The organism is Rhizobium sp. NZLR8 (assembly GCF_019685025.1).
GTDB lineage: Bacteria > Pseudomonadota > Alphaproteobacteria > Rhizobiales > Rhizobiaceae > Rhizobium.
The window spans coordinates 121,333-178,831 of the sequence record NZ_JABDVY010000011.1 but is presented as its reverse complement, the minus strand read 5'-3'; the positions used below and the strand labels follow the sequence as shown (position 1 = coordinate 178,831).

Sequence of the window (57,499 nt, the reverse complement as noted above, 5' to 3'; positions counted from 1 at the left end):
TCGAGCGAGGACGCTGGCGGCTGGGACGCCGATTTCGCCTTCACGCGCGATATCGGCCGGGCCTTCGCCATGGTCTATCCGAAGATCGTCCGCACCAACTTCAATAAATTGTGGACGGAGGCTGACCGCGACGAACAATTGATCCGCCGGGGCCGCTACGTCGAATTCAATCTGCTGTATGATCGCGGCACGATCTTCGGCCTGAAGACCGGCGGCAACGTTGAATCCATTCTCTCATCGTTGCCCCCCGTCGTCCGTTGGCCATGACACTGTGATACTCATCGATAAATTCGAGGTGATGGGCCTTCACGAAAATTAAGCGTGTCCTAACTTTATATGTATGTGCGTAACAATCGGAGGAGGATTGTCATGACGATACAAAGTGGCTCGCCTGCGTCCACGGATGTCCAGGAAACATCCCGCACGATCGACACGTCCGAGTTTCTGACGCGCATCGCCGAGAAATTGCGGACCAAGAGCGGCTCAGATCTGCCGCTGTCCTGCTTCATCGAGCAGGTCAAGCTGCAATTGGCTGGCGGGAAGTCGCCGGAACAGCTGCAGAACGAAGCAGCCGCCGCCAACAGCAACCTGCCCGGCCAGCTTTCGGATACCTACAAAGCCTGGGCGATGCCCGACTGACATTGCCTTTACCGGCCGGCATATCTATGCCGGCCGGAACCTTCCCTCCCCCCGCACATTCATAAATCGCGTGAGATCGCGAGCGTCTTTGTGTTTTGAACAGAGGAGAAGACCATGCGACTTTTCGAATGCGGCACTCTCGTCCCGGGCTGCGCCTGGCATACACGGGCAGACAGCGACGCCGAGGTGGTCCGCCGCGCCGTCGAGCACCTGAAAAACGCTCACGGCGAAACCACGATCCGCGAGAACATGGTGGACAATATCAAGTTTCGCATTCGTGATGAGGTGAATGCAGCCTGATTATTGCACCTGTTCCAGTAGCCGGGCGAGCAGCGCCGCCCGGTCGGAAACGAAGTTTTCCTCCACCCACTGGTTTTCCAGGCCGGCAAGCAACTCGCCGACGCGCGGGCCGGACGCGATGCCGACCGACATCACGTCGCCGCCGTTCAGCGGAAATTGCGGCTTCTTCCAGTTCGCGGCCTGATCCAAGAGCTTGATGAGCCGCGCCGACCGCGCCATTTCCTCGAAATCCCCTTCAGCCTTGCCGCGCGCAACGCCGAGCGCCAGCTTGAGCCGCGTCATGATGCCGTCGGCTCCGTTGCGGTAAAGCAGCCGTTCGAAGGCGGCCGACGACATGCCGTCATTGGCGGGCGCGGCCATTGCCCAGGCCTTGAGGGTAGCAGCTTCCGCATTCGAGAGCTTAAGCCGGACTGCCAGCGCCTCGAGCCGCGCCGCATCGGGCGGCACGATCGCCGCAAGCCGTAGCAGCGGATCGGGCGTCCAGCCGAGCGCCTTTTCGGTGGCGACCAGCGAAGGGATGGCATCGATCCCCCATAGTTCCGATTCCGGCAGGATTTCCGTCAGCACTGCCACCTGCCGCATCCAGAGCAGCGCTCTGCCTGGATCGGCAGCACCGAGCAGCTTCCGCAGTTCCGACCAGACGCGTTCTGCCGAAAGCGTCTTCAGTTTCGACCGCGCCGCCGCACACGCCTTCAGCCCCTCGGCATCCGGCCGTCCGGAGCCGTAATAGGCAAAGAAGCGGAAGAACCGCAGGATGCGCAGATGATCCTCGGCAATACGCTTTGCCGCATCGCCGATGAAGCGGATGTTGCGCCTCTCGATATCGGCAAGCCCGCCGACCAGATCCACCACCTCGCCCCTAGCATCGGCATAAAGCGCGTTGATCGTCAGATCCCGCCGTTCGGCATCTGCCTTCCAGTCGGTGCTGAAGGCAACCTCGGCATGGCGCCCGTCGGTCTCGACGTCGGTGCGAAGCGTCGTCACCTCGAAGGGCTTGCCGTCGATGACGAGCGTCACCGTTCCGTGCTGCAGGCCCGTCGGCACCGCCTTGATGCCGGCCTCGGCCGCCCGCTCCATCACCGCCTCCGGCCTGAGTGTCGTGGCGATGTCGATATCGCTGACCGGCAGATCCATCAGGCTGTTGCGCACGGCGCCGCCGACGATCCGCGCTTCGCCGTCGTCGGCCCCACCGTCGCCGTTGAGAAGTGCCAGGATCCGGCCGAGAGCCGGGTCGCGGAACCATGCTTGGTCGGCAAGACCGGTCATGCATAAAGCCTTTCGTAAAGCGTGCGGACGATGCCGGCTGTGATGCCCCAGATCATTCTGGTTTCATAGGGCACGCGGTAGAAATGCCGGTCGATGCCGTCGATGACACGCCGGTCGCGGGTATGATTGGCCGGGTCCATCAGGAAGGAAAGCGGCACCTCGAACACGTCGTCCACCTCGGTTGGGTTCAACGTCAGCGCGAAGCCAGGCGTGACGACGCCGAGCACCGGCGTGATGCGGAAGCCTGTCGAGGCAAGATAATTCGGCAGCCGCCCGACGGTCTCGACGAAGGAGCCGGGGAGACCGATCTCCTCCTCCGTCTCGCGGATCGCCGCCATTTCCGGTGAGATATCGGCAGGATCGATCGAGCCGCCGGGAAAGGCGATCTGCCCGGAATGCTTGCGCAGCGTCGCCGTGCGCTTGGTGAAGATCACCTGCGCCTCCTCACCGTCGTCGACGACGGGCACGAGCACGGCGGCGTCGCGCAGCTTGAAGGTCTCGACCTCGGCCACGATATCGGGATTGAGGATGTGGTCCCCGTGATCACGCCAGGCATGATCGACCGGCCCGCCATTCTGGTTGAGCGCGCGGCGGCGGAATTCGGCCGCTGAGAACAGCGGATAACGGTGGGTGATCGCATCATTCATCGGCAAAGAGCATCCAGTTCGTCGGCCGGCATGACCGGGAAGACCTCGCCGCCGGAGCGGATCGCAAACATCGCCCGCCCCTCCGCGTCGAAAATCTCGCCCAGCGCGACCAGTTCATACATCACCGCACGCGACACCAGCGCCTCCAGCCGCCCGCGCACATGCAGATAGGGTTTTAGTTCGGCATTCTCGCCCGCAATGGCAAAGCGCAGCCGATGCTCTCCTCCCGCCTCCACGACATCGCCGACATTGGTGCGGAAGGTCAGCACCTGTCGGCCTTGCTCCTCCGTCACGCTCATCTCAACGGCGATGAACGGAGCGTCGACGACCCTTATCCCGACCTTTTCCACAGGAGTTACGAGATAGGTCTTCTGGTCGTCATCCTTCCTCAAAACCGTCGAAAACAGCCGCACCAGCGCTGGCCGGCCGATCGGCGTGCCCATGTAGAACCAGGTGCCATCGGCCCTGATCTCCATATCGATGTCACCGCAGAAAGGCGGATTCCACCGCTCGACTGGCGGTAACCCACGTTTTTTTCCGCCGCTTTCATCAGACGCGCGCGAAATTAGCGCAGCAAGTCCCGCCGCATCCGCCTGTCCGCTGATTTCCTCGGCTGCCATTCTTCCGTCCCGGTTTGTCCTTAACGAAGTGATGTCACGAGATAGTCATTCGCAACGAACTTGTCAGCCCGTCACATCTCCATAACTCTATCGGGTATGAGGCACATGTATAAGTCCGCCGATTCGCTGCCGAATGATTTCAGCCGTTGGAGATGCCCATGAGTATGATGAAGACCGAAGCCAGCCTCGATGAAAAGGCGATCGTCGCCGCTGCCGAAAAGGCGCTCTCCGATATCGCCGCCATCCGCGGAGAAGTCTCGAAGGTGATCTTCGGTCAAGAAAGCGTCGTCGAGAACACCATTCTCGCCGTGCTGTCCGGCGGTCATGCTCTGCTCGTCGGCGTTCCCGGCCTTGCCAAGACCAGACTGGTAACGACGCTCGGCGAAGTGCTCGGCCTCGCCGCCAATCGCATTCAGTTCACCCCGGACCTGATGCCCTCGGATATTCTCGGATCCGAGGTGATGGACCAGGACGACAGTGGACGCCGCTCTTTCCGCTTCGTCAAGGGCCCTGTTTTCGCTCAGCTGCTGATGGCCGACGAGATCAACCGCGCCTCGCCGCGGACCCAGTCGGCCCTTCTGCAATCGATGCAGGAATATCACATCACCATCGCCGGCCAGCGATATGACCTGCCGGCCCCCTTCCATGTGCTCGCCACCCAGAACCCGCTCGAGCAGGAAGGCACCTATCCCCTGCCCGAAGCCCAGCTCGACCGCTTCCTGCTGCAGGTCGACGTCAACTATCCCGAACTCGCCGCCGAGCGCCAGATCCTGCTCGAGACGACGGGCTTAGGAGAAACCCGGCCGGAAGCCGTCATTAACGCGCAGCGGCTGATCGAAATTCAGGCCCTGGTGCGTCAGATGCCGGTAAGCGACACGGTCGTCGATGCCATCCTGGCGCTGGTGCGTTCTGCCCGTCCCGGACACGGCAATGCCTCGACCGACAAGAACGTCGCCTGGGGTCCGGGCCCTCGCGCCGGCCAGGCGATGATGCTCTGCGCCCGCGCCCGGGCGCTCTACGAAGGTCGTCTCGCGCCCTCGCTCGACGATATCTTTGCGCTCGCCGAACCAATTCTCCAGCACCGCATGGCGTTGACTTTCGCTGCCCGCGCCGAAGGCATGTCGGTGCGCGACGTCATCGCCGGACTGGTCAAGCAGGCAAAGGGATAAGGAAGCCGGACGCGTGGCATCTATCGGACAGATCGTCAACCCGACACCCGGCAGCGATGCCCTTTCCCGCGCCAGGCAGCGGGCCGCCCTGGTGCCGGACTGCCTGGTGGAAGCCAAGCGCATCGCCAACACGGTGATCGCCGGCTGGCATGGCCGTCGCAAACGCGGCATCGGCGAGAATTTCTGGCAGTTCCGTCCCTATGCCGAGGGCGAAAGCCTGTCGCGCATCGATTGGCGCCGCTCCGCCCGCGACGACCATACCTATGTGCGCGAGCGCGAATGGGAGGCGGCCCACACCATCTGGCTCTGGTGCGACATGTCGCCCTCGATGATGTACAAGTCGAGCTATGGCAGCGTCTCCAAGGAAAGCCGCGCGCTGGTCGTCATGCTGGCGCTGGCTGAAATCCTTGCCCGCTCCGGCGAGCGCATCGGCTGCCCCGGCATCATGGAACCCGCCTCCGCCCGCAACGCCGCCGAGCGCCTTGCGGCTGCGCTCATGCATACGCCGCTGACCGGCGGCCTGCCGGAAACGGCGATGATCCGCGGCTGGAGTGACCTCGTCCTCATCGGCGATTTCCTCGATGATGCGCCGGCGATCATGGAACGCCTCGGCCCACTTGCCCGCCGCGGCCTGCGCGGCCACGTGGTCGAGATAGCAGATCCCGCCGAGGAGATATTCCCTTATAGCGGCCGCACCGAATTCACCGACCCGGAGAGCGGCGGCAAGCTTATCTCCGGCCGCGCCGAACACATCCGCGATGCCTATCGCAACGCCTACCTCGCCCGCAGGGACAGCCTCGGCCAGTCGCTGCGCCATCTCGGATGGACTTTTGCGACCCACCGCACCGATCATCTGGCGTCGGAGGCGCTGGTTGCGGTGCACATGTATCTGTCCGGCATGCCGGCCAAGGCAACGCATGGAGGGCAGCTATGACCGCCCTTCCCTTCGCTTTCGCCTTTCCCGCCATTCTCGGCGCACTCGTCGCCCTGCCCGTCATCTGGTGGCTGCTGCGGTTGACGCCCCCACGTCCGAAGACCGAGGTCTTCCCGCCGCTGAAGATCCTCGCCTCCGTGTTGAAGCGCGAGGAGACTCCGGCGCAGAGCCCGTGGTGGCTGACGCTGCTGCGCATGCTGCTCGCCGCCACCATCATCCTTGCGATCGCCGATCCGGTTTTCAATCCGCGCACCAGTTCGCTCGCATCCGGTGGCCCGCTCGTCCTCTTCGTCGACAACAGCTGGGCGGCGGCGCCCGACTGGGAGCGCCGCATCCAGACGGCTGACGCGCTGATAGACGACGCCGAATCCGCCGGCACACCCGTATCGATCGCCTTCACCGCCGATCCGACCAACGACGCCGTACCAGGTAGCGCCGCTGCCGCCCGCGACAAGCTGGGCGCTGCCGAGCCGCGACCGCTCGTGCCGGACCGCGAGCGCGCCTTCCAGGCGTTGCGCGCAGCGCTGAACGGCATCAAGCCCGGCACCCTCGCCTTCCTGGCCGACGGCGCCGCCGCCAGGGCCGACGACGCGACGGTGCGCAGGCTCGCCGAACTCCAGCCCGCCGATCTCCGCCTGATCGAAGGCGATGCTGCACGAACGGTCGCGATTACCGCGGCAAACAATGCGGCTGATGCCATGACCGTCAAGGTCACACGGCTCAACAGCTCGCATGCCGCATCCGTGGCGCTGAACGCCGTCGATACCCAGGGCCGCTCGATCGCCAACGGCAGGGTGGATTTCGCCCCAGGCCAGAGTGTCGCGACGAGTTCGATCACTGCACCCTTCGAGATGCGCAACGATTTCGCCCGCGTCAGCGTCGATAACGCCGCGACAGCAGGCGCCGTCCACCTTCTCGACGACGCATTCAGGCGCCGCCGCGTCGTTTTGCTGTCCGGTGGAGGTGGGGATGAATTTCAACCGCTGCTCTCGCCGCTCTATTATATCCAGCGGGCGCTGCAGCCTTACGCGGATCTGATCCAACCGGCCGATTCCGATCTTTCGATCGCCATTCCGAAACTTCTCGCCAGCAACCCCTCCATCATCATCATGGCCGATATCGGCCGGCTGCCCGAGGACACCTACGAACCTCTGACGCGTTGGATTTCGAATGGCGGTATGCTCCTGCGTTTCGCTGGCCCGCGCATGGCCGCAGCCCCTGCGGACGATCCGCTGATCCCCGTCATCCTGCGCCAGGGAGAACGGGCGCTGGGCGGCACATTGTCCTGGAGCGAGCCGCAGTCGCTTGCCGAATTTCCGAATTTCGGGCCTTTCGCAGGCATCGCGCGTCCCGCCGATGTCGTCGTTAAGCGGCAGGTCCTTGCCGAACCGACGCCCGATCTTGCCGAACGCACCTGGGCGAGCCTGGCTGACGGCACGCCCCTCGTCACGATGAAGCAGCTCGCCTCCGGACAGATCGTTCTGTTTCACGTCACTGCGGAAGCGACTTGGTCCGATCTGCCGATCTCGGGCACTTTCGTCGACATGCTGCGCCACCTCCTGCAGATATCGCGCTCGGGCGGCGTGACGTCGGAGGCGCGCGGCAATGCGCGTGTCGCTGAAACCCTGCCGCCATTCCGTATGCTGACGGCCAAGGGCACGCTCGTCTCCGAGACGGGTTCGGCGCGGCCGCTCATTCCACAGGCCGGAGCCGAATCGACGGCGAATTTCGACAATCCGCCCGGGCTCTATGGTTCGGAAGATGGTTTCACCTCGCTGAACGTCCTGCCCGAGAACACCGAACTGACGCCACTCGACACAACGGGAACCAGTGCCGTGCGCGAAGGCCTGATCGGCGGCGAAAGCTGGTCGGCAAAGCCCGCGTTTTTTCTCGCAGCCTTTCTGCTGCTGCTGGCCGATAGCCTGGTCGTCCTGTTCATGAATGGCGCCTTCTCGCGACTACGCCCGGCTACCCGCACAGCGGCGATGATCGCCATTGCGCTCAGTGCCGTCTTTCTCATCCAGCCCGGCACGCTTCATGCCAACGACTCCCAGCCCGGCGACGACCTCATCCTGCAAAGGCTCGACAACACGCACCTCGCCTATGTCGTCACCGGTGAACAGGACGTGGACGATATATCCGAGCGCGGTCTCGAGGGCCTCACCCAGTTCCTGACTTTCCGCACGACGCTGGAGCCGGCGCCGCCCGTGGGCATCGACCTCACCAAAGACGAGCTCGCCTTCTATCCGATCATCTACTGGCCGGTTTCGGCAACGGCGCCGATGCCGTCGACGGCGGCGATCAGCCGTATCGATGCCTATATGCGCAACGGCGGCACCGTGCTTTTCGATACCCGCGATCAGATCAGCGCATTGGACAATGGCGGCAATGTCAGCGCCAACGGCCAGAGGCTGCAGGCAATCCTCGCCAATCTCGACATTCCGCCGCTGGAACCGGTGCCCTCCGATCACGTGCTGACGAAGTCCTTCTATCTTTTGTCGAGCTTTCCCGGTCGTTACGCCGGCAGCCCGCTTTGGATCGAGGCTCGGCAGGGCGGCCGCGAAGCGACCGAAAAATCTGCTGCGATGGCCGACGGCGTTTCGCCGATCCTGATCACCGGCAATGATTTCGCCGGCGCCTGGGCAATCGACGACAGCGGCGTGCCGATGCTGCCGACCGTGCCGTCCGATGAAGCGCAGCGCGAATATGCCTACCGTGCCGGCGTCAACATCATGATGTACATGCTGACCGGCAACTACAAGACCGACCAGGTCCATGTTCCCGACCTTCTCGAACGGTTAGGACAATGAGATGACCTTCGACTTTTCGCCCTTCCTGCCTTGGCCGATTCTAGCCGCACTGGCCGCCGTCAGCGCCATCATCGCTGCCTTCGCGATCTGGCGCGGCATTCGCGGCGCCTGGATCAGAACACTGGCAGCTCTCGCCATGCTGGCCGCCCTTGCCAATCCTGTGCTGCTGCAGGAGGATAGGGATCAACTGTCGACGATCGTCCCGGTTCTCGTTGATCGAAGCCAGAGCCAGCAGACACCCGATCGCGTCAAGATGACCGACGATGCGCTTGCGGCCTTGAAGGGACAGCTCGCCCGCTTCCCCCAGATAGAGCCCCGCTTCGTCGACGTCGAAGGCGACGTCAATTCCGACGTACCGTCGACGCGCCTGTTCGACGCGCTGTCGGCAAACATCGCCGATGTTCCGCCTGCCCGCATTGGCGGCGCTATCATGCTGACCGACGGTGAAGTCCATGATGTTCCGGCCGCCAATCAGGCGCTCGGTTTCGATGCGCCTATCCATGGCCTCGTGACCGGCAAGGCCAACGAATTCGATCGCCGCATCGAAGTCATCAAGGGGCCGCGCTTCGGCATCGTCAACGAGGAGCAGCAGGTCGTTCTGCGCGTCTTCGACGACGGCCCAAGCCCCGGTGGCACGGCCAATGTCACGGTGAAGCTGAATGGTGACGAGATCGCCACCCTGCAGGCGACGCCCGGCCAGGATACGCCCTTTTCCTTCAAGGTGCCCGCCGGCGGCAGCAACGTGCTTGAATTCGCCGTTGCAGCGCTCCCCGGCGAGGTCACCACCGCCAACAACCGCGCCGTTCACGTCATCGACGGCATCCGCCAGAATCTTCGCGTCCTTCTCGTTTCCGGCGAGCCGCATGCCGGCGAGCGCGCCTGGCGTAACCTGCTGAAATCCGATGCCTCCGTCGACCTCGTCCACTTCACCATTCTGCGCCCGCCGGAAAAGCAGGACGGCACGCCGATCAACGAGCTATCGCTGATCGCCTTTCCGACGCGCGAACTCTTCGTCGACAAGATCAAGGATTTCGACCTGATCATCTTCGATCGCTACCAGCACCGCGGCGTGCTGCCGCTGCTCTATTACGATTACATCGCGCAATATGTCGAAAACGGCGGCGCGCTGCTGATCGCAGCCGGTCCCGAGCATGCCGGCCCGGATTCCATTGCACTGACGCCCCTTTCCTCGGTCCTGCCCGCGACGCCCACCGGAGAGATGATCGAGAAGGCCTTCTATCCCCGCCTCTCCGAGGAAGGCCGCAAGCATCCCGTCACCCGCGGCCTGGACGGCTCGGGCGAGGATCCGCCGCATTGGGGTCGCTGGTTCCGTAGCGTCGATGTCGACCGGCCGCAGGGGGAGACGATCATGCTGGGTGCCGACAACCACCCGCTGCTGGTGCTGAACCGCGCCGGACAGGGTCGCGTCGCCATGCTGCTTTCCGATCAGGGCTGGCTTTGGGCACGCGGCTTCGAAGGCGGCGGGCCGAACGTTTCGCTCTATCGCCGTATCGCCCATTGGCTGATGAAGGAGCCGGCGCTCGAGGAAGAAGCGCTGACGGCGCGCGCCTCCGGCCGGACACTTGAAGTCACCCGCCAGACGATCGGCGACAATCCGGGCAACGCCACCGTGCGTTATCCCTCAGGCAAGACTGAAACCCTGCCGCTCACCCAATCCGAACCGGGGCTCTACAAGGCCGAGAAGAGGATGGACGAAATCGGCCTCTTCGAAATCCGCAACGGCAGGCTGTCGACGCTCGTTCATATCGGCGCCGTCGACGCACCTGAATTCAAGGCGATGATCTCGACGACCGATGTGCTGAAGCCGGCCGCCGACAGAAGCAAGGGTCTCGTCACCCGCGTCGCTAACGAAAATGGCAGGATCACCGTCCCGCCGATCCTGCCGGTGCGCGGCCAAGTCCGCCTCGCCGACAACGATCGCATGATGATCCGCATGACCAGCGAAACGGTCTTGAAGGGCATCAACACGCTGCCGCTCTTTGCCGGTTTCGCCGGCGTCGGCATCCTGCTGCTAGCCTTCGGAACCATGTGGTGGCGCGAAGGGCGATAATCGCATGCCGGAATTCGAGCTGACCGCTTCACCCTCGCCGGAGGAACTGGCTGCGATCACCGATGCGCTCTCGGCCTTCAACACCAGCGATGTCGGCCCCTCCGATCGCCGGCCGCTCACCGTTCTCATCCGTGATACCGACGGCAAGGTGACCGGCGGCCTGTCGGGCTTCACCGCCTGGGGCTGGCTCTTCACCCAGATGCTCTATATTCCCGACACGCTGCGCGGCACCGGTCTCGCCGGCAAGATCCTTGCAAAGGCGGAAGAAGAGGCCAAGGCGCGCGGCTGCCGCGGCGCCTGGATCGACACCTTCAGCCCGCTGGCTCTCAGTGCCTATTTGCGTCAGGGTTATGAAGTCTTCGGCGAGCTCGAGGATTTCCCGGAAGGTCGTAACCGCAGCTTCCTCCGGAAAACCCTCTGATCATCCATGCCAGGCAATTGCGCCCTTCAGCCGTTCGTGTACGCCCTCAGCCATCGGAACGACGAGCACACGGCCGGGATCGACGGGTCCTGGAAAGGAAAGTGCATTATATGTGACCTTCTCGAAGCCGAGCGGGCCGTAATAGGGCGGATCGCCGACGAGGATCACGGCTTCCGAGCCCTTGCGTCTTGCCGCCTCCACCGCGATCCGCACCAGTTCGCGACCGATGCCCTGGTTCTTATGGGAGGGACGGACGGCAAGCGGGCCGAGAAGGTGACCCTTCACCGTGCCGGCCAGCACCGGCGTCATGCGCACCGAGGCGATCGTCTCGCCATTGTCGGTGCAGATGAAGGAGAGCGACAGATCATGCGGCCCCTGCTCACGGATGCGCGCGGCAGCGCGCGTGAAGCGGCCCGGACCGAAAGCTTCCTCATTGATGTGTTCGATGGCGGCGTCATGGGACGCGTCTTCGGTGAGGTAGACGAGATCGTGCTGGTACATGATGACAGAAACCGGATGGACAGATTGATGGGTCTCGAACACGCCTTGGGCGTTCGGGAGCATCAGCGTCGTCGCGGGTTTCTGGAAATGAACATCAGGCAAAGATCCTAAAATCGTGAAGTGGCCGATAGCAGGAAAAATTTCCGCCGTCCAACGCAAAATGCACGCTTCTGCGCTCGGAACTATGCAGTGCCCAAACCGCGTGACACACTGTTCAACCTTTACCGCCTGCAAAGCCCCGCTATCTCAGCTAACTTCGGCCCCGACACGCAACCAAAGGAAATGAAGATCATGGGAATGCTGGTGGACGGCGTCTGGCATGACATCTGGTACGACACGAAGGAAAGCAAGGGCCAATTCAAGCGGCAGCCCTCGCAGTTCCGCAACTGGGTGACATCGGACGGTGAGGCCGGCCCTTCCGGCAGCGGCGGCTTCAAGGCCGAAGCCGGGCGTTACCATCTCTATGTCTCGCTTGCCTGTCCCTGGGCGCACCGCACGCTGATCTTCCGCAAGCTAAAGAAGCTGGAGGAGCTGATTTCAGTCTCCGTCGTCGATCCGCTGATGCTCGAGAACGGCTGGGAATTCAAGATCGGCGACGGCGCCACCGGCGACCAGCTCTTCGGCGCCGACACCCTCTGGCAGATCTACCTCAAGGCCGATCCCCACTATTCCGGCCGCGTCACCGTTCCCGTGCTTTGGGACAAGACGACCGCCACGATCGTCAACAACGAATCGGCCGAGATCATCCGCATGTTCAACAGCGCCTTCGACGGACTGACAGGCTCGAAGGCCGATTTTTATCCGGACGACCTCCGCGCCGAAATCGATGCGCTGAACGCCACTGTCTACGACACCGTCAACAATGGCGTCTACAAGGCGGGCTTTGCCACCACTCAGGAAGCCTATGAGGAAAACGTCGGCAAGCTGTTCGAAACCCTCGACATGCTCGACGACCGCCTTGGCAACAGCCGCTACCTGTTCGGCAACAGGCAGACCGAGGCCGACTGGCGCCTGTTTACGACCCTGGTGCGCTTCGACCCCGTTTATGTCGGCCATTTCAAATGCAACATCCGCCGGATCGCCGATTACCGCAATCTGTCGGGCTACCTGCGCGATCTCTACCAGACGGCCGGCATTGCCGAAACGGTGAACCTGAAGCACATCAAAGAACACTATTACCGCAGCCACAAGACGATCAACCCGACCGGCATCGTTCCCGTCGGCCCGGCGCTTGATCTCGACAGCCCGCATGGCCGCGCTACTGCGCCGCGCGTCTTTTCAGACGCGCAAAGGACGCTCTAACATCTAGAATTGCTGCATACCGCGGCCTGAGGGACTCTTACCAGCGGTGGTCGGGCTCCTGCTCACCTCGAAGCTCGGCGAGGCGGCGATGTGTCGCCTCGGTCGTGCCCTCGGGCAGACTGTCGAGCGAAAAGAAGCCGCTGTCGGAGATCTCCCAGTCCGGTGAGCGTGGCGCCGTCTGCTCGACGCTCGCCCGGTAGAACACGACATGGTCCCGGCGGGTGTTGGTGGTGTTGAAATAGACCTGCACCAGCTGCGGCTTGCCGATGATCCTGAGGTTGCCCTCCTCGCGCAGCTCTTTCGCAAGCGCTTCTTCGACCGTCTCGTTGCGCTCCAGTCCGCCGCCCGGCATATGCCAACCGCCGACATAGCTGTGGCGCACGAGGAAAATCCGACCGTCCGCATCGAAGCACGCAGCCCTGACACCCATCGTCATGCCGCGGGCGAAGGAGAAATAGACATGCAGGAGGCGCAAGGCCAGCCTGATGTGAGGGGGCCGCTTCTCTTTATCCACCATCGCTCCGTTTCAGCTCTTCATCGCGCCGGATGTGTTTGATTTGTCAATAAGCTGGTCTATGTCTCGTAGCATGTTTAAGCTCGCGCATATTTCCGACGTCCACCTCGGGCCGTTGCCCAGTCTTTCCATTCAAGAGCTGTTTTCAAAACGCATAACAGGCTTTGTGAACTGGCATCGAAATCGACGCAAGCACCTTTTCGGCAGCACGCTGGATCTGCTGCTCGACGACATCCGCGCCCATCAGGCAGATCACCTGGCAGTCACCGGCGACCTCGTCAACCTGGCGAGCGGCATTGAGATTCGCGCCGCCGCTGCCTGGCTGCGCGCGCTCGGCGATCCCGCGAACACGTCAGTCGTTCCCGGCAATCATGACGCCTATGTGCCCGGCGCCTACGAGAAGTCGATGCGCGCCTGGTACGATTATGTCCGCGGCGATCTCGCCCCGCCGCAATGGCAGGAGGATCGCCATATCTTCCCTTATCTGCGCATCCGCGACAAAGTCGCGATCGTCGGCTGCTCGACAGCGGTCGCCACCCCTCCCTTTGCCGCCTCCGGCTTTTTCGGCGCGCGACAGGCCCGCGATACAGTCAACGTGCTGCGCGCGGCCGGCGAAGCCGGTCTCTTCCGCGTTGTCATGATCCATCATCCGCCGATCCGCGGCGCCACGGCCTTTTACAAACGAATGATCGGCATCCGCCGCTTCGCCGCCGTGATTTCGACGGGCGGCGCCGAACTCGTGCTGCATGGCCATACGCACCTGAACACGCTGCACTGGCTGCGCGGCCAGGTGCAGCCAGTGCCTGTCGTCGGCATCGCGTCAGCCTCGCAGGGCCCGGGCAGCATCAGGCCGCCTGCCGCCTACAACCTCTTCTCCATCGACGGCTCGCCCGGCGCCTGGGAGCTCAGCGGCGAGCGCTTCAGCCTCAACAGGGCCGGCGACGCGGTGATGTCGGAAAGCGCAGATATTTTCACGCGTTAGCGCCGGTTCCGGACTCCTTTTATCCAGCACTTGAACCGATCTGAGAGGACGTCAGGCCATCGTCGCAACAATCACCAGGGCGGCCGCTTAACCTCTTGGTATTTTTAGCGGTAAGCGTACAATCCCGGCGATTGCATCGCCTGAGAACGGAGCACACTTATGACGTCTTCTTTCCGTCACCTGTCCATAATTTCGCTCGCCGCCGGCTTTGCCTTCGGCATCGCCACGGCTGCTTTCGCGGTCGGCGACAACAACGATGACACCAATCCGCCGCCGAAGACCCAGACGACCAAGACCTGCACCGGCGGCAAGGTCTGGGACAAGGCCAAGAAGGAATGCGTCAATCCGAAGAAGAGCAGCTTCAATGACGACGATCTCTATAAGTTCGCCCGCGAGTTTGCCTATGCCGATCAGTATGACAATGCCATCACCGTGCTCAATCTCGCCCGCAATCAGAACGACCCGCGCATCCTGAACTATCTCGGCTACGCCAACCGCAAGGCCGGTCGCATGGAGCTCGGCATGTCCTACTATCGTAGGGCGCTACAGGCGGATGAGAACTACATCCTCGCCCGCTCCTATATGGGCATGGCGATGGTGGAACAGGGAGATATCCAGGGAGCCCGCGTCCAGCTTGTCGAAATCCGCGATCGCGGCGGCGAAGGCACATGGGCCTATCGGGCTCTGCTGCAAAGCTTGAACGGCTACAAGACATATTGACGCAAGGTTTGTGGGCAACAATGCGAAAATCCCTTGAGAAAAGGGGATGAAGACGGCCGGATGCTTGCGAAGTGCAGCAGATTTGTTTCATAAAGCACTGGCATCGTCGGCGTCGATAAGGCCGGCTTCGCGTTCGACGGCGAACCCTTCGTCCGCGAAACCATTGTGAATGCTTCTTGGATAGACAATGCGTCAACCCGCAACGACCATCGATCTCCGGCGTGATCTCGTCGGCCTTCTGCCCCGCCTTCGCCGCTTCGCGATCACGCTCGCGGGTGAGGCTGCCGTGGCCGACGAACTCGTTCAGGCCGTCTGTCAGCGCGCCATCACCAAGGGCAATCAATGGAGCGGTGAAGGCCGGTTGGAAAGCTGGATCTACACGCTTGCCCGCCAGCAATGGACCGACGACAGCCGCAAGCGCAAGCCGAAGGCTTCCGTCCGCGGCAACGTCACCGATATACGCGAGGCCGCGCGCGAACGCTCGGCTGGAGCCGATCCCGACGGCATCCATCACATGATCGCCGATATGCCGGACGGTCTTTCCAGCATGTTCCTGCTCGTCGATGTCGAAGGCCACAGCTACCAACAGGCGGCCGACATCATGGGCACGCCGGTGGCAAATGTCGTCTCCCAACTCGCGACCGCAAGGCTGCATTTTGCCGGGCTTGCCGGCACCCACCCGATCCACAGGTACTGAATTTGCTCGATCTCAGGAAATTGCCGCTCGAAGCCCAGCTCACCGCCCTTCTCGATGGCGAGGTCTCGCCCGAACAGCGGCACGAACTGGAGCAGCGCCTGGCAACCGACGAGAGCACGCGCCGGCTGCACGAGAAGCTGCGCCACGGCGCCGATTTCGGCCGCCACCGCTTCGACGATATCCTGAAGGAGCCCGTGCCGCTCGCCCTCGTCCGCGCGATCAAAAGCACGCAGCCGCCAAAAACGCCGATCGCCCAGCGCGCCACGCGCCCGCATGTGAAACTGGCGCCGAGCGGCCCGCAGGCACTGGCCGCCGCTCTCATCCTCTTCGCCGTCGGTTGCGGTATCGGCTATTTCGTCGGCACCGCCCCGGATGCCGACGAAATAGCCACCACAACCTCCGCCACCGCACCGGCCAATACCAGCGACTGGCTGGGCGACGTCACAGCCTATCAGCGCCTGCTGATCCGCCAGCCTCGTCATCTCGTCGAAGTGCCCGCCTCGCAGGCCGAGGAAATCTCCAGCTGGCTGACGACCGCGATCGGCGTGCCCTTCCGCGTGCCGGATCTCAGCGGCGAAGCCTGGACCTTCCAGGGCGCCCGCGTCATCCTCGGCGACAGCCGCCCTGTCGGCCAGCTCGTCTATTCCAACGCCGACGGCGACGTAATCTCCATCTGCTTCCGCAAGGACGCGCAGCCACCGGAGACCGACGACTTCAAGGAAACGATCAAGGACGAGATCGGCCTCGTGACCTGGCACAATGCCGGCACGTCCTACGTGCTTGCCGGCCCCTCCGCCGAAGCGACGCTCGGCCAGCTCGCAATGAAAATCGCTACCGCGATCTGACGGCGCCCTGATGCATCTCGCCCGGAATTGCGCAGCGGGATAACGACATACAAAAACAAAGAGCTAAAGCGCGTCGCATGAATCAAGTTTGATGCGACGCGCTTTAGCTCCAATTCATTTCAAGCCGCATCGATCGCGGCCTGAGTTCTTAAGATCAGGCCTTGCCGGCCTTCACCTCGAGCACGCGGTTTGCCGCCGAGACGATCGCTTCCAGCGATGCCGCGACGATGTTGGTATTGACGCCGGCTCCGAACAGCTTGCCGCCGGGATAGGAAGTCTCGACATAGGAGATCGCTGCCGCGTTCGAGCCGTGCTGCAGCGAATGTTCGGAATAGTCCTCGACCGACATCTCGATGCCGAGATAATGCGACAGCGCGTTGATGAAGCCGTCGATCGGGCCGTTGCCGCGTCCTTCGATGCGCTTGATCTCGCCATCGTCGGTGATCTCAGCCGCCACGATCCGCTGACCCCTGTGCTCGGTATCGGGATAGGTGTGGTGGTCAACGAATTTGAGGCGCGCGCTCGGCTGCGTCACGTAGCGCTCGATAAAACGGTCGTAGATCCGCTTCGAAGGAAGCTCCTTGCCCTCTACGTCGGTAATACGCTGGATATCCTCGCGGAACTCGACCTGCAGGTTGCGCGGCAGGTTCAGCCCGTAATCCTGCTGCAGAATATAGGCGATGCCGCCCTTGCCGGACTGCGAGTTGATGCGGATGATCGCCTCATAGGAACGGCCGACATCGCGCGGATCAATCGGCAGGTATGGGACTTCCCAGACGGGATGGTTGGCGACCTGCGCCGCCTTCATGCCCTTATTGATCGCATCCTGATGCGAGCCTGAGAAGGCCGTATAGACCAGCTCGCCGACGTAAGGATGACGCTCGGAAATCGCCATCTGGTTCGAATATTCGAACACTTCCTTGATGCGCCCGATGTTCGAGCAGTCGATTTCGGGATCGACGCCTTGCGTGAACATGTTCAGCGCCATCGTCACCATGTCGACATTGCCGGTGCGCTCGCCATTGCCGAAGAGCGTGCCTTCGACGCGGTCGGCGCCTGCCAGCAAGGCCAGTTCGGCGGCGGCGATCCCTGTGCCGCGGTCGTTATGCGGATGCAGCGAAACGATCAGGTTGTCACGATTGTCGAGGTTGCGGCACATCCATTCGATCTGGTCGGCATAGACGTTCGGCGTCGCCATCTCGACGGTGGACGGCAGGTTGATGATCAGCTTGTTATCTGGCGTCGGCTTGACGACCTCGATGACGGCATTGCAGATTTCCAAAGCCACCTCGAGCTCGGTGCCGGTGAAGCTCTCCGGCGAATATTCGAAACGATAACCACCGCCCGCCTTGGCGGCCATGTCGGTGATCATCTTGGCGGCATCGACGGCGATCTGCTTGATGCCCTGCACATCCTTGGCGAAGACGACGCGGCGCTGCAGCTCGCTGGTCGAGTTATAGAAATGCACGATCGGCCGGTTTGCGCCTTCCAGCGCCTCGAAGGTGCGGGTGATGAGTTCCGGGCGGCACTGCACCAACACCTGCAGGGAGACGTCGGCGGGCACGTTGCTCTCTTCGACACACCAGCGGGCGAAATCGAAGTCGGTCTGCGAGGCCGAGGGGAAACCGATCTCGATTTCCTTGAAGCCCATCTCCAGCAGCAGCTGGAACATCCGCGCCTTGCGATCGTGGCCCATCGGGTCGACCAGTGCCTGGTTGCCGTCGCGCAGGTCGACCGAGCACCAGACCGGCGCCTTGGTGATGGTTTTCGTCGGCCAGGTGCGGTCGGGAATGTTCACCTGCGGATACGCCCGGTATTTCACCGCAGCGTCGGGCATGCCTTTTGCAGCGTCGGACATGCCTTTTGCGGGGGCGGCCTTCAGTGAGGATTGCGTCTTCGCGTCCATCGTATCGTCTCCTCGTCCCGGCATTTGCCCGCTCTTAGCCGATCGTATCAGGCTTGGCGATATACAAATGCGGACCTTTGTCGGTCATTAGTTCAATTTTGAAAGTGAGTCGCGAGGAGCGATGGCCGGGCGGGCCTTCGGCCGCCGGGCGCTCCTCAAAGGACCCGGCAACCGCGCGTAAGGCCGAGGAGAAGAAGCGAGGTCAGGGCGCGCGTATTGTCACGCAGGGCGATGCGGCCGCGTGCAATCGTGTCAGAAATTCTGGCGCCAGTGGTCTTCATGGCCGCGCTTATAACCTCGGGCGGTGGAACTGGCAAGCCCTTGCCAGGCTTTTGGCGGCCGATGGCGCAATGACATTCCGCTATCGCGGCTGGCTTCGATCTTTCCAAACACTCACCAGCCGCGCCAGCGCCAGCATCAGCCCGCCCGCGATCAGGCCCCAGAAAGCGCCGGAAATGCCGCCGAAGGAAACGCCTGAGGCGGTGACCAGGAAGGTGATCGCCGCCGCCTCGCGCGACTCCGGGGCCTGGAAGGCCGACATCGCCGAGGAGGAGAAGGCGCCGACCAGTGCCAGCCCTGCCACCGCTTCGATCAGGACGGGAGGCGCAAGGGCGACGAAGGCAGTCACCGCGCCAGCGAGCAGCCCGAGGATGACATAGCCGACGCCGGCGATCAGTGACGCCCAATAGCGCCTCTTCGGATCGGCGTGGGCATCCTGTCCGGCACACATCGCCGCGGTGATTGCCGCCAGATTAACAGCATGGCCGCCGAACGGCGCCGACAGCAGGGAGAAAAAGCCGGTGACGGCAAAGAGCGGACCGGGTTTCGGATCGTAGTGATTGACCTTCAGGACCGCGATACCCGGAATATTCTGCGAGGCCATGGTGACGATGAACAGCGGCAGCGCGATTGAGACAAGGCCGGCAAGATTGAACACCGGCCAGATGATCTCCGCCGTCGGCACCAGCGACCGTTCGAGCGAACTCAGTGCACCGTCGGGAATATCGACGCCAAAGACCAACACCAGCACGAAGGCAGCGAGCGCTGCCGGTACCGCCCACAGCCGCTTGAAGGCGCCGACGACGATCCAGGCGACGACGATCGGCAGGCCGAGGAGCGGGTTGAAGCCGATCGCCTTCACCGGCGCGAAGCAGAGGCCGATCAGCACGCCTGATAGCATCGCATTGGCGAGCGGCGCAGGAATGGCGGCAACCGCCCGGCCGAGCGGCTTGAAAAGTCCGGCGACGACAATCAACGCAGCACAGATCAGAAATGCGCCGACCGCCGCATTGAAGCCGCCGTCGATTGCCCCGGTGCTTGCCAGCAGCGCGGCGCCGGGCGTCGACCAGGCGATACTGATCGGCAATCGCGTCAAGGCACAGAGCACGATCGCGCAAACGCCCATGGAGATCGACAACGCCATCAGCCCCGAAGCCGCTTGCGCATCCGTCGCACCGACCGCTTCGAGCCCGTGCAGCACGACGGCAAACGAGCTGGCAGAACCGACGAAGGCGGTCAGCAGCCCCATGAACAGGGCCTGGACGGAAAAATCTTTGTGCATGGCGGGACTCTTGGACTGTAAGAACGGCGCATGGAGCATGATGGTTGCCGCAGGCGCAAGTCCGGATTCAGGCCTTTCCGTTCAGTCCTCGCCGATAGGAGTGCTATCTCCACTCAAGCACTGCTGAAAGCAAACCGCCCTCACCTGAGATCTGCAGGCAAGGGCGGGTTCTTAGCAGCTTTGAATGAGAGAACTCAGATATCGGCCTGCGACGTCACGATCCGCGAGACGAGGCCATAATCCTTCGCCTCTTCGGCCGAAAGCCAGTAGTCGCGATCGGTATCCCTGGCGATCTTGTCGAGCGGCTGACCGGTGGCCTCAGCCATGATCCTGTTCAGGCGGTCGTTCATCTTGATGATCTCGCGCGCCTGGATCTCGATATCGGATGCCATGCCGCGCGTGCCGCCGGAGGGCTGATGCAGCAGGAAGCGGGTGTTCGGCAGGCACAGGCGCCGCTCCTTCGGAGTGGCGACATAGATCAGCGCGCCGGCCGAGGCGACCCAGCCGGTGCCGATCATCCAGACCTTCGGCTTGATGAACTTGACCATGTCATGGATGGAATCGCCGGATTCGACGTGGCCGCCGGGCGAATTGACATAGATGCGGATGTCTTCGTCGCTGGCCGCAGCAAGCGCCACGAGCTGCGAGCAGACCTTCTGCGCCAATTCCTGATTGATCGGTCCGTAGATGAAGATCGAACGCGACTTGAAAAGATTCGCCTCCGTTTCCTTGCCGAGCGGCAGTTCCTTCGTCTTGTCGTCCTGGTCTTCGTCGTTCATTCGAACCTCTTGGAGATGAATTCGGCTTCCCCGCACATAGTGCGACTCAATGCCTAAAACAATGTGGGAAAAACACAAGGCACCGAAGCGATGGAGATATCCTTAAGAAGCCGCGCGTCGTTCTGCAAGCCTTACTGAATTGTAACGGGCAAAGGCTTTGAAAAGCCTAAATCGGTTCCTACCTCAACCTCACGCAGCGAAAGCTGCACCGAAAAAATCATCGAGCGTTCTTAATGCGTCCGGTCGGACACGGGAGCGCTCTGGAGCAACAGGAGACAGGACATGTCACCCGAAGAACGCCAATTGCTGACTGCCCTCTTCGATCGTGTGCGCACCGCGGCCGCCCAGCCGCGCGACCGCGACGCCGAGGCCCTGATCGACCAGGCGACGCGCGAGCAGCCCTCGGCCACCTATTATCTTGCCCAGGCCGTCATCGTTCAGGAAAAGGGGCTGGAGGCGGCGGCCAACCATATCAAGGAGCTCGAGGAGCATGTCCGCCAGCTGGAAGCCGGCGCGAACGATCACCGCCAGGCCGAACAGGGCGGCGGCTTCCTGAGCTCGATCTTCGGCAACACCCAGACGCAGCAGCCAGCACCCATTCCGTCCAGCCCTGGCGCTTCTGGTCCCTGGGGCCAGCAATCACGCGCCTATGACGAACCCCGCGGCTACGACCGCGATGCCCGCCAGCCGCAGCAGCAGCCGACTGGCCCCTGGACCCAGCAGGCCTCTGCGCCTTCGGCCGGCGGCGGCTTCCTGCGCGGCGCGCTCGGCACGGCAGCGGGCGTTGCCGGCGGCATGCTGCTTGCCAATTCACTGAGCGGCATCTTCGGCAATCACATGTCCTCGCTCGGCTGGGGCTCGCCCTTCGGCGCAAACCCCTTCGGCAATGCCAGTGCTCCCACCGAGGAAACCGTCATCAACAACTATTACGGCAATGACGACACAAGCCAGGCCTCGGACAACGCTGCCGATGACAACGACAATGCCAATGTGCAGCAGGCCGATTACGACGACGGCGACGATTCTGCCGACGACTCATCCGGTGGCGACGTCACGGACGTGTGAGGTTTATTAGGCAGAAATGGGCGGCAGTTGGTTTCGCATTGCCGCACTGTTGCCCGGCCCTTCGCTTTAAGCTCAGGGCGTTCGCTGCTGCAATCGATTCACTGGATCGATTGCTCGGGCTTCGCCCGACCGCAGCTCACCCGCGCCCGCGATAGGTGGCGACGCCCTGCTCCGGCAGCCACACCCCTTCCGGCGGCGTGCCCGTCTGCCAGAACACGTCGATTGGAATGCCGCCGCGCGGATACCAGTAGGCGCCGATCCTCAACCACCTGGGATCGAGCAGCTCGACGATGCGCTTGGCAATGTAGATCGAGCAATCCTCATGAAAAGCGCCGTGATTGCGGAAGGAATGCAAGAAGAGCTTCAGCGACTTCGATTCCACCAGCCATTCGCCGGGAATGTAGTCGATGACGATATGGGCGAAATCCGGCTGCCCGGTCATCGGGCAGAGCGAGGTGAATTCCGGCGCGGTGAAGCGCACCACGTAATCGGTGCCGGCATGGTTGGACGGCACTTTTTCAAGCACCGCCGCCTCCGGCGACCGCGCGGTTTCGGTTTGCTGGCCCAGCATCGACAGGCTGGAGGTATCGGTATTCGGCATCATGCCTCCTTGACGACTTTGACGCGGATGCCGTGAGCCTTTTCGCCCTCCGGCTCCACATGAATTGCAATGGTGGCGCCCTCGTGCACCGCCCTGATGGCATCCTCAAGGCGGTCGCAGATATCATGCGCCTGGCGTACCGACATGCCGCCTGGCACCACCATATGAAAATCGATGAAGGTCACGGTACCCGCCCGCCTCGTCTTCAGGTCGTGCACGCCGATCGAACCCGCCGCGTGGGTAGCGATCGCCTGCTTGATCGCCTCCTCCTCCTGCGGCTCGACCGCCTGATCCATCAGCCCGCCGATCGATTGTGAGATCACCTTCCAGCCTTGATAAAGGATGTTGACGGCGACGAGAATGGCAAGCACCGGATCGAAGATCGCATAACCCGTCGCCAGCGCCAGCAGCAGGCCGACGAGCACGCCGACTGAGGTCACCACATCGGACATGATATGCTGCCCGTCTGCGGCAAGTGCGGCCGAGCGATACCTGCGCCCGGTCCGGATCAACAGCCGCGCCCAGACCGCATTGATGACGCCGGCCGCGACATTGATCGCAAGGCCGAGCACAGGTGCGTCGAGCATGCGCGGCTCGGCGAGGTAACCGACCGCCTCGTTGACGATCAACAGTGCGGCGACGACGATCAGCACGCCCTCGGTAACGGCCGACAGATATTCCGCCTTGTGATGGCCGAAGGGATGGTCGTGATCGGCCGGCTTCTGCGCATAGCGAATGACGAAAAAGGCGATGAAGGCGGCAACGACGTTGACCGTCGATTCGAGGCCGTCCGACAGCAGCGCCACCGACCCGGTGACCCACCACGCCACCATCTTTAGGCCCATGACGCCAAGCGACAGCGGTATCCCCCACATCGCCAGCGTCCGAACCGTAAGGTCGCCGTTGTCACTCATATCGTCCCCCTGCGGTTGCGAATGAATTGCAGCTCTCAAGCCGTTGAAACGCAAAACCGCCCACGCGACGATCGCGAAGGCGGTTCAGATTGAGGGTGATATGGGCGATGAAGGAGGGTTTGTCAAAGGGAATGAAACGTCGTTCACAGGCGGTGCCTCCCCGATTGAGAGCTGCGTAACCTCCGATGGCGGGTGCCGGGCGGTTCAAGGGGCCGGGTCGGAAAGGACAGGTTGCGGCCAGCGCAAGAGCGCGGCCTGCCCTGCGGGCGTCAGGGCGTAGATACCCTTCTCTACACGCTCGAACCATCCGTAGACGTTGTCGCGCAGGATCGGGCCGGCATTCGCCGCAAGCGCCCTCATCTCCCGCGGTCGTACCAGACCACGTTCGAGTGCTGAGGCGCAGAGCAGTGCCTGCTGGCGATAAGCGGTCATGATCGGCGCTCGCGAACCACCACCGACCGCAGGATCCCCACGGCGGCGCTTGTGCTCGCTGACGAGGCGCGAGCGCCTTTTTGGGTTGGTCCGCGGCATCGGTGAAATGGAACCGACGATAATGCTGACCTCGCCGCCATCGGAGACGCCGAGCATGCCGATACCGAGCCGCCGGCAGAGGTCGCGGTAACGCCTGTCGGCCTCCCGCCCGCGGCCCTTGGCGGAAACACGCGCCGCGATCCAGACTTCATCGCTCATCGCCGCGCGGTCGACCGCCTGCAGAAGCAGTTCGAGGTTGAAGGAGAGTTTCAGTTCGCAGACCACCACGACCGGCGGCTCGCCATCGCTCAAGCCAACGAGATCGCACTTTCCGACCTCGCCCTTCACGACATAACCGGCCGCCTCCAGGAAGGCTTTGACGGGCAGGTAAAGCGATGTCTCCATGGCAGAAAGATGCTTCAGGCGGCGTTGAGATCGGCAATCTCGCCATATCGCGCGAGCAGCCGCGGCGAGGACATGTCGCCGGTTTCCTCGTCGACAATTACGGCATAGGCCGCCACGCCGACGAAACGCTCAGCCATCGCCGAAGCGATCTTTTCCGCGCTGACGGAGTTGGATGCCTGGCGCATTTCGCCGGGTACGAGGTTGCCGCGGTTCTTGCGGTAAGGGAGAATGATGAATTTTTCACTGGCCACGGCAACGGGTTCCGATTGATCGTTCCTGAAATGTTCTGATTTGCTTGAGAAAGTCAACCGAACTCTTCGGTGGAAGCCCGCCCTTCCCGCAACACAGGAAGGGCGAGGGAATTACGCTCAGGCAGCCTTCGTCTTCACCTTGCGTGCCAGATGCGCCACGACATTTTCGATCATCCGCATCCCGGCGTCACCGCCGAGCGTCATGATCGATTCCGGATGGAACTGTACCGCGGCGATCGGCTCCTTGGCGTGTTCGATGCCCATGATCGTGCCGTCCTCGCTCTCCGCCGTGATGATGAACTCGCGCGGCAGCGTCGAGGGATCGGCAAAGATCGAGTGGTAGCGGCCGACCGTCACTTCCTTCGAAAGGCCGGAGAAGACGATGCCCGGTTCCAGCACGCGGATGCGCGAGGGCTTGCCGTGCATCGGCAGTGCCAGATGGCGCAGTTCTCCGCCATAGGCTTCGGCGAGCGCCTGCAGCCCCAGGCAGACGCCGAAGATCGGCAGGTTGCGCGCCCGCGCCTTCTTGATCGTCGCCTTGCAGTCGAAATCTTTAGGCGTTCCAGGCCCCGGTGACAGCACGACGAGGTCCGGGTTCAGCCGGTCGAAGATTTCCTCCGGCACCGGCGTGCGCACGGTCGAAACGGTCGCCCCCGTCTGGCGGAAATAATTGGCAAGCGTGTGGACGAAGCTGTCTTCATGGTCGACGAGCAGGATGCTGACTCCCTTGCCGACGCTTGCGACGTCGCGCTGAGTCTTGCCGGAATTGCCGGTCTTGGCGTCGCGGATGGCGGAAAGCATGGCAGAGGCCTTCAGTTCTGTTTCGGCTTCTTCTTCCTCAGGGATGGAATCGTTGAGCAGCGTCGCACCGGCGCGCACCTCGGCGATACCGTCTTTGATGCGCACAGTGCGCAACGTCAGGCCGGTGTTCATGTCGCCGTTGAAGCCGACCATGCCGATCGCACCACCATACCATGCGCGCGGGCTCTTTTCACGGCTCTCGATGAAGCGCATCGCCCAGAGCTTCGGGGCGCCGGTGACGGTGACCGCCCAGGCGTGACTGAGAAAACCGTCGAAGGCGTCCATGTCGTCGCGCAGCCGTCCCTCGATATGATCGACCGTGTGGATGAGGCGCGAATACATCTCGATCTGCCGGCGGCCGATCACCTTGACCGAGCCGGGCTCGCACACACGGCTCTTGTCGTTGCGGTCGACGTCGGAGCACATGGTCAGTTCGGATTCGTCCTTCTTCGAATTCAGAAGCTTCAGGATCTGCTCGCTGTCGGCGATCGGGTCGTCACCGCGCTTGATCGTGCCCGAGATCGGGCAGGTCTCGATCCGGCGGCCCGAAACGCGCACGAACATTTCCGGTGAGGCGCCGACCAGATATTCCTGATGGCCGAGATTGATGAAGAAGGAATAGGGCGACGGATTGATCGCCTTCAGCCGCTTGGAGATGTCGGAAGGCTTGCTTTCGCAGCGCTCCATGAATTTCTGTCCGGGCACGACTTCGAAGAGGTCGCCCTTGCGGAAACTTTCCTTCGCCTTGGTCACGAGCTCGGCATATTCACCGGGCCGATGATCGCTCTTCGGCGGGATGGAATCAGTGTGCTTAAAGGGTTCGGGCGCGATATCGCCGGCTTTGCCCTCGGTCGACACGCCGCCTTTTTCGAAATCATAACGGTCGATCCAGGCTTTGGCGGCGTAATTGTCGACGACGAGAATCTCGTCAGGCAGGTAGAGCACCATGTCGCGCTGGTCGGAGGGCCGCGTCAGCTTCAGATCGATCGCGTCGAACTGGAAGGCGATGTCGTAGCCGAAGGCGCCGTAGAGCCCGAGGCTCGCATCCGCCTGCGAATAGAACAGATCGGTCACGGCGCGCAGCACAGTGAAGACCGTCGGCATCTTCGAGCGCTCTTCCTCGGTGAATACCCGGTCCGGCGTCTTGACCGAGAGGTCGAGACGCCGAGCGGAGGAAGCGCCGAGCACGAGGTCGGACACAGTCTTTAGCCGCTCGATCACGAAGCCGAGAAGCACTTCGCCGCGTTCGTTGTAGGCTTCGATCCAGACCTCCCGCCCGAAGGAAGAAATGCCGAGCGGCGGATCGACGACGGCAGTATCCCAGCGCGTATAACGTCCCGGATATTCGTAGTTCGACGAGAACACCGCGCCGCGGCGCTCGTCGAGCTTGTCGATATAGGAAGAGACCGCATCGCCGTAGGGGATTGCCCGCCGCTGTCGCGTGACTGATATGCCGCCCTTGGTCTCGTAGATTTCCGCACCATCATCCCGCAGGATCGTTACCATTGTTCCACTCCGTTATCGGGGCCCGGACGACAGGCGACCATAAAACAAAAAAAGCCGCCTCGAAGTTTCGGGCGGCTCACTCGTCGTCTTTGGACACGATTGGTCGAGGCCGCCTTAGCGAGCCCACCACCAAACAGCAATGTTCAAGGACTTGATCATGGGAAAATTGTTAGCCTGAGATCGGCCGCCACGCAAGAGGCGATTGCGTAATGAAAAAGGGCAGCCCGAAAGCCGCCCGATCTGATGTCCTGCTCTGACCCGATCAGAAAGTTTTCGTCAGCGAGACCTTGAAAGTGCGGCCGGGCTCGGAATACCAATCTTGCGGCTGCGATGCGGCTGAGTTCGGGTTGACGTCGCGCAGGGCGAGCGCATTAAAATATTCCTGGTCGAAAATGTTGTAGACGCCCGCCTGCACCCGCAGGCCCGGCACCTGTTCCGGCGTCCACCAGCCGGTCAGGTCGACGATTGCATAGCCGGGCGCATCGAAGGTCGTATCGGCGGTCGTGCTGAGATGGTCTGTGAGCATGCCTGCCGAAAGCGTCGAGGAAAGATCGAAGCCGAAATTCTCGTTGCTCCAACCGACGCCGACGATCGCCTTGAAGGGCGCGACCGAGCGGAGGCGCTGGGCAGTTTCCTCGTTCCTGCCGTAGGCATAGGCAAGCGCTGCATGCAGATTGATGCCGTTGTTGAACCTCTTGTTGGCGCTCGCTTCGACACCCGAGATCGTCACACTGCTGACATTGGTATAGTTGAACTCCGTGATGCCGGTGGAGGCGTTGACGCTCGTCACCGTTTCAATGAAGTTGTGATATCGGTTGTGGAAGAGCGCCAAGCGACCGTTAAAATCGCCCGTGTCGAAATTGGCGCCCATTTCGACACCATAGCCGGTCTCGGGCTTCAGGTCGGGATTGCCGAGCTGGGCATAATTGCCGCCCGCATTGTAGAAGCGGCTATAGAGCTCGTCGACAGTCGGGGCGCGGAAGGCTGACGACAGCTGGGTGTAGAGCTGTACATCGGGTGTCAGTTCGTAGGTGGCGAGCACCTTCGGCGAAGCATGTTGATCACTGCGATCGGACAGCGTACCGAATTTTGCAAGCGCGGGATTGCTGGCAAAACCGCCACCCGTCGACGGATCATAGCTGAACCAGTCGAAACGAATGCCCGGCGTCAGCGCAAAATTCGTATCGCCGAACTCGATTTTGTCTTCGATCGACAGGCCGATCGTCTTGCTGTCTACGTCCGGCACTTCCGACTGATTGTTGAGCGAAGGGCACGTGGTCGGCGTCGGGCAAAGCGCGGAGCTGTACTGGTTCCAGGCCGACGTCGTCGCGTCGAGCGTTGCTTTTACCGAATGGCGGACGTTCGAATATTCGAAATCCTTGGTGACCGTGCCGTTGAAGCCCCAGGTCTTATTTTCGATCTCATTGTTTCGGCCGTAGGCGACATTGGCTGCTGTGCGTCCATGGCTGCCCGACTCCTTCTTCAGATCCTGCCAATAGAGCGTGGCCCGGGCGTTGGTGAAGAATGCATCTGAGGACTGCGCTTCATAGTCATAGTCGAGCGATACACGATCGCGGTCGCGCAGTTCGCGGCCATCATAATTGTCGATCATGTAGGTGCGCCCGGTTCCCTGTAGCTCTCTCAGGTCGGTTTGGAGATCGCGGCGAAACCGCTCCGCCGTCAGGCCGATGCGATGACCGCCTTCCAGCTCCTGGCGGAGCTTGAAGAGCAGGTTGTGCTGGTCGAAATCGGCGGGATCCGCCTCGGTCCGCAAACGACCGTAACTGTCGCTGTCGCCCATATTGTCGCGTTCATGCCCCTTGCGGTAGCCGCCCTGAAAGAGCATCGACGTGCCGCCGATCTTCTTGGCGGCGGCGGCCGAACCGGAAAGGCTGCTGTCTTCGCTGTCATAGGTGGACTTGACGATCGCGCCCCAGTCGCGGCCTTCGGGAATGATATCCTCCGGCTCCAGCGTATTGACGACGATCGCGCCGCCGAGCATGCCCGAGCCGCCCTTGCTCGAATCCGCCCCGCGCACAATATCAAGCGACGAGAGCGAGTTGAAATCGAACGTATCGCCGCCGCCATTGGCGTTGGCAGGCGCGAAGGCACCTTGGCGCGAGCTGTTCGAGAGATAGGGAATCGGAATGCCGTCGACAACAGTCAGGATGCGTGCGCCGGAGAGGCCGCGCAGATTGACGCCGGCATCGCCGCGCGAGAAATTCACGCCGGGATCGACGCTGCGTCCGAGGTCTTCGAGATTAGTGACCTGTTTCTCGTCCAGCTGCTTGTCGGTGATCTCGGTTGCAAGCGGCGTGTCGGCGACACTGCCCGGCGCCAGGCGTTTGCCCTTGACGACGATCTTCTGCAGGACGGTGCTGTCGTCGGCCGTTGCTTGCGGCGTGGTGGCCGAAGCGCTTTGCGCGAAAGACTGCGAAACAGGAAGAACAACTGCGGCTGCCGTGCAGACCAATAGAACCGAGCGCCAATACCGGACGATCATAACCTACCTCTCATGATGATTACCGGGCTGGCTGGTCGCGGCGCGTCGAACGCTCGAGGGGCTGGCTGGGCTTTTGCGGATGAAAGCGATGCTGAATTTCGCCTTCTTTTCGCCGCATAAAAAACATGAGATATTTTGTCAACATAAAGCGACACTTTATGTTGAATTATTCTATCAAGTTTTAACGATCTTTCCTGACGTTGCGTAATTGCAACGAAAACCGCGATAATGCGTTATCACCTACGCGATCGACATGACGGAACCGGATGCGTTGAGAAAACTTTCGATACTGGCGATCCTTCTCGCCGCAACCGCCTTTCTTGCCGGCGCCCGCCTGCCCCCGCACGGCCCTTTACCCCAACCTCGACCGGACACCGGTGCTGCAACCACCCCTACCCCGCTTCCTGACAAGGCTGAACCGCCCGCACCGGACGATGTGCCCGCGCCTCAGCCAAAGCCTGATATGAAGGAGCCGGCAGTACCGGCGCCAGACCAGCCGGCGGCGCCCCAAACCGAACCAGGAAACACCGAACCCGCAAAGCCCGCACCGGGAGAACCGATGCAAGGTCCGCCGCTCCCGCCTGGCAGGCTCGAAGGCCCGCAGGCTCCGGCGGAGGAGAATAAACCGCCGGCCGAACAGACACTCGAAGAGCAGCACCTGACGATCGAACCCGAAAGCGATGCCGAGCACGCCGAATGCACCGCTGCGCTTAAGGCCTTGGGCGTCGTATTCAAGGATGCACCGCGCATCGACGACGGCAACGGCTGCGGCATCGACAAGCCGATCATCGTCTCAGATGCTTTGCCCGGCATCAGTTTGAAGCCGGAGGCGACGATCCGCTGCCCGGCCGCACTCGCCCTTGCCCGCTGGATGAAGGAAAGCGTCATCCCGGCCGCCTCCGCCGCTCTGCCGGAGCAGGGCCGCCTGACGACAGTCAATCAGGCATCGGCCTATATCTGCCGCCTGCGCAACAGCGCCGAAACCGGCAAGATTTCCGAACATGCCCGTGGCAACGCCATCGACATTGCAAGCTTCCATTTCGAAAAGGGCGAAGATGTCGCCGTCCGCTCCCGCCGCGAGGACCCGACATTGACCGGCGCCTTCCAGCGCACCGTCAGCGCCGCCGGTTGCCTCTATTTCACCACCGTCCTCGACCCCGAAAGCGACGCCGCCCACGAGACCCATTTTCATCTCGACGTGATCGAAAGAAAGGGCGCCTATCGCTATTGCCACTGACCATTTGGTGGCTGCGATCCTCGCTTGAATCGTGCAGCGAAATAACCAAATAGAAGCTGCAAAATAGGTGGAGGGGTCAGCGGCAATTGAAGATCATAGCGAACGTCATCCTGGTTCTCCTGATCGTCGCTATTGGCTTCATCTTTACTGGTGAATTGCATTGGCTCTTTGCCATCGGAATGCTGTTCGTCGGGGCGCTGCAAAGCCTTTTCATCTGGCTGTTTATCGATCCGGACTTGGAAAAGCGCCGCGAGCGCCGTCTGCTCGAGCGCTTCGGCAAACCGTCACCGGATCAGAACAACCCCTCGATATAACCCTGCTCGTTCAGGAAAATCCGCTCCGCCGACGGCGATTTCGGCAGGCCGGGCATTGTCATGATCTCGCCGGTGATGGCGACGACGAAGCCGGCTCCCGCCGAAAGCCGCACCTCCCGCACTGTGACGATGTGGCCTTCCGGCGCGCCGCGCAGGCTCGGATCGGTAGAGAAGGAATATTGCGTCTTCGCCATGCAGACCGGCAGCTTGCCGTAGCCCTGCTCCTCCCAGGTCTGCAACTGGTCGCGCACTGCCTTGTCGGCCGTCACCTCGCCGGCATGGTAGATCTTCGAAGCGACGATCTCGATCTTCTCGAACAGCGAAATGTCGTCGCCGTAGAGCGGTTGGAATTTCGCCTGTCCGGATTCGGCCAGTTCCACCACCTTGTGCGCCAGTTCCTCGATGCCGGCTGAACCCAGCGCCCAGTGGCGGCAAAGGATCGCCTCGGCGCCGAGCCTCGAAACAAATTCCTTCACTGCCGCGATCTCGGCGTCGGTATCGGAGACGAAATGGTTGATCGCCACGACGACCGGAACGCCGAACCGGCGGACATTGGCGACGTGCCGGCCGAGATTGGCGCAACCCTTCTTCACCGCCGCGATATCCTCCGTGCCGAGATCCTCTTTCTTCACACCGCCATTCATCTTCAGCGCCCTGACGGTGGCGACGATGACCGCCGCATCCGGTTTCAGCCCGGCCTTGCGGCACTTGATGTCGAAAAATTTCTCGGCGCCGAGATCGGCCCCGAAGCCCGCTTCCGTCACCACATAGTCTCCGAGTTTCAGCGCCGTCTTCGTCGCCGTCACCGAATTGCAGCCATGGGCGATATTGGCGAAAGGCCCGCCATGCACGAAGGCCGGATTATTCTCGAGCGTTTGCACCAGGTTCGGCTGCATCGCATCCTTCAGGAGCACCGCCATGGCCCCGTCGGCTTTCAGGTCGCGCGCATGCACCGGCGTCCTGTCGAAGCGATAGCCGATGATGATGTCGCCGAGCCGCCTCTCCAGATCCTTGAGGTCGGTGGCGAGGCAGAGGATCGCCATCACTTCGGAGGCGACGGTGATGTCGAACCCGCCTTGGCGCGGGAAACCATTGGCAACGCCGCCGAGTGAGGAGACCACGCTTCTGAGCGCCCGGTCGTTCATGTCCATGACGCGCCGCCAGGTGATGCGGCGGATATCGATATTCTCTTCGTTGCCCCAGTAGATGTGATTGTCGATCATCGCCGCCAGCAGATTGTGCGCCGAGGTGATCGCATGGAAATCGCCGGTGAAATGCAGGTTGATGTCTTCCATCGGCACGACCTGCGCGTAACCGCCGCCGGCCGCTCCGCCCTTGACGCCGAAGCAGGGGCCGAGAGAAGCCTCGCGGATGCAGACGATGGCTTTCTTGCCGATCCGGTTCAGCCCGTCGCCGAGCCCGACGGTGGTCGTCGTCTTGCCCTCGCCCGCCGGTGTCGGATTGATCGCGGTGACGAGGATCAGCCTGCCGTCCTTCTTGCCCGCCTGCCCGGCGATGAACTCGGCGCTGACCTTTGCCTTGTCGTGACCGTAGGGAACGAGCTGTTCGACCGGAATGCCGAGTTTCGCCCCGATCTCGAATATCGGCTTTTTGGCCGCAGCACGCGCGATTTCGATATCGGATTTGATTGATGGCATGGATGTTCCCCGTCCCGGCCTTCCGCAGACGCGGAGGTACTTGTTCTCTCTTTATCGGGATAGCGAAATATCGGCGGGGTGTGAATAGCGCTGCGCCTTGCGGCCACCACGCTGGGGCGTTTGAGTGGCGGTCAACGATCGCGATCCTCGTCGCCTTCTATATCGGCCTGGTAGCGGCGCTCGCCGTCTATGCCGTTTCCTTCGGCTACAAGCTCCTGAGGATCGCCTCGGGTGTCTTCGCCCTCGACAAGGCGGAGATCAATTTAACGAAGCAGCCGCAGGAACGATCTCTGCCTCAGCTTTTCTGGGGCATCGAAGACTTTCCTTGGCATCGGGTCCACACAGGCGAGAACCGGGTTCGTCACCATAAGGGATGATACCATTGACAATGCCAAGTTCGAGCGCCTGAGAACGAGGTATAGTCTTTTGCTCAATCGAGGTCGCGAGCATCATCGTCTTGTAAGGCTCGGCATTGACGCCCATCTCGTCGAAATAGGCGAAGAATTTTGGATATTCAGCCTTCGCGGGTCTGACGAGACCGATATCGGAATATCCGACAAGCCGCGGCGTTCCGCTAATCAAGACTAGAGTACAGGTCGAAAGGCAGTATGCGCCGCCAGCAGAAACCTCGCCCTCGGTCGCCCCGCTTTTGGCAATGCTCGCCTTGCAACGCGGATCCAGCGTCGGGCAGTTGGGCAACCGCGTTCTGCCAATCGAGGTCTCCAGACCTGCAGCCCGGATAATACGCCCCATCGCGAAAGCCGCATCCATGTCTCCGCCATAGGACTGAAGGACGACCGGCAATTTTCTTCCGCCGAGCGCTTTCAAGATCGCCTCCAGCCGAGCGGCGTATCCGGCGTGATGTCTCCATCCCCGGAAATCCACTGCGTGCACTCGTCCTGGCAATTGCCATGATACATCAGCAGAAAGTCCATCGGCCGGGTTTTCGGCAGAGTCTCGTTTGTGACTGCGACCGCAGCCTGCACAGAGGCCTTGGATACAGGCGTCTCCGCCGCCGCACGGCGATGACAAACGGCCTCGGCCGCTGCATCCGGAGCACAGAGCGGCATGCCAGGCCATTCGTTATAAGCCAACATGTCCGTCGTGAGACCGATTTCAAGTGCGTCTGCGGCCGGCACGATGTTGATGCGGTCAGGGGTGGCGCTCATCATCAGTCCAATCAAATCGGCGCTAACGCCCATTTCCTTCAGATAGGCCGTAAGAGCAGCAGTGGCCTTCTTGCCTAGCTTGGTGGAACTGCTGCTCCCCGCTGACTTTCGGCCCATCTCCTTGCGGGAGATTTCGGTCTTCTTGCCGTTCACCATCTTGTATTCGATGCGGTAGGAAACACGCACTTTGCTGTAGATTGTCGTGATCTGGTGAACGCCGATGAATGCCCATTGCGACGCGACCCGCGAGGTTCCGCCGGCAAACACCAGCGGACAAGCGGAAAAGCAGTATGCGCCATAGGAATAGGTATCACCAAGCGTGGGTTCATTCTTTGCGATAGCGGCATCGCAACGCATATCATCTTCTGGACAATCCTTCAGCCGTGTGCCGCCCACAGCCGTTTCAAGGCCGGCCTTGCGGATCATCCTGCCCATCGCATAAGCGGCGTCTACTTCACCACCTTCTGAAAGAAAGACGATCGGCATTTTTCGGTTGCCGATTGTCTTCAGAATTTTTTTGAGTTGCGCGGGCGTATCGGAGGTTATGCGTCCTTCTGCCGATATCCATTCCGGACAGTCATCCATGCACAGGAGGCTGCGCACGAGGATGAACCGCATCGGCGGCTGACCTTTCTGTTTCTTCTGCTCGGCAGCCTGCGAGGTTGCGGCACCGATCGACAAGCTCAATAGAAGAAAACCAAGTATTACCAATGAAAACATAAACTTCAGGATGACGGCAATTGCAAAGCGCACGATTAAATCGCCTCAGTTATACATGGTTTAGGCTTATCAATTGCATTGAAGGGCAGCAAGCGAGATTCCTACGCCAGTTCCCGTACCGACTTCTGCAGAAGTGATTCTCTCAGACGGCGACTTGCAGCTTGCAGGTACACATCAAGCAAGTAGAAGATGCCGCAGCGCTACATTTCCACCTCAGTACTCAACCAATGCGCGAACAACCGTGGCAAATTATTCACAATTTGAGTTAATCGACTTACACCAAATCAATTGGGACTAGCATCAGGCGGGTTTTCTGTGTTTGATAGCGGTAACATTAGGGCTGCCTGGGGCGTACAAATGTCTTACATGACTACCTCTGAAAGACAGTCATTGCTTTCTGCAGAGCTTGCCATTGCACGAACGCGCAGTCTGTTTGCGCAGGCGCTGGGCCGGGTTTCCGCAGCGTTCGGATTGTCGCATGCAACGCTGATGCACGCTCCCTCCCCGGAAGACCTCCTGTTGAAACCCCTGCTGATCGAGAGTTCGCTGCCGGCCGCCTATATCAGGGAATTCGACCGCGCCCACATGATGCGCGGCTGCCCTTTCGGCTTACGGCTGAGGGAATCCGCCGTCCCTCCGGTCTGGCACCTCAACGACGCTTTCAACGGTCAGGCCTTCCCCGCCGAACTGCATGCCCTGATGCTGCGCCATGCCATACCGGCAGGCGTTGCCATGCCGACCATTGCGGCCGACGGCCAGCGCCTGGTTTTCTGGTTCTGCGGCGAGCGCGCCGCACTTGGCCAGAGCGAGGTCAATGAGCTGGCAATGATCACTCTGCATGCACTCGATGCATACAATGCAGTCAAGCGCAACGAGGAATGCGCGTATAACGCGCTGTCGACCCGCGAACTAGAGGTTGTGCGCTGGACTGCCCAGGGCAAGACCTCGATCGAAATCGGCCAGATCCTGACTTTGTCGGACCACACGGTGAATGCCTATATGACGAACGCGATCAAAAAACTCGATTGCGTCAACCGCACCCAGTTGGTAGCTAAGGCAATTCGATTGAAGCTGATCAACTGAGGAATCGGAAGAGAGTCGGCACGTCGTCCAGTGATCTGGGGGAATCGTGTCTCTTCGTTTCGAACAGCCCATCATCGACAAGACCGAGCAATCCCGCGCCCACATCGGCATCACCGATGCGGAAATCCTTCAGATGCTTGCTGCCTATCGCCTTTTTGGCTTCTGGCGCATCAACATCGAGACCGGACATTTCTTTGCGAGCGAGGATGTACACGAGATCTTCGACCTCCCCTACAGCAACGGCCCCGTCAATCTGACCGAGCTGATGTCGCGCATCCATGAGGAGGACCGCAGCCTGATCGCCCAGACATTCGAAGAGGCGAGCCGTCATGGCGTCGGCTTCCATTTCGTATACCGCGTCGACAGCCGGCTTGGCGGTTACAAGCTGGTGCGCAGCGTCGGCCGCTTTCGTGACGATGAAAGCGGCGGCGGCATCGTCGGCGTCACCTATGAATGCGTCGAGCGGCTGCGCGTCGTCGGTTTCGAGGACGATGCGAGACCCCGCTGACTCCACGGGGTTTACCGGTCGAGCACCGAACGGATTTCGACTAGGTTCGAGCGCACCCGGAGAATATAAAAGCCCATGGTGGCGAGATGGCTCGGCATGATCCAGCCGTCCTCGCGCCCGTTCGAAATGATCGCCGGCTGAATGCGCAACGCCGCTTGGAACTGCCGCATCGTGCTGCCCCAGACCGCTCCGAGATTGCGCTCCTGCACCACTTGCGAGAAATCCGCCTGCGCGGCGGCAAGGATGGCGTAATAGGCGTAGAGCTGGCCGTAGGCGAACCAGAACCGGTCGTCGGCGCGGGTATCGAACCAGCCGCGATTGTGGTTTTCCGAGCGCTCGGCGAGCATGTCGGACGTGCCGCCGAGATCGTTGGCAATGCGGTCGATGAACTGCATGAGGTTGTCGGCGCGGCCGTCGAAAATGACGCTGCACGTGGAAAGATCGGTGTTGAATTTGCGCAGGCTGCCGATCGCCGAACGGTAATAGGAGGGCGTCGGCGTCTTCGGCCCGAAGGGATTGAGCCCGAAATACCAGCTGTATTCGTCGAATTGCAGATTGCCGCGGGCGCTCTGCAGGTCGTTGTTGATGCCCGACGTGCCGCGCACGCGCCCGAGCGTATCGACGAGCTCTGCCGATGTCCGCCGAACCGCCTGATTGATGCCCCGCTGGAACGACGCCTTGTTGTCGAGGAAAGGCGTGTGATCCCAGTCGATTCCGAAAAAGCCCATTTTGTAGAGCAGCATGGAGGAGATCCATGCGTTCTGGTTGACGTTGAAGTCGGTCAGGTCGGCCGTGACGTCGATGATCGCCGAACGCTGGCAGGTCTTGGCTGCCGTGGCGTTGCTTCCCTCGGCGACCGGCATTTCCTGTCCCGCGGCAACCTTGCGTTCGGCAAGCCGGTATTGGTCGACGAAGGCGGTGTTGAAATTCGACCAGGCCTGCGTCTGCCAGAAGAAATAGCCGTAGAGCACGACGAAGAGCGCCACGAACGCGATCACCGGCAGCCGGATCATCCAACTCCGGCGCTGATACCAGCCATACGCGGCAAGAATGGGCCAGAAGGCCCAGGCGAAAAACAGGCGGACCCAGCGACCGATCGTCTGGCCGATCAGCCTGAAAAAACCGGCTATCCGGTCAAGCATCGTCGTCTCCTGTCAGGCGAGGCGAACATCAGGACATTGCGGCCCCGTCGCATCCACATATGCGCTCGATGGGCCGAGCACAACACGAGCCCTCCGATTTTTCGCAAGGGCGCCTTGCGGAAAAGAGGTGCTGACGACGTCTTGCGGCTCAGGAACGCAGGAAAGGCAGGCTGAACCGGAAGGACCTGCGCGCCGTATCGATCAGAGGGGCTCCCGATTTGTCCGGCGCCGGCTCGGCATAGGTCGGAAACCTGCCGGTAAATTCCAGATCGGCGCGGCTCTTGCGCCGCTCCAGATCCTGGGCGACCAGCATGCCCTTTTCGAACAGCCTGATTGGCGCGGCGATATCAGGAAAGAGTTCCGGCCTGATCCGCATCTTCATGCCGGGCCGGTCGGTATCGACCTGCGCCTGATAGATGATCAGCCGCTCCTCGACGTCGATCATCAGCTTGCGCAGCAGCACGCTACAAGCGGCGATCCGGCCATTCAGCGAATCGACAAAGGTCTGGAACAGGCCGATGAAACGCTCGCGCCGCTGGCTGTCGTCGCGCATCTCGTGCTCCCCGGCGGAAATCTGCTTGGCCTCCGCCTTCAGCGCCCGCCGCTCCGCCTCCATCTGCTCCCAATGCGCCCTGCTGCCGTAGACGCCGATACGGCCCTGCGTCGTCAGCGCCTTGGCATTGAGTTCCTTCATCTTCAGGCGGGCAATATCGATGGAATCGACCAGTCGGCGCCGTTGCTCGACGATGTCGATGAGACCGCGTTCGGCGGCCCTGTGCCGTTCGATGATCGAAGCGCGCTGGCCGGCAATCAGTCTGGCGAGCGCGTCCGATTTCGTCAGAAGTTCGAGCAACCGTTCGATGACGGGGGCCTCGCGCACACGTTCGGTATACATGCGCCACATCCGCTGGCGCGACGTCCAGCCGGCCATCTTTTCGCGCAGCGTCAGCCCCCGAAAACTGTCGAGATCGGCCGAAACCTCCGCCGTCAGCCGGTCGAGGGAAAAGACCAGCTCCGCCTGCAGGGCGTCAAGCGCGGAAGCATCGGCGATATGGGCCTGGAAACGAGAATTCTGTTCGAGGAAGACCTCGTCGGCCGAACGTGCCTCATCGGCGCTGAAGGCGCTGATTGCGGCCACGCAATAGTCTCCGTCGGCCGCAATCCTCTCGGCAAGGATGCCTGCAGCTTCGTATTGGCTGTCGAATGGCGGAGGTTTACGCACCAGGCCTCTCCAGGGAATCTCGTGCTTCTCAAGCTAGAGCATGGTGCCGAAAAGTGTGAGCGGTTTTCCGTCCGGAATTGCTTAAAATCGAAAGCATGTTGCTTGCGGCGCCAAAGAAAGCAGGCCGCATCGCGGCTTCAGACCGGCTCGGCGATCCAAGCCCCGTTCATCGCTTCATCCCAATGCCTGCGACAGAGCGAGACATATTTCTCATTGCCGCCGACTTCGATCTGCGCGCCTTCGTGCAACACCTTCCCCTCCGCGTCGAGCCGCACCACCATCGTCGCCTTGCGCCCGCAATGGCAGATCGTGCGCACCTCGCGCATTTCGTCGGCGATCGCCAACAGTTCCTGCGAGGCCGGAAACAACTTGCCCTGGAAATCGGTTCTCAGCCCGTAGACCATCACAGGAATGCCGAGCCTGTCGACGACGCGGGCAAGCTGCCAGACCTGGACAGGCGTCATGAAATGCGCCTCGTCGACGAAGATGCAGGCAATCGGCGCGCCTTCACCGCTCAGCGTCCCGATCAGCCGGAACAGGTCCTCGTGCGGTTCGAAGGGAATGGCGCTCGCCTCCAGCCCGATCCGCGAGCCGATGACGCCCCGGCCGGTGCGCTCGTCGAAGGCAGCGATCAGCTGCACCGTGCGCATACCGCGCTCCTGATAATTGTAGGAGGCCTGCAGCAGCATCGTCGACTTGCCGGCATTCATAGTCGAGTAGTTGAAATAGAGTTTTGCCATCCGATCTCTCCTTGATCGGCTTATTGAAAGCTCACAATGGCAAAGAAAAGCCCTGCAACAGTGATAATCACAGGAATCCCGCTCAAAAACTGCTGAAAGCCCCAAAAACAATATAGTTCCAAAAATCTGCCCGACGTCGCAATCGCATGGGTCGATACGACGCAAACGCACTGAGGTCGCTTGTCAAACTCGGCTATTGGTGGTTGGCTTGGGAACTTAAAGACTGGGAGTCTAAAATGAAAACAACAAGCACGTTCAAATTCGTCACTGCCACTGCCATCGCCACACTCTCCGTTGCGACCGCTGCCTTCGCCGCGGATCCCGACAGCTGCTCCACCGTACATTTCTCGGACGTCGGCTGGACTGACATTACCGCCACCACCGCTACTGCCTCCGTCGTCCTGAAGAGCATCGGCTATCAGACCGACATCAAGGTCCTCTCGGTACCGGTCACCTATACCTCGCTGAAGAACAAGGACATCGACATCTTCCTCGGCAACTGGATGCCGACGCAAGAAAAGGACGTCCGCCCCTATCTCGACGACAAGTCGGTCGAATCCTTCGGCCCCAACCTCGTCGGCGCCAAGTACACGCTCGCCACCAACGCCAAGGGTGCGGAACTCGGCATCAAGGACTTCAAGGATATCGCCGCCCACAGGGACGATCTCGACGGCAAGATCTACGGCATCGAGCCCGGCAATGACGGCAACCGCCTCGTCATGGATCTGATCGAAAAGAACACCTTCGGCATGAAGGATCTGGAAGTCGTCGAATCCTCGGAACAGGGTATGCTGGCGCAAGTCGCTCGCGCCGAAAAAGCAGGCAAGCCCGTCGTCTTCCTCGGCTGGGAACCCCATCCGATGAACACCAATTTCAAGCTGACCTACCTCACAGGCGGTGACGACGTCTTCGGTCCGGACTTCGGCGGCGCCAAGGTCTACACCAATGTTCGCGCCGGCTATCTCGGCGAATGCCCGAATGTCGGCGCGATGCTGAAGAACCTGACATTCTCCCTCGATATGGAGAATAAGATCATGGGCAAGATCCTCGACGACGGCAAGGAGCCGGAAGCTGCGGCGACCGAATGGCTGAAGGCCAACCCCTCAGCCCTCGACCCCTGGCTTGCAGGCGTCAAGACTCGCGACGGCAAGGGCGACGCTCTGGCGGCTGCCAAGACCGGCCTCGGCCTTTGATGATATGACGGGGCGGCTCGCCGCCCCGTTTCATTTTTGTCCGATTGTTGATTTTTTTGGATAGGCGCGCCCCTTGAATTGGATCACCGAGGCTAAGATTCCCATTGGCTCATGGGCCAAATCCTTCGTGGACTGGCTGACATCGAACGGCGAGTGGTTCTTCAACCAGCTCGCCTTCCTGCTGTCGAGCGCCATAGACGGCCTGCTCTTCGTGCTGCAGAAGCCCCACCCGCTGATCGTCATCGCTGCCATCACCGCCCTTGCCTTCTGGCTGCGCCGGTCGATCGCAGTCACGCTGTTCACCTGTCTTGGGCTCCTGCTCATCGTGAACCAGGGTTATTGGAAGGAGACGACGGAGACGCTCGCCCTCGTGCTCGCCGCCACCTTTGTCTGCATGGTGATCGGCATTCCCTTCGGCATTGCCGCCGCCCGCCGCCCTTGGGTCTATGCCGCCATGCGCCCGGTGCTCGATCTGATGCAGACCATTCCGACATTCGTCTACCTGATTCCGGCGCTGATCCTGTTCGGCCTCGGCATGGTTCCGGGCCTGATCGCGACCGTCATCTTCGCCATCCCCGCCCCCATCCGGCTGACACGCCTCGGCATCATCTCGACGCCGCCGTCCCTCGTCGAAGCCGCCGTTGCTTTTGGCGCAACGCCGATCCAGGTGCTGCGCAAGATCGAACTTCCCTTTGCCATGCCGCAGATCATGGCGGGCCTCACCCAGACCATCATGCTGTCACTGTCGATGGTGGTCATCGCCGCCCTCGTTGGGGCGCCCGGGCTTGGCGTGCCGGTCGTGCGCGCGCTGAACACCGTCAATATCGCCAAGGGCTTCGAAGCGGGTTTCTGTATCGTCATCTTGGCGATCATTCTCGACCGCATATTCCGCACGGCGGGTGAAGGAGGCGGCGCATGACCGCGGTAAGCTTCAAGGATGTCAGCATCATCTTCGGCGACCGGCCGGAAACAGCGCTTGCCATGGTCGACCAGGGCAAAACACGTGACGAAATCGGCGCCGCCACCGGCTTGGTGCTCGGCGTCGCCAATGCCTCGCTGACCATCGAAGAAGGCGAAATCCTGGTGCTGATGGGCCTTTCCGGCTCTGGCAAGTCGACGCTGCTGCGCGCCGTCAACGGCCTCGCCCCCGTCGTGCGCGGTGACGTCTCGGTCTCGACCTCCAATGGTCCGGTCAACCCTTACAGATGCAACGCCAAGGCGCTGCGGGAGCTGCGCACCCACACCGTCTCCATGGTGTTCCAGCAATTCGCTCTTCTGCCCTGGCGCACCGTCGGCGAGAATGTCGGCTTCGGCCTCGAACTCGCCGGCATGCCGGAGGCCGAACGCAAGCGGCGCGTCGGTGAACAGCTCGAGCTCGTCAACCTGACGAAATGGGCCGACCGCAAGGTCAACGAACTCTCAGGCGGCATGCAGCAGCGCGTCGGTCTTGCCCGCGCCTTTGCCACCGGCGCCCCGATCTTGCTGATGGACGAGCCTTTCTCGGCGCTCGATCCCCTGATCCGCACCCGCCTGCAAGACGAGCTCCTGGAGTTCCAGCGGCGGCTGAAGAAGACCATCCTCTTCGTCAGCCACGATCTCGACGAGGCCTTCCGCATCGGCAACCGCATCGCCATCATGGAGGGCGGCCATATCATCCAATGCGGAACGCCGCACGACATCGTCAAGAACCCCGCCGACCAGTATGTCGCCGATTTCGTGCAGCATCTCAACCCGATCAGCATGCTGACGGCGGCCGACGTGATGCAACCCGGTCTCGGTCAGACGGCCGCCGGCATGAGCGTCAGCGCCACGGCCCGTGCCGCTACCCCGCTCGTCGATATCCTCGATGCCCTTGCCCGCCAGCCCGGCAGCATCGGCATCGTCGAGAACGGCACGATCGTCGGCACCGTCTCGGCCCAGGATATCGTTGCCGGCCTCACCCGCCATCGCCGCAAGCAGGACGCTTGATGTTTTCAATCCGCTTTGCCACAAAGCGGATATGAAAGATCAACCCTCGCCCATACGCGAAACCGACGACGATGCCCGCAAGCTTGCGCGCGTGCTTCTGCGCTCCGCGCGGCACGCGGCGATTGCCGTTCTCGACCCCGAGACCGGCTTCCCCTTCGCCAGCCGCGTGCTGGTCGCGACCGATATTGACGGCACCCCCGTCATCCTCGTTTCGAAACTGTCGGCCCATACCAGGGCGCTTGCCAAGGACCCGCGCGCCTCACTCCTGACCGGCGAGCCGGGCAAGGGCGATCCGCTCGCCCACCCTCGCCTGACAACCCAATGCCTGGCTGAACCCGTCGAGCGCGGCAATGCGTTCTACGAGCGCATCCGCACGCGTTTTCTCGCTCGCCACGCCAAGGCGAAGCTTTATCTCGACTTTCCTGATTTCCTGTTCTTCCGTCTCAAGCCGAAACGGGCCAGCTTCAATGGCGGCTTCGGCCGCGCCTACCTGCTCGACGCAAACGATCTCATAATCCAGTCGTCCGCGAATGAAGAAGTCGCCGCCGGGGCGGCAGAAGCAGTGCGAGATTTAGTAGCGCGCTACCCCGATGTGACCGAGACCCTCGCTATCAGGCTAAAGGCGCCGGAATCGGCTTCTTGGCGCATTTGTGGTATCGATCCCTCAGGTTTTGACATGATTTCCGGCGATTATCTGCTGCGATACGAATTCGAAACCCTCATTGGGGATGCCGATCACATTTGTTCAAACATATCTAAAATAGCATACTCGATACCTTAAATTTAGGTATATACAATCTTCGACCCCAGTTGCTAGTTTCTGGCGTCGGTCAAAATCCCGACTGGCGGCCAGTGCCCACATGAATGATGTACGTTTCGCATTAGGAAGATAACAATATGGACACCACGGATTTGGCCGATCACACCAATGTGGCGGCAGCGTTATTATCGGCCATGGCCAACCCGAAGAGATTGCTGATCCTGTGTAGCCTCGTGAAGGGCGAAGTGGCCGTCGGCGTGCTTGCAACGCAGGTCGGCCTCAGCCAGTCGGCTCTTTCCCAGCACCTGTCGAAACTGCGCGCTCAAAAGCTGGTCAAGACCCGCCGAGACGCACAAACCATTTATTATTCGAGCACCTCCGAGCCGGTGATGAAGATCCTGGCGACGCTCGAAGACATCTATCTCGTGCAGAATCGGAACAGATCCGCCGCTTGATGATAGCGCTGACATGAATGTCGGCCGATGTCGTGGCGTAAGGGGATGTTCCCGGAGACGCGACAACGATATTTCAGCACCTGAACCTTATGGCACGACCGGCAAACCTTGCGATTTGCCGGTCGTGCCTTTTTAACTTCGCCTGTCGGCCCCGAGCTATTCCCAGATTGATTGGAGCAACTCGAACCTCCGGCCCCCAGTGGCTCTCGGGCGTTTTCCCCGTTGACGCCTCGGGAAGCCCTGATAATTTGACCGGGCAGTCAAAATTTGGGCGTGAAGCCCCGGAAAGGGCCGTCAGCGGCCAGGAGAACAGATGTCCAATCGCCTCAATGCACCGAACGATCTCCGCGCCTTCTGGATGCCGTTCACGGCAAATCGCCAGTTCAAGAAGGAGCCGCGCATGTTCGTCGGCGCCAAAGACATGTATTATACGACCCATGACGGCCGTCAGGTGCTGGACGGCACTGCCGGCCTCTGGTGCGTCAACGCCGGCCACTGCCGCCCGAAGATCACCGAGGCGATCCGTGAGCAGGCCGGCGAGCTCGATTACGCCCCGGCCTTCCAGCTCGGCCACCCTAAGGCCTTCGAACTGGCAAACCGCCTGGTCGACATTGCTCCCGAAGGCCTGAACCACGTTCTCTACACCAATTCCGGATCCGAATCCGTCGAGACGGCGCTCAAGGTGGCGCTCGCCTATCACCGCGTGAAGGGCAATGGGTCTCGCTTCCGCCTGATCGGCCGCGAGCGCGGCTATCACGGCGTCAACTTCGGCGGCATTTCCGTCGGCGGCATCGTCAGCAATCGCAAGATGTTCGGCACGCTGCTGACCGGCGTCGATCACATGCCGCATACCCACCAGCCCGGCAAGAACAACTTCACCCGCGGCGAGCCCGAGCATGGCGGCGACATCGCCACCGAGCTCGAGCGTATCGTCACCCTGCATGATGCCTCCACCGTTGCCGCCGTCATCGTCGAGCCGGTGGCCGGGTCCACCGGCGTCCTGATCCCGCCGAAGGGCTACCTGCAGAAGCTGCGCGAGATCTGCACCAAACACGGCATCCTTCTGATCTTCGACGAGGTCATCACCGGCTTCGGCCGCCTCGGCGCGCCCTTCGCCGCGCAATATTACGACGTCAAGCCCGACATGATCACCGCAGCCAAGGGACTGACCAATGGCGTCATTCCGATGGGCGCCGTCTTCGTCACCTCCGAAATCCATGATGCCTTCATGAACGGTCCGGAGCATATGATCGAGTTCTTCCACGGCTACACCTATTCCGGCAACCCGATCGCCTCCGCCGCCGCCCTCGCCACGCTCGACACCTACAAGGAAGAGGGGCTGCTAACACGCGCCGCCGAGCTTTCCGATTACTGGGCCGACGCGCTGCATTCACTGAAGGACTGCCCCAATGTCATCGACATCAGGAGCACCGGCCTGATCGGCGCGATCGAACTCGATCCGATCGCTGGCGAGCCGACCAAGCGGGCCTTCACCGCTTTCCTGAAAGCCTATGAAACCGGCCTGCTGATCCGCACCACCGGCGATATCATCGCACTCTCTCCGCCGCTGATCATCGAGAAGCACCACATCGATGAACTCTTCGGCAAGCTGCGGACCATCCTGCAGAACAATATCTGAGAAAGTTCTCAAGCTTTCGGCATCATCGCCTGCGGCGGGCGCAAATCCACGCAGGCCTTTTTTGATGGATCTACCTCAGGTCACGGCGGCGACCGACAGGCAGAGGGCGAATTTCTTCAGAAGCCGGCGATCGAAATGCCCTTCGTTACCAAGCATCCATTTCAGTGCCTGGCTGGCGCTCCATGGCGCCCTGTAGGGTCGCACCGAGGTGACGGCGTCATAGACGTCGCAAATCGCGGCAAGGCGCGCATGGAAGCTGACCTGCGTCTCGGAAAGTTTGCGGGGATAACCCTTGCCGTCGATCCGCTCATGATGGTTGAGACAAACGTCGAGAACGATCTCCGGCATGCCTTCCTGACGCGACAGGATTGCGTGTCCCTTTTCCGGATGGTCGCGGATCATCTTGATCTCCTCTTCGTCCAGGCGTCCTTCCTTGTTGAGCACCTCGAGCGGAATTTCGAGCTTGCCGACGTCGTGCAGCAATCCTGCTGTGCCGAGCATCTGCACGGTTGTCTCGTCAAGTCCGAGATGGCGGCTGAAAAGGATCATCAGCGCACTCACAGAAATGGAATGCAGGAACGTCACCTCGTCCCTGGATTTCAGGCGCGTAACGCTTAGGAAGACGGTCGGGTTCTGATCGATCGACTTGGAGACCGAGGAAATCACCGGCGCCACCTGATCGACGCTGATCCCATCGCCATGCTGCAACCGACCGAAAACGTTCTCCAGCACCTGCACGGATTTCTGAATCGTCTCGTGTGCGGCCTTGGTGTCGATCTCGATATTGCCAGTTGGCAGGCCATCAATATCGACGCCCCTGCTGGTATTGATGACTACGCCTGGAATGCCACTCTTGCGAAGAGTCAGGGCATCCATTTCACGGCGCAGGAGAAATCTTCTCTTGGACAGAAGAGGATCTTGCCACACACCCTCGATCGCCTCGACAAACATTCCGGTGCGCACCTGTCTGGCTTCGATACGCTTGAGCATGCAGATCTCTGTTCCTGAAATATCTCTCTGTTTATCGTCGACCGTTTTTGCATCGCAGCAATATATGCACGAACAATGATTCTACTCTGATTGGTAGAATCAAATGTTAATCTCAAACAAAATTGAAGTTCCAGATACGAGAGAACATCCGCTCATCCCTTATATGGGCTCCCCGAGCCTCCTCCGAAAAGCGGAAGACAGGGCCGGATCGAACGATTTTCGACGAAACCGTGCCGCGCTGCCTCGATTTTCGTTTCATTTTGTTATCATCTTGCGGAATCTCACCAAAATTCTTAGAAATCTTGCCGTTGCATCCATCCGAGCCAAATATGGCCGGAGGACGTATTGATCGCGCCGAAATCGATCGTCCTTGGCACAGCCTAGCGCTGTTGAACGATCCGGAAAGCCGGCGTAGCACCTCATCGCGGGTCAATGACCCCATCCAAGGAGACAGACTATGACCCTCAAGACATTGACGGCGACCCTCGTTGCGTCGCTCGCCTTTGCACCGCTTGCTCACGCCGATATCACCATCGGCCTGATTGCGCCGCTGACCGGTCCCGTCGCCGCCTATGGCGACCAGGTAAAGAACGGCGCTCAGACCGCCGTCGACGAGATCAACAAGAAGGGCGGCATTCTCGGCCAGAAGGTTATCCTCGAATTGGCCGACGATGCCGGCGAACCCAAGCAGGGTGTTTCCGCCGCCAACAAGGTCGTCGCCGACGGCATTCGCTTCGTCGTCGGCCCGGTCACCTCGGGTGTCGCCATTCCGGTGTCGGACGTGCTGGCTGAAAACGGCGTGCTGATGGTCACTCCGACTGCGACGGCCCCCGACCTGACCAAGCGCGGTCTTACCAACGTGCTGCGCACCTGCGGGCGCGACGACCAGCAGGCCGAAGTTGCCGCCAAATACGTGCTGAAGAATTTCAAGGACAAGCGCGTCGCCATCGTCAACGACAAGGGCGCCTACGGCAAAGGCCTCGCCGACGCCTTCAAGGCGACGCTGAACGCCGGCGGCATCACCGAAGTCGTCAACGACGCGATCACCCCTGGTGACAAGGACTTCGGCGCGCTCACCACCCGCATCAAGTCGGAGAAAGCCGACGTCGTCTATTTCGGCGGTTACCACCCTGAAGGCGGCCTGCTCGCCCGCCAGCTGCATGACCTCGCCGCCAACGCCACGATCATCGGTGGCGACGGCCTCTCCAACACCGAATTCTGGGCAATCGGCACGGATGCCGCCGCCGGCACGGTCTTCACCAACGCCTCGGACGCAACGAAGAGCCCGGATTCCAAGGCCGCAGCCGAGGCGCTCGCTGCCAAGAACATCCCGGCCGAAGCCTTCACGCTCAACGCCTATGCCGCTGTCGAAGTGCTGAAGGCCGGCATCGAGAAGGCCGGCAGCGCCGAGGATGGTGCAGCCGTCGCGGCCGCTCTGAAGGACGGCAAGGAGATCCCGACCGCTATCGGAAAGGTCACCTATGGCGAAACCGGCGACCTGACCTCGCAAAGCTTCTCGCTCTACAAGTGGGAAGGCGGCAAGATCGTTTCCGCCGAGTAAGCCACGACATCGAGACAGCGACCGGGCGCCACCACGGCGCCCGGTTTTGTTTGCAGGCATCGCATGTCGCCGCAGATCGGCTATAACTTCGGAATCGGTTGCAATGTGAGCAATGCCATGACCAGCAGACTTGAGCGTTTCATCGACCAGGGCGTCGGCCGCGTGCCGGCCGATATCGTGCTGAAGGGTGGGCACTTCTTCGATCTCGTCACCGGCGAACTCGTCGAGTCGGACATCGCCATCGGCGGCGATCGCATCGTCGGCACTTCGGGCAATTATCAGGGTGAAACCGAGATCGACATATCGGGAAAAACAGTCGTTCCCGGCTTCATCGACACGCATCTGCACATCGAATCTTCGCTCGTCACACCGCATGAATTCGACCGCTGCGTTCTGCCCTACGGCGTCACCACCGCGATCTGCGATCCGCACGAAATCGCCAATGTGCTCGGCGCAGCCGGCATCGAGTTCTTTCTCCAATCCGCGCTCGAGACGATAATGGACATCCGCGTCCAGCTCTCCTCCTGCGTTCCGGCAACCCATCTCGAAACCTCCGGCGCCGATCTGCCGATCGAGCGCCTCCTGCCCTTCCGCCACCATCCGAAGGTCATCGGCCTTGCCGAATTCATGAATTTCCCCGGCGTGATCCACAAGGATCCCGTCTGCATGGCCAAGCTCGACGCCTTCCAGGGCGGCCACATCGACGGTCACGCGCCGCTGCTGACCGGCAACGACCTCAACGGTTACCTCTCGGCTGGCATCCGCACCGAGCATGAATGCACGACCGCCACCGAGGCGCTGGAAAAGATCCGCAAAGGCATGCATATCCTCGTGCGCGAGGGCTCGGTATCCAAGGATCTTGCCGCGCTGATGCCCATTATCACCGAGCGGCTTTCACCCTTCCTGGCGCTCTGCACCGACGATCGCAATCCGCTCGATATCGCCGAACAGGGCCATCTCGATCACATGATCCGCACGGCGATCGCAAGCGGCGTCGAGCCCTTGGCGATCTACCGCGCCGCCTCGATCTCGGCCGCCCGCGCCTTCGGCCTCAGGGACCGGGGCTTGGTCGCGCCGGGCTGGCGCGCCGACCTGGTGATACTCGAGAGCCTGGAAGATTGTCGTGCCGACATGGTCTTTTCCGCCGGCCGCCGCGTCACCGATGCGCTCTTTTCCTCACGCAGACCGGTTGCACCGATCGGCCTCGACAGCGTCAAGGCCCGGCCCGTCAACGCCGCCCATTTCGGCGTGCCGGTCGCCGAGGGCGAAACGCCAGTTATCGGCGTCATGCCGGGCAAGATCATCACCGAGCATCGCCGCTACCGCCTGCCCGTCAGGGGCAACGAGACGGCGGTCGACCTTGCCAACGACATCATCAAGGTCGCCGTCATCGAGCGCCATGGCAAGAACGGCAACCACGCCAACGGCTTCGTCCAGGGCTTTGGCCTGAAGAAAGGCGCGATCGCCTCCACCGTCGGCCATGACAGCCACAATATCTGCGTCGTCGGCGTCAGCGAGGAAGACATGGCGCATGCCGCAAACCGCCTCGGCGAGATCAAGGGCGGCTTCGTCGTTGTCGAAGATGGCAAGGTTACCGGCGAAATCGCCCTGCCCATCGCCGGCCTGATGAGCCTCGAGCCCTATGAAACGGTCCGCGATACGCTGCACCATCTGCGCAAGGCCGCCTTCGCTCTCGGCGCCACGTTGGAGGAACCCTTCCTCCAACTCGCCTTCCTGCCGCTGCCGGTCATCCCGCACCTGAAAATATCCGACCGCGGCATGGTTGATGTGGACAAGTTCGCACTGATCGGGTGATACAACTGATATGGCATACGAGATTTCGTGAGAGCGGATATCCAAATCTCAAACCGCGTGATGCCTCGTCGTCAGTTCAAGCCCGATCTCCTGCGCGGCGATAGCGTGGACATCAGACCCGCGCACAGAACCCGTCCAGCGCCGCAAGCTTCGCCAGCCCCGAAGCCGACACCGGTTCAAAGCCCGGCATCTCAAGCGGTTCGCCCAGCACCAAGCCCTCAGGCAGGCGGAATTCCGCCGGCTTGCGCGTCAGGTTGAAAACGAAGAGCAGTTTTTCCCCGTCCTTTTCGCGGGTGAAGACGAGCAGATCCTGGTTGGTGCCGATGAAGGTCATCTCGCCGTCGATCAGCGCCGGGTGTTTTTTTCGGAATGCGAGCGTCTTGCGGTAATGATGCAGCACCGAGCTGTCGATCCCCTCCTGCGTATCCACGGAAAGTGCCGCCTGCTCGTAAGGCACCGGCAACCAGCTCTTTTCTGCAGACGTGAAGCCCGCATGCGCCTTGCCTGCTTCCCAAGGCATGGGTGTGCGGCATCCGTCGCGGCCTTTGAAGGCCGGCCAGAAGCGGATGCCGTAGGGATCGCGCAGATCCTCGAAGGCGAGCTCTGCCTCCGGCAGGCCGAGCTCCTCGCCCTGGTAGAGGCAGATCGAACCACGCAACGCCGCAAGCACCGAGATCGCCAGCTTGGCGATGGTGGGCCGCTCATCGGCCGTCAGCGCGAAACGGCTGACATGGCGCATGACGTCGTGGTTTGAAAAAGCCCAGCAGACCCAGCCGTCGGTCACCGACTTCTGGAAAGCCTCGACGCAGCCGCGAATATGCTCGGCGGTGAAATCCGGTCCTAAGAGGTCGAATGTGTAGCACATATGCAGCTTATCGCCGCCGCTGGTATAGGCGGCCACCGTCTTCAGCGAACGCCCGCCGTCGCCGACTTCACCGACGGTCGTACGATCCTCGTACTGGTCAAGCAGCACCCGGAAGCGTTTGAGGAAATCGACGTTTTCCGGTTGCGTCTTGTCATAGAGGTGATTCTGCATGCCATAGGGATTGCTGTCGGGCGCATCGAGGCCTGCATCATCCTCATCAGGCTCATGCGGCGGATTGCTTCTGAGCTGCTTGTCGCAGAAATAATAGTTGACGGTATCCAGCCGGAAGCCGTCGACGCCGCGGTCGAGCCAGAACTTCACCGTCTCTAGCACCGCATCCTGCACGGACTTGCTGTGGAAATTCAGGTCCGGCTGCGAGGTCAGAAAATTGTGCTGGTAATATTGCCGGCGCACGCCGTCCCACTCCCAGCCCGGCCCGCCGAAGATCGACAGCCAGTTATTCGGCGCCGTGCCATCCGGCTTCGGGTCGGCCCAGACATACCAGTCCGCCCTGGGATTGGTTCGGCTCGTCCTGCTCTCGACGAACCACGGATGCCGGTCGGACGTGTGCGAGATCACCTGATCGATGACGACCTTGATGCCGAGCCTGTGCGCCTCGGCCATCATCTCGTCGAAATCGGCCAGCGTCCCAAAGATCGGGTCGACATCGCAATAATCGGAAACGTCATAGCCCATGTCGGCCATCGGCGACTTGAAGAAGGGCGAAAGCCAGATCGCGTCGACCCCGAGGCTGGCGATATACGGCAGCCGGCGGGTGATCCCCTTGAGATCGCCGAGCCCGTCGCTGTTGGTGTCCTGAAACGAGCGCGGATAAACCTGATAGATCACCGCGCCGCGCCACCAGTCCGCATTCCCGCCTGCCTGCAATGCCATCGACTACATCCCCTGCCTCGTCTGCGCTGCCACACTAAAGCGGACGGGGCAAAAGACAACCGGGGTGGGGCCTTAATGGAGGCGGTTAGGAGGGCAGCGACGCGTCGTCGCGATCCGACAAGGAGGAGACGCATATAGGCTTATCCACAACCCGTTTCCAGCCTCCGGATTTGGGGTTGCAACGCGATTCCTTTGCGATAAGGTGCGCGCTGACCTGCACGTAAGAGGTCAAACGTCGGGAACAGATGTCTAATAAAGGCGCAAAGCCTAGAAAGGTGGACCCACCATGAACCAGTTCACGAAAAAATTTCTCGCCTCTGCAATGCTTGGCACATTGCTGGCGTTTTCGGCGCATGCCGCCACACTGAATATTCACAATGGTGGCGACCCGCAGTCGCTCGATCCGCAGAAGCTTTCCGGAGACTGGGAAAATCGTATCGCCGGCGACATCTTCGAAGGTCTGGTCACCGAGGACGCCAAGGATAATCCGGTCCCCGGCCAGGCAGAAAGCTGGACGATTTCGCCTGATGGCAAGGTTTACACCTTCAAACTTCGCGACGGCATCAAGTGGTCCGATGGCCAGCCGGTAACGGCGGGAGACTTCGTCTTCGCCTTCCAGCGCCTCGTCGACCCGAAGAACGCCGCCGACTATGCCTATCTGCAGTTCACCATCAAGAATGCCGAAAAGATCAACAAGGGTGAGATCACCGATCTCAACGAGCTCGGCGTCAAGGCGATCGATGACAAGACACTCGAAATCACCCTAGAAAATCCGACCCCCTATTTCCTCAATGCCCTGATGCATTACACCGCCTATCCGCTGCCCAAGCACGTCGTCGAGGCGAAGGGCCAGGATTGGGTCAAGATCGGCAACATCGTCACTAACGGTCCGTATAAGCCGGTCGAATGGGTTCCGGGCTCGCATGTCACCACGGTCAAGAACGACCAGTGGTACGGCGCCAAGGACCTGAAGATCGACGGCGCGAAGTTCTTCGTGCTCGAAGACCAGGAAGCCGCGCTGAAACGCTACCGCGCCGGCGAATTCGATATCCTCACCGACTTCCCGACCGACCAGTACGAGTGGATGAAAAAGAACCTGCCTGGCCAGGCGCATGTGGCGCCCTTCTCCGGCCTCTACTACTACGTCATCAATTCGACCAAGCCGCCCTTCGCCGACAAGCGCGTGCGCCAGGCTCTCTCCATGGCGATCAACCGCGAAGTCATCGGCCCGCAGATTCTCGGCACCGGCGAACTGCCGGCCTATTCCTGGGTTCCGCCGGGTACGGCAAACTACGGCGAACCGGCCTACGTCTCCTGGAAGGACCTTCCCTATAAGGACAAGGTCGAAGAAGCCAAGAAGCTGCTGAAGGAAGCCGGTTTCGGTCCGGATCATCCGTTGACTGCCGAGCTCAAATACAACACCAACGACAACCACAAACGCATCGCCGTTGCGATCGCCTCGATGTGGAAGCCGCTCGGCGTCAATGTCGAACTCGTCAATGCCGAGACCAAGGTGCACTATGACCAGTTGCAGCGCGGCGAGGTGCAGATCGGCCGCGCCGGCTGGCTCGCCGATTACAACGATCCGGACAATTTCCTGAATCTCCTGGTCACAGGCGTCCAGATGAACTACGGCCGCTGGTCCAATCCCGAGTACGACAAGTTGATCAAGGACGGCAACGCCGAGACGGATCTGAAAAAGCGCGCCGAAATCTTCAAGAAGGCCGAGCAGCTGGCGCTGGATGATTCCGCCGCCCTGCCGATCTACTACTACGTTTCGAAGAACGTCGTTTCTCCGAAGATCGAAGGCTTCGTCGACAACATCCAGGACATCCACCGCACCCGTTGGCTGTCGATGAAAGAGTAAGGGAAAACGGTCCTTCTCGCGCACTGCTGGAAGGACCGGCCCACGACCATGATCAAATACGCCCTCCGTCGATTGCTTTCGACGATCCCCGTTCTGTGGATCGCCGTCACAGCCTGCTTTTTCGTTTTGCGCCTTGCCCCCGGCGGCCCGTTCGATGGCGAAAGGCCATTGCCGCCGGTGATCCTGAAGAACCTCGCGATCCACTACAATCTCGACAAGCCGTTGATTCAGCAGTACCTGATCTATGTCGGTGACCTGCTCCGGGGCGATCTCGGCCCCTCCTTCGCCAGCGAGGATTTTACCGTCGCACAGCAGATCATGATCGGTCTGCCCTACACCTTCACCATCGGCACGGCCGCCTTCGTGCTCGCCATCATCATCGGCGTCGCCGTTGGCTGTCTTGGGGCGCTCTACCAGAACAAGACGCCGGATTACATTCTCGGTGCTCTCATCCTGGTCGGCGTCGTGCTGCCGAACTTCCTGATCGCGCCGATCCTGCAGCTTATCTTCGGCATCCATCTCGCCTGGTTTCCGGTCGGCGGCTGGGGTGACGGCTCGATCAAATACCTGGTCCTGCCGATCGTCGTTCTGGCTCTGCCGCATGCAGGCCGCATCTCGCGCATCACCCGTGGCTCGATGATCGAGGTGATGAACCAGAACTTCATCCGAACAGCCAAGGCCAAGGGCATCGGCCCGCGGCTGACGGTAATGCGTCATGCGCTGAAACCGGCGTTGATGCCTGTCGTTTCCTATCTCGGGCCGGCGGCAAGCTATCTTCTCACTGGTTCGCTCGTTGTCGAAAGCATCTTCGGATTGCCCGGCATCGGCCGCTACTTCGTCAACGCAGCGCTGAACCGCGATTACGGCATGGTTCTCGGCACGGTCATTTTCTACATGGTGCTGATCGTATTCCTGAACCTTCTGGTCGATATCGCCTATGCCTGGCTCGACCCGAAAGTGAGAAACCGATGATCCTCAACCCCGCAAAACGCGAGCTGCTCGCCCAGGAGCTTCTGGAAGCGGAGGGCCTGGCACCCGAAGGCCGTTCGCTCACTAAGGATGCACTGCGCCGTCTCGGGCGCAACAAGGCGGCCGTCCTATCGATCGTGGTCCTGGCGCTGTTGATCCTCGCCGCCTTCCTCGGCCCCTGGTTCATTCCTTTCAACTACGAGGATCCTGATTGGGCCGCCTTCCGCATCCCGCCCTCGATTGAGACCGGCCATTATTTCGGCACCGACCCGAACGGCCGCGACCTTCTCGCTCGCGTGCTTTACGGCACCCGCATCTCCCTTGCTGTGGCGCTGACGGCGACCGTCGTCTCGGTCGTCATCGGCGTACTTTACGGTGCGATTTCGGGCTATATTGGCGGCAGGCTGGACGCGATCATGATGCGCTTCGTCGACATCATGTACGCGTTCCCCTACATCCTCTTCGTCATCCTGCTGATGGTAATTTTCGGCCGCAACGTCTATCTGCTTTTCGCCGCGATCGGCGCGCTGGAATGGCTGACCATGGCCCGCATCGTGCGTGGCCAGACGCTGTCGATCAAGCACCGGGAATTCATCGAGGCGGCCCGTGCCTCCGGGCAGAGACCGCTCAAGATCATCCTCAAGCACATCATTCCGAACCTCGTCGGACCCGTAGTGATCTTCGCAGCACTGACCGTGCCCGAGATCATCGCCACCGAAAGCTTTCTTTCCTATCTCGGCTTCGGCGTCCAGGAACCGCTGACCTCGCTCGGCACGCTGATCGCCGAGGGGAGCGATGCCATGGAAAGCATGCCGTGGCTGCTGATCTTCCCGGCAAGCTTCCTCGTGGCGCTACTGCTCAGTCTGCTCTTCATCGGCGACGGCCTGCGCGATGCGTTCGACCCGAAGGATCGCTAGAATGCCCCATGAAACGCAGAAAGAAATACTCCTTGAACTCAAGGACTATTCGATCACCTTCAAAACACCTGACGGCGAGGTGAAGGCGGTCTCGAACATCAATCTCACCGTCCGGCGCGGCGAACGCATCGCCATCGTCGGCGAATCCGGCTCCGGCAAGAGCCAGACCTTCCTCGGCATCATGGGCCTGCTCGCCAAGAACGGCAGGACGACGGGCCAGGCCTTGCTCGAAGGAAAGGACGTACTGTCGCTGAAGCCGCGCGCGCTCGACCAGATCCGCGGCAAGGACATGGCGATGGTTTTCCAGGACCCTATGACCGCCTTGAACCCGTCGCTGAAGATCTCCCGGCAGCTGACGGAACAGCTCGAGGTCCACCGCGGCCTGACGGCGCGAGCTGCATCCGAGGCGGCCCTCGACATGCTGAAACGCGTCGGCATCCCCGACCCGACGCGGCGCTTCCATCTCTATCCCCATGAGCTTTCCGGCGGCATGCGCCAGCGTATCGTCATTGCCATGGCGCTGCTTACCAAACCGAAGCTGCTGATCGCCGACGAACCGACGACGGCGCTCGACGTCACCATCCAGGCACAGATCCTCGATCTGTTCAACGATCTGACGGCGGAGATGAACACGGCCCTCATCATGATCACCCACGATCTCGGCGTCGTCGCCGGCCTCGCCGACCGCGTCGCCGTCATGTATGCCGGCCGCATCGTCGAGCAGGCGCCCGTCGACGAACTCTTCGACAACCCGGCCCATCCCTATACGGCGGCGCTTCATGCCTCGATCCCGCGGCCGGACCAGGATGTCGACGATCTCGTCGTCATCCCCGGGCGCCCGCCGAACCTGCAGCACCTGCCGAAGGGCTGCAATTTCTCGCCGCGCTGTTCCCAGGTCCAGGACGATTGCATCGACCGTCCGCCGTCACTCGAAACACTGGCGCCGCGCCACTGCGCCGCCTGCTACCATCCCTTCCCGCGTCGTGAGGAGTTGCTGAGCCATGGCTGAACGATCGCTTCTGCGGGTCGAGAACCTGACGACCCAGTTCGAACTGCCGGCGAAGGGCCTGTTCAAACCGCCGATTTTCCTCACCGCCGTCAACAATGTCAGCTTCGACCTCGCAGAAGGCCGCACACTCGGCATTGTCGGCGAATCCGGCTGCGGCAAGTCCACGCTCGGCCGCTCCATCCTGCGGCTGCTGAAATCGCAGAAGGGCCGCATCCTCTGGCAGGGCCGCAACCTTCTCGACCTGTCTGAAGAGGAAATGCGCGCCGCCCGCCGCGACATGCAGATCATCTTCCAGGATCCGATCGCCTCGCTCGACCCGCGCATGACGGTCGGCGACATCATCGCCGAGCCGCTCACCGTCTTCGAGCCGAAACTTTCGAAGGCCGGGCGCACCGAACGCGTCCGCGAGATCATGACCGCCGTCGGCCTGGTGCCGGAGATGATCAACCGTTATCCGCACGAATTTTCCGGCGGCCAGGCGCAACGCATCGGCATTGCCCGCGCCGTCATCACCAAACCGAAGCTCATCATCTGCGATGAGCCGGTTTCGGCTCTCGACGTTTCGATCCAGGGCCAGGTCATCACGCTTCTGCGCAAGCTGCGCAAGGAATTCGGCCTGACGCTGATCTTCATCAGCCACGATCTTTCCGTCGTGCGGCTGATCTCCGACGATGTTCTGGTGCTCTATCTCGGCAGGGTGGTGGAAGCCGGCGACTGCGCCACCGTCTTCGATCATCCGGCTCACCCCTATACGCAGGCGCTGTTTTCCGCAGCACCGATCCCGGATCCGAAGCTCGCGCGGCTGCGCACCCGCATCCGCCTGCAGGGCGATCCGCCCTCGCCGCTCAACCCGCCGAAAGGCTGCGTCTTCTCGCCGCGCTGCTGGAAGGCGACCGATATCTGTCGCACCGAAATGCCGCCGACCGAGGAAGTCCGCCCCGGTCAGAAGGCCGCCTGTTATCATATGGACAGGCCATGAGCGGCCACGCAACTTCAGGATGAAGCGCTTGGAAAAGCGGACTTATTTTGGGTTCTAAAATCCCCGATAAGAAAGATTTATCCGCGCACGTGCTATTTCTTTCCCGCCCAATCAAGGGCTGGGGAACGCATATATGAGATCGAAACTATCAGGATTGATCGCGGTTGCGGCCGCGATTATCGCTGCCTCCGCCGCTTCGTCGCATGCCGAAGATCTGAAGTTCAAGCTGACCAACGGCACGAACTCCGTCCTGGCGCGCTTCTACAGCGCTCCAACCGGCGTCGACAACTGGGAAGAGGACGTCTTCGGCGATGAAGTTCTCAATCCGGGCGAAAGCATGGACATCACCATCGCCGATGGCCGCACCGTCTGCAAATACGATATGCGCTTCGAGTTCGAGGAAGGATCAAACCTCGAAACCACCGAAGATACGCAGGATCTTTGCCAGATGGGCAGCTACACCATCCACGAATAGGCTGCCCTCGCAGCGCCCGCCTTCGCCGCGTCTCGAGGGCGGGCTTTTACCTCCCGCGATATCGGCGCCAATGATATCAGCGCTTGTCACTCTGGCTGGCTCCGCGTATCAGCGATGAAGAGCAATGCCGGGAGGGCAAGGTGAGCAGA

At 61.3% G+C, this 57,499-nt stretch carries 53 protein-coding genes and 1 pseudogene (2 of these 54 running past the window's edge); 33 read left to right on the top strand and 21 right to left on the bottom strand.

Annotation, left to right across the window (positions count from 1 at the left end; genetic code table 11):
* The 3 genes from hemF to HJB89_RS22915 all read left to right on the top strand — a co-directional run.
* On the top strand, positions 1-267 hold the end of the coding sequence (gene hemF / locus HJB89_RS22925) for an oxygen-dependent coproporphyrinogen oxidase (RefSeq protein ID WP_207581304.1). Its footprint begins 639 nt before the window's first position; only the last 267 of its 906 coding nucleotides appear in the window; the start codon falls outside the window, past its left edge; the stop codon is at positions 265-267.
* A gap of 102 nt (positions 268-369) precedes the next feature.
* On the top strand, positions 370-639 hold the full coding sequence (locus HJB89_RS22920) for a hypothetical protein (protein WP_207581305.1): 270 nt from the start codon (positions 370-372) through the stop codon (positions 637-639).
* 114 nt (positions 640-753) lie between these two features.
* A complete protein-coding gene (locus HJB89_RS22915) occupies positions 754-939 on the top strand; it encodes a DUF1059 domain-containing protein (RefSeq protein ID WP_221150561.1) in 186 nt (61 codons plus the stop codon).
* Here the strand turns inward: HJB89_RS22915 and HJB89_RS22910 are convergent, their stop codons facing one another.
* From HJB89_RS22910 to HJB89_RS22900, 3 genes are read right to left on the bottom strand one after another with little or no spacing between them, the layout of a single operon-like run.
* Positions 940-2,205: a CCA tRNA nucleotidyltransferase gene (locus HJB89_RS22910; RefSeq protein ID WP_221150560.1), complete on the bottom strand. Its 1,266-nt coding sequence runs from the start codon at positions 2,203-2,205 to the stop codon at positions 940-942. It abuts the gene before it with no gap.
* Positions 2,202-2,852 carry a CoA pyrophosphatase gene (locus HJB89_RS22905; protein WP_207581308.1) on the bottom strand — a complete coding sequence of 217 codons (651 nt, stop codon included), beginning with the start codon at positions 2,850-2,852 and terminating at the stop codon, positions 2,202-2,204. Before HJB89_RS22905 ends, HJB89_RS22910 begins: the two co-directional genes overlap by 4 nt.
* Positions 2,849-3,472: a DUF1285 domain-containing protein gene (locus HJB89_RS22900; protein ID WP_207581309.1), complete on the bottom strand. Its 624-nt coding sequence runs from the start codon at positions 3,470-3,472 to the stop codon at positions 2,849-2,851. The genes HJB89_RS22905 and HJB89_RS22900 overlap by 4 nt, the downstream gene beginning before the upstream one ends.
* Positions 3,473-3,630: 158 nt before the next feature.
* Between HJB89_RS22900 and HJB89_RS22895 the strand changes: the two genes are divergently transcribed.
* Genes HJB89_RS22895 through HJB89_RS22875 form a run of 5 tightly spaced genes read left to right on the top strand, consistent with a single transcriptional unit; the run spans position 3,631 to position 10,877 of the window.
* Entirely contained in the window at positions 3,631-4,641 is a 1,011-nt protein-coding gene (locus tag HJB89_RS22895) for a MoxR family ATPase (protein ID WP_221150559.1), read from the top strand.
* Between the two features lie 13 nt (positions 4,642-4,654).
* Positions 4,655-5,575 (top strand): DUF58 domain-containing protein, encoded by a 921-nt coding sequence (locus tag HJB89_RS22890; RefSeq protein ID WP_221150558.1) that lies wholly within the window; start codon positions 4,655-4,657, stop codon positions 5,573-5,575.
* Positions 5,572-8,385 (top strand): DUF4159 domain-containing protein, encoded by a 2,814-nt coding sequence (locus HJB89_RS22885; RefSeq protein ID WP_221150557.1) that lies wholly within the window; start codon positions 5,572-5,574, stop codon positions 8,383-8,385. The genes HJB89_RS22890 and HJB89_RS22885 overlap by 4 nt, the downstream gene beginning before the upstream one ends.
* A 1-nt stretch (position 8,386) precedes the next feature.
* Positions 8,387-10,456: a hypothetical protein gene (locus HJB89_RS22880; RefSeq protein WP_221115863.1), complete on the top strand. Its 2,070-nt coding sequence runs from the start codon at positions 8,387-8,389 to the stop codon at positions 10,454-10,456.
* A 4-nt stretch (positions 10,457-10,460) separates the two neighbouring features.
* On the top strand, positions 10,461-10,877 hold the full coding sequence (locus HJB89_RS22875; RefSeq protein ID WP_207581314.1) for a GNAT family N-acetyltransferase: 417 nt from the start codon (positions 10,461-10,463) through the stop codon (positions 10,875-10,877).
* Here the strand turns inward: HJB89_RS22875 and HJB89_RS22870 are convergent, their stop codons facing one another.
* Positions 10,878-11,441: a GNAT family N-acetyltransferase gene (locus tag HJB89_RS22870; RefSeq protein ID WP_207581315.1), complete on the bottom strand. Its 564-nt coding sequence runs from the start codon at positions 11,439-11,441 to the stop codon at positions 10,878-10,880.
* Between the two features lie 228 nt (positions 11,442-11,669).
* On the opposite strand from HJB89_RS22870, the gene HJB89_RS22865 reads away from it, so the two are divergent.
* A complete protein-coding gene (locus tag HJB89_RS22865; RefSeq protein WP_221115865.1) occupies positions 11,670-12,680 on the top strand; it encodes a glutathione S-transferase family protein in 1,011 nt (336 codons plus the stop codon).
* Between the two features lie 37 nt (positions 12,681-12,717).
* On the opposite strand, the gene HJB89_RS22860 is transcribed toward HJB89_RS22865, so the two are convergent.
* A complete protein-coding gene (locus tag HJB89_RS22860) occupies positions 12,718-13,197 on the bottom strand; it encodes an NUDIX domain-containing protein (protein WP_221132496.1) in 480 nt (159 codons plus the stop codon).
* Between the two features lie 70 nt (positions 13,198-13,267).
* Between HJB89_RS22860 and HJB89_RS22855 the strand changes: the two genes are divergently transcribed.
* The 4 genes from HJB89_RS22855 (at position 13,268) to HJB89_RS22840 (ending at position 16,438) form a co-directional block, all read left to right on the top strand.
* Positions 13,268-14,176 carry a metallophosphoesterase gene (locus tag HJB89_RS22855; protein WP_221115866.1) on the top strand — a complete coding sequence of 303 codons (909 nt, stop codon included), beginning with the start codon at positions 13,268-13,270 and terminating at the stop codon, positions 14,174-14,176.
* A gap of 159 nt (positions 14,177-14,335) precedes the next feature.
* Positions 14,336-14,896 carry a M48 family metallopeptidase gene (locus HJB89_RS22850; protein WP_207581319.1) on the top strand — a complete coding sequence of 187 codons (561 nt, stop codon included), beginning with the start codon at positions 14,336-14,338 and terminating at the stop codon, positions 14,894-14,896.
* Positions 14,897-15,083: 187 nt separating this feature from the next.
* Positions 15,084-15,593, top strand: a complete 510-nt coding sequence (locus HJB89_RS22845) for an RNA polymerase sigma factor (protein ID WP_207581320.1) — start codon at positions 15,084-15,086, stop codon at positions 15,591-15,593.
* A 2-nt stretch (positions 15,594-15,595) separates the two neighbouring features.
* The gene (locus HJB89_RS22840) at positions 15,596-16,438 is read left to right on the top strand and encodes an anti-sigma factor (protein ID WP_207581321.1); all 843 of its coding nucleotides are present in this window, start codon (positions 15,596-15,598) and stop codon (positions 16,436-16,438) included.
* 154 nt (positions 16,439-16,592) lie between these two features.
* Here the strand turns inward: HJB89_RS22840 and leuA are convergent, their stop codons facing one another.
* From leuA to HJB89_RS22825, 3 genes are all read right to left on the bottom strand, one after another.
* Positions 16,593-18,344: a 2-isopropylmalate synthase gene (gene leuA, locus HJB89_RS22835; protein ID WP_221150556.1), complete on the bottom strand. Its 1,752-nt coding sequence runs from the start codon at positions 18,342-18,344 to the stop codon at positions 16,593-16,595.
* 361 nt (positions 18,345-18,705) lie between these two features.
* On the bottom strand, positions 18,706-19,905 hold the full coding sequence (locus tag HJB89_RS22830; RefSeq protein ID WP_405049114.1) for a benzoate/H(+) symporter BenE family transporter: 1,200 nt from the start codon (positions 19,903-19,905) through the stop codon (positions 18,706-18,708).
* A 194-nt stretch (positions 19,906-20,099) separates the two neighbouring features.
* Entirely contained in the window at positions 20,100-20,684 is a 585-nt protein-coding gene (locus tag HJB89_RS22825) for an ATP-dependent Clp protease proteolytic subunit (protein ID WP_207581324.1), read from the bottom strand.
* A gap of 282 nt (positions 20,685-20,966) precedes the next feature.
* Between HJB89_RS22825 and HJB89_RS22820 the strand changes: the two genes are divergently transcribed.
* A complete protein-coding gene (locus tag HJB89_RS22820) occupies positions 20,967-21,749 on the top strand; it encodes a DUF2076 domain-containing protein (protein WP_221150555.1) in 783 nt (260 codons plus the stop codon).
* Positions 21,750-21,885: 136 nt separating this feature from the next.
* Here HJB89_RS22820 and queF read toward each other — a convergent pair whose 3' ends face one another.
* The 6 genes from queF to HJB89_RS22790 all read right to left on the bottom strand — a co-directional run bounded on the left by queF (position 21,886) and on the right by HJB89_RS22790 (position 29,201).
* Positions 21,886-22,350, bottom strand: a complete 465-nt coding sequence (queF, locus tag HJB89_RS22815) for a preQ(1) synthase (RefSeq protein WP_207581326.1) — start codon at positions 22,348-22,350, stop codon at positions 21,886-21,888.
* Positions 22,350-23,264 carry a cation diffusion facilitator family transporter gene (gene emfA / locus HJB89_RS22810; RefSeq protein WP_207581327.1) on the bottom strand — a complete coding sequence of 305 codons (915 nt, stop codon included), beginning with the start codon at positions 23,262-23,264 and terminating at the stop codon, positions 22,350-22,352. Before emfA ends, queF begins: the two co-directional genes overlap by 1 nt.
* A gap of 204 nt (positions 23,265-23,468) precedes the next feature.
* Positions 23,469-24,140, bottom strand: a complete 672-nt coding sequence (locus HJB89_RS22805) for a DUF2161 domain-containing phosphodiesterase (RefSeq protein WP_221115871.1) — start codon at positions 24,138-24,140, stop codon at positions 23,469-23,471.
* A 14-nt stretch (positions 24,141-24,154) separates the two neighbouring features.
* Positions 24,155-24,391, bottom strand: a complete 237-nt coding sequence (locus HJB89_RS22800) for a hypothetical protein (protein WP_221150554.1) — start codon at positions 24,389-24,391, stop codon at positions 24,155-24,157.
* A gap of 117 nt (positions 24,392-24,508) precedes the next feature.
* Entirely contained in the window at positions 24,509-26,698 is a 2,190-nt protein-coding gene (locus HJB89_RS22795; protein WP_207581329.1) for an anthranilate synthase, read from the bottom strand.
* A 262-nt stretch (positions 26,699-26,960) separates the two neighbouring features.
* On the bottom strand, positions 26,961-29,201 hold the full coding sequence (locus HJB89_RS22790) for a TonB-dependent hemoglobin/transferrin/lactoferrin family receptor (RefSeq protein WP_207581330.1): 2,241 nt from the start codon (positions 29,199-29,201) through the stop codon (positions 26,961-26,963).
* Between the two features lie 253 nt (positions 29,202-29,454).
* Here HJB89_RS22790 and HJB89_RS22785 point away from each other — a divergent pair, with 253 nt between their 5' ends.
* The gene (locus tag HJB89_RS22785; RefSeq protein WP_207581331.1) at positions 29,455-30,438 is read left to right on the top strand and encodes an extensin family protein; all 984 of its coding nucleotides are present in this window, start codon (positions 29,455-29,457) and stop codon (positions 30,436-30,438) included.
* An 86-nt stretch (positions 30,439-30,524) separates the two neighbouring features.
* The gene (locus HJB89_RS22780; protein WP_221132492.1) at positions 30,525-30,752 is read left to right on the top strand and encodes a hypothetical protein; all 228 of its coding nucleotides are present in this window, start codon (positions 30,525-30,527) and stop codon (positions 30,750-30,752) included.
* Here the strand turns inward: HJB89_RS22780 and HJB89_RS22775 are convergent.
* Together HJB89_RS22775 and HJB89_RS22770 are read right to left on the bottom strand one after the other, a co-directional pair.
* A complete protein-coding gene (locus HJB89_RS22775; RefSeq protein ID WP_221150553.1) occupies positions 30,731-32,410 on the bottom strand; it encodes a formate--tetrahydrofolate ligase in 1,680 nt (559 codons plus the stop codon). The genes HJB89_RS22780 and HJB89_RS22775 overlap by 22 nt on opposite strands.
* A gap of 258 nt (positions 32,411-32,668) precedes the next feature.
* A pseudogene (locus HJB89_RS22770) lies at positions 32,669-34,299 on the bottom strand (hypothetical protein).
* A 357-nt stretch (positions 34,300-34,656) separates the two neighbouring features.
* Here HJB89_RS22770 and HJB89_RS22765 point away from each other — a divergent pair.
* Together HJB89_RS22765 and HJB89_RS22760 are read left to right on the top strand one after the other, a co-directional pair.
* Positions 34,657-35,382 carry a LuxR family transcriptional regulator gene (locus tag HJB89_RS22765; RefSeq protein ID WP_207581334.1) on the top strand — a complete coding sequence of 242 codons (726 nt, stop codon included), beginning with the start codon at positions 34,657-34,659 and terminating at the stop codon, positions 35,380-35,382.
* Between the two features lie 46 nt (positions 35,383-35,428).
* Positions 35,429-35,890, top strand: coding sequence for a PAS domain-containing protein (locus HJB89_RS22760; RefSeq protein ID WP_221132490.1), 462 nt, complete (start codon positions 35,429-35,431; stop codon positions 35,888-35,890).
* A gap of 11 nt (positions 35,891-35,901) precedes the next feature.
* On the opposite strand, the gene HJB89_RS22755 is transcribed toward HJB89_RS22760, so the two are convergent.
* The 3 genes from HJB89_RS22755 to HJB89_RS22745 all read right to left on the bottom strand — a co-directional run bounded on the left by HJB89_RS22755 (position 35,902) and on the right by HJB89_RS22745 (position 38,994).
* Positions 35,902-37,032 (bottom strand): DUF2333 family protein, encoded by a 1,131-nt coding sequence (locus HJB89_RS22755; protein WP_221150552.1) that lies wholly within the window; start codon positions 37,030-37,032, stop codon positions 35,902-35,904.
* Between the two features lie 148 nt (positions 37,033-37,180).
* A complete protein-coding gene (locus tag HJB89_RS22750; RefSeq protein ID WP_221142109.1) occupies positions 37,181-38,254 on the bottom strand; it encodes a hypothetical protein in 1,074 nt (357 codons plus the stop codon).
* A gap of 137 nt (positions 38,255-38,391) precedes the next feature.
* The gene (locus HJB89_RS22745; RefSeq protein WP_207581338.1) at positions 38,392-38,994 is read right to left on the bottom strand and encodes a thymidine kinase; all 603 of its coding nucleotides are present in this window, start codon (positions 38,992-38,994) and stop codon (positions 38,392-38,394) included.
* A 236-nt stretch (positions 38,995-39,230) separates the two neighbouring features.
* On the opposite strand from HJB89_RS22745, the gene HJB89_RS22740 reads away from it, so the two are divergent.
* The 6 genes from HJB89_RS22740 (at position 39,231) to HJB89_RS22715 (ending at position 45,009) form a co-directional block, all read left to right on the top strand.
* Positions 39,231-40,187: a choline ABC transporter substrate-binding protein gene (locus HJB89_RS22740; RefSeq protein WP_221150551.1), complete on the top strand. Its 957-nt coding sequence runs from the start codon at positions 39,231-39,233 to the stop codon at positions 40,185-40,187.
* Between the two features lie 73 nt (positions 40,188-40,260).
* Entirely contained in the window at positions 40,261-41,106 is an 846-nt protein-coding gene (choW, locus tag HJB89_RS22735) for a choline ABC transporter permease subunit (protein ID WP_207581340.1), read from the top strand.
* The gene (gene choV / locus HJB89_RS22730) at positions 41,103-42,155 is read left to right on the top strand and encodes a choline ABC transporter ATP-binding protein (RefSeq protein ID WP_221150550.1); all 1,053 of its coding nucleotides are present in this window, start codon (positions 41,103-41,105) and stop codon (positions 42,153-42,155) included. Before choW ends, choV begins: the two co-directional genes overlap by 4 nt.
* Positions 42,156-42,186: 31 nt before the next feature.
* A complete protein-coding gene (locus HJB89_RS22725; protein WP_207581342.1) occupies positions 42,187-42,936 on the top strand; it encodes a HugZ family protein in 750 nt (249 codons plus the stop codon).
* A 116-nt stretch (positions 42,937-43,052) separates the two neighbouring features.
* Entirely contained in the window at positions 43,053-43,370 is a 318-nt protein-coding gene (locus tag HJB89_RS22720) for a helix-turn-helix transcriptional regulator (protein ID WP_164013673.1), read from the top strand.
* A 313-nt stretch (positions 43,371-43,683) separates the two neighbouring features.
* Positions 43,684-45,009 (top strand): aspartate aminotransferase family protein, encoded by a 1,326-nt coding sequence (locus HJB89_RS22715; RefSeq protein ID WP_221132487.1) that lies wholly within the window; start codon positions 43,684-43,686, stop codon positions 45,007-45,009.
* Positions 45,010-45,084: 75 nt separating this feature from the next.
* On the opposite strand, the gene HJB89_RS22710 is transcribed toward HJB89_RS22715, so the two are convergent.
* Complete coding sequence (locus HJB89_RS22710; protein WP_221132486.1) at positions 45,085-45,999, bottom strand: HD-GYP domain-containing protein; 915 nt, start codon at positions 45,997-45,999, stop codon at positions 45,085-45,087.
* A 457-nt stretch (positions 46,000-46,456) separates the two neighbouring features.
* Between HJB89_RS22710 and HJB89_RS22705 the strand changes: the two genes are divergently transcribed.
* Both HJB89_RS22705 and ade read left to right on the top strand, forming a co-directional pair.
* Positions 46,457-47,560 carry a branched-chain amino acid ABC transporter substrate-binding protein gene (locus HJB89_RS22705; RefSeq protein ID WP_221150549.1) on the top strand — a complete coding sequence of 368 codons (1,104 nt, stop codon included), beginning with the start codon at positions 46,457-46,459 and terminating at the stop codon, positions 47,558-47,560.
* A 117-nt stretch (positions 47,561-47,677) separates the two neighbouring features.
* A complete protein-coding gene (gene ade, locus HJB89_RS22700) occupies positions 47,678-49,375 on the top strand; it encodes an adenine deaminase (RefSeq protein ID WP_221150548.1) in 1,698 nt (565 codons plus the stop codon).
* A gap of 112 nt (positions 49,376-49,487) precedes the next feature.
* Here the strand turns inward: ade and HJB89_RS22695 are convergent, their stop codons facing one another.
* The gene (locus HJB89_RS22695; protein WP_221150547.1) at positions 49,488-51,134 is read right to left on the bottom strand and encodes an alpha-glucosidase family protein; all 1,647 of its coding nucleotides are present in this window, start codon (positions 51,132-51,134) and stop codon (positions 49,488-49,490) included.
* A gap of 286 nt (positions 51,135-51,420) precedes the next feature.
* Here HJB89_RS22695 and HJB89_RS22690 point away from each other — a divergent pair, with 286 nt between their 5' ends.
* The 7 genes from HJB89_RS22690 to HJB89_RS22660 all read left to right on the top strand — a co-directional run.
* Positions 51,421-53,001, top strand: coding sequence for a peptide ABC transporter substrate-binding protein (locus HJB89_RS22690; protein ID WP_207581347.1), 1,581 nt, complete (start codon positions 51,421-51,423; stop codon positions 52,999-53,001).
* A gap of 48 nt (positions 53,002-53,049) precedes the next feature.
* Positions 53,050-53,973 (top strand): ABC transporter permease subunit, encoded by a 924-nt coding sequence (locus HJB89_RS22685; RefSeq protein WP_207581348.1) that lies wholly within the window; start codon positions 53,050-53,052, stop codon positions 53,971-53,973.
* Positions 53,970-54,887, top strand: a complete 918-nt coding sequence (locus tag HJB89_RS22680; protein WP_207581349.1) for an ABC transporter permease subunit — start codon at positions 53,970-53,972, stop codon at positions 54,885-54,887. Before HJB89_RS22685 ends, HJB89_RS22680 begins: the two co-directional genes overlap by 4 nt.
* A 1-nt stretch (position 54,888) precedes the next feature.
* Positions 54,889-55,896, top strand: a complete 1,008-nt coding sequence (locus tag HJB89_RS22675; protein ID WP_221150546.1) for an ABC transporter ATP-binding protein — start codon at positions 54,889-54,891, stop codon at positions 55,894-55,896.
* Positions 55,889-56,875: an ABC transporter ATP-binding protein gene (locus HJB89_RS22670; protein ID WP_207581351.1), complete on the top strand. Its 987-nt coding sequence runs from the start codon at positions 55,889-55,891 to the stop codon at positions 56,873-56,875. Before HJB89_RS22675 ends, HJB89_RS22670 begins: the two co-directional genes overlap by 8 nt.
* Before the next feature lie 133 nt (positions 56,876-57,008).
* Complete coding sequence (locus HJB89_RS22665) at positions 57,009-57,350, top strand: hypothetical protein (protein ID WP_207581352.1); 342 nt, start codon at positions 57,009-57,011, stop codon at positions 57,348-57,350.
* Positions 57,351-57,490: 140 nt separating this feature from the next.
* On the top strand, positions 57,491-57,499 hold the 5' end (the start) of the coding sequence (locus HJB89_RS22660; RefSeq protein ID WP_221117878.1) for a sugar kinase. It continues 912 nt past the right edge of the window; only the first 9 of its 921 coding nucleotides appear in the window; the start codon lies at positions 57,491-57,493; the stop codon falls past the right edge of the window.

Coding starts and splice junctions, on each gene's coding strand:
- HJB89_RS22830 (WP_405049114.1), bottom strand. CDS start 19,905: ATGCACAAAGATTTTTCCGTCCAGGCCCTGTTCATGGGGCTGCTGACC.
- HJB89_RS22805 (WP_221115871.1), bottom strand. CDS start 24,140: ATGGAGACATCGCTTTACCTGCCCGTCAAAGCCTTCCTGGAGGCGGCC.
- HJB89_RS22870 (WP_207581315.1), bottom strand. CDS start 11,441: ATGCTCCCGAACGCCCAAGGCGTGTTCGAGACCCATCAATCTGTCCAT.
- HJB89_RS22880 (WP_221115863.1), top strand. CDS start 8,387: ATGACCTTCGACTTTTCGCCCTTCCTGCCTTGGCCGATTCTAGCCGCA.
- HJB89_RS22690 (WP_207581347.1), top strand. CDS start 51,421: ATGAACCAGTTCACGAAAAAATTTCTCGCCTCTGCAATGCTTGGCACA.
- HJB89_RS22785 (WP_207581331.1), top strand. CDS start 29,455: ATGACGGAACCGGATGCGTTGAGAAAACTTTCGATACTGGCGATCCTT.
- HJB89_RS22820 (WP_221150555.1), top strand. CDS start 20,967: ATGTCACCCGAAGAACGCCAATTGCTGACTGCCCTCTTCGATCGTGTG.
- HJB89_RS22865 (WP_221115865.1), top strand. CDS start 11,670: ATGGGAATGCTGGTGGACGGCGTCTGGCATGACATCTGGTACGACACG.
- HJB89_RS22860 (WP_221132496.1), bottom strand. CDS start 13,197: ATGGTGGATAAAGAGAAGCGGCCCCCTCACATCAGGCTGGCCTTGCGC.
- HJB89_RS22845 (WP_207581320.1), top strand. CDS start 15,084: ATGCGTCAACCCGCAACGACCATCGATCTCCGGCGTGATCTCGTCGGC.
- HJB89_RS22790 (WP_207581330.1), bottom strand. CDS start 29,201: ATGATCGTCCGGTATTGGCGCTCGGTTCTATTGGTCTGCACGGCAGCC.
- HJB89_RS22875 (WP_207581314.1), top strand. CDS start 10,461: ATGCCGGAATTCGAGCTGACCGCTTCACCCTCGCCGGAGGAACTGGCT.
- leuA (WP_221150556.1), bottom strand. CDS start 18,344: ATGGACGCGAAGACGCAATCCTCACTGAAGGCCGCCCCCGCAAAAGGC.
- HJB89_RS22740 (WP_221150551.1), top strand. CDS start 39,231: ATGAAAACAACAAGCACGTTCAAATTCGTCACTGCCACTGCCATCGCC.
- emfA (WP_207581327.1), bottom strand. CDS start 23,264: ATGAGTGACAACGGCGACCTTACGGTTCGGACGCTGGCGATGTGGGGG.
- HJB89_RS22795 (WP_207581329.1), bottom strand. CDS start 26,698: ATGGTAACGATCCTGCGGGATGATGGTGCGGAAATCTACGAGACCAAG.
- HJB89_RS22850 (WP_207581319.1), top strand. CDS start 14,336: ATGACGTCTTCTTTCCGTCACCTGTCCATAATTTCGCTCGCCGCCGGC.
- HJB89_RS22920 (WP_207581305.1), top strand. CDS start 370: ATGACGATACAAAGTGGCTCGCCTGCGTCCACGGATGTCCAGGAAACA.
- HJB89_RS22775 (WP_221150553.1), bottom strand. CDS start 32,410: ATGCCATCAATCAAATCCGATATCGAAATCGCGCGTGCTGCGGCCAAA.
- choV (WP_221150550.1), top strand. CDS start 41,103: ATGACCGCGGTAAGCTTCAAGGATGTCAGCATCATCTTCGGCGACCGG.
- HJB89_RS22825 (WP_207581324.1), bottom strand. CDS start 20,684: ATGAACGACGAAGACCAGGACGACAAGACGAAGGAACTGCCGCTCGGC.
- HJB89_RS22685 (WP_207581348.1), top strand. CDS start 53,050: ATGATCAAATACGCCCTCCGTCGATTGCTTTCGACGATCCCCGTTCTG.
- HJB89_RS22765 (WP_207581334.1), top strand. CDS start 34,657: ATGTCTTACATGACTACCTCTGAAAGACAGTCATTGCTTTCTGCAGAG.
- HJB89_RS22675 (WP_221150546.1), top strand. CDS start 54,889: ATGCCCCATGAAACGCAGAAAGAAATACTCCTTGAACTCAAGGACTAT.
- HJB89_RS22915 (WP_221150561.1), top strand. CDS start 754: ATGCGACTTTTCGAATGCGGCACTCTCGTCCCGGGCTGCGCCTGGCAT.
- HJB89_RS22725 (WP_207581342.1), top strand. CDS start 42,187: ATGAAAGATCAACCCTCGCCCATACGCGAAACCGACGACGATGCCCGC.
- HJB89_RS22710 (WP_221132486.1), bottom strand. CDS start 45,999: ATGCTCAAGCGTATCGAAGCCAGACAGGTGCGCACCGGAATGTTTGTC.
- HJB89_RS22745 (WP_207581338.1), bottom strand. CDS start 38,994: ATGGCAAAACTCTATTTCAACTACTCGACTATGAATGCCGGCAAGTCG.
- HJB89_RS22905 (WP_207581308.1), bottom strand. CDS start 2,852: ATGAATGATGCGATCACCCACCGTTATCCGCTGTTCTCAGCGGCCGAA.
- HJB89_RS22695 (WP_221150547.1), bottom strand. CDS start 51,134: ATGGCATTGCAGGCAGGCGGGAATGCGGACTGGTGGCGCGGCGCGGTG.
- HJB89_RS22670 (WP_207581351.1), top strand. CDS start 55,889: ATGGCTGAACGATCGCTTCTGCGGGTCGAGAACCTGACGACCCAGTTC.
- HJB89_RS22715 (WP_221132487.1), top strand. CDS start 43,684: ATGTCCAATCGCCTCAATGCACCGAACGATCTCCGCGCCTTCTGGATG.
- ade (WP_221150548.1), top strand. CDS start 47,678: ATGACCAGCAGACTTGAGCGTTTCATCGACCAGGGCGTCGGCCGCGTG.
- HJB89_RS22910 (WP_221150560.1), bottom strand. CDS start 2,205: ATGACCGGTCTTGCCGACCAAGCATGGTTCCGCGACCCGGCTCTCGGC.
- HJB89_RS22895 (WP_221150559.1), top strand. CDS start 3,631: ATGAGTATGATGAAGACCGAAGCCAGCCTCGATGAAAAGGCGATCGTC.
- HJB89_RS22705 (WP_221150549.1), top strand. CDS start 46,457: ATGACCCTCAAGACATTGACGGCGACCCTCGTTGCGTCGCTCGCCTTT.
- queF (WP_207581326.1), bottom strand. CDS start 22,350: ATGCCGAATACCGATACCTCCAGCCTGTCGATGCTGGGCCAGCAAACC.
- HJB89_RS22720 (WP_164013673.1), top strand. CDS start 43,053: ATGGACACCACGGATTTGGCCGATCACACCAATGTGGCGGCAGCGTTA.
- HJB89_RS22755 (WP_221150552.1), bottom strand. CDS start 37,032: ATGCTTGACCGGATAGCCGGTTTTTTCAGGCTGATCGGCCAGACGATC.
- HJB89_RS22680 (WP_207581349.1), top strand. CDS start 53,970: ATGATCCTCAACCCCGCAAAACGCGAGCTGCTCGCCCAGGAGCTTCTG.
- HJB89_RS22665 (WP_207581352.1), top strand. CDS start 57,009: ATGAGATCGAAACTATCAGGATTGATCGCGGTTGCGGCCGCGATTATC.
- HJB89_RS22885 (WP_221150557.1), top strand. CDS start 5,572: ATGACCGCCCTTCCCTTCGCTTTCGCCTTTCCCGCCATTCTCGGCGCA.
- HJB89_RS22855 (WP_221115866.1), top strand. CDS start 13,268: ATGTTTAAGCTCGCGCATATTTCCGACGTCCACCTCGGGCCGTTGCCC.
- HJB89_RS22900 (WP_207581309.1), bottom strand. CDS start 3,472: ATGGCAGCCGAGGAAATCAGCGGACAGGCGGATGCGGCGGGACTTGCT.